Below are 57671 nucleotides of genomic sequence, written 5' to 3' on the forward strand. Positions count from 1 at the left end.
CGGACAGCACAAGCCGTGCGGATGAAGCTGCTGCGCCAACCACAACGTGCAGGCTTCGGCATCTAGGAGATCGTTAAGGGGAAAGTCAATCATTCCCTAAGCTTACCCCTGGCGATGCAAACTGACTACACATGAGCCAAGATTCTTTAGGCAGACAAATGCGAATCAATCAAACAAAAGCCAAACTCAAAGCTGGCGCGACAGTCCACGGCTGTTTCGTGCGTTACCCCGAACCCGCGTTGATCGAGATGCTCGGCTATTACGGCTGGGATTTCATTATGTTCGACGGCGAACACAGCACCATCACGCCGCGCGATTGCGAACAGTTGACGCGGGCGGCGGAATTGCAAAATGTCACGCCGCTGGTGCGTGTGACGACGAACCAGCAGCCGGTGATCCTGCGGTTTATGGATACGGGCGTGATGGGCGCGATGGTGCCGATGATCAATACCGTCGCCGATGCCGAAGCCGCCGTGCGTTCGCTCAAATATGCCCCGCGCGGTCAACGCGGTCTGGCGGGCGGGCGCGCGGCTGCTTACGGGCAAGTGCCCGGCTTCAATTTCAAACGCTACGTCGAAGAGGCGAACAATGAAACGCTGCTGATCGCGCAGATCGAAACCGCTGCCGCCGTCGCGGCGTTGCCTGACATCGTCCAAATCCCGGACATTGACGTGATCTTCATCGGGCCGACCGACCTGTCGCAATCCCTCGGCGTGCCGGGCGAATTGCAGCATCCGGTGGTGCAGGAAATGTTCGACCGCATCGTTTCGATTGTGACCGCGTCAGACAAAGCCTTGGGCATCTTGGTGCCGAATGCGGAAGCCGCGCGGCAGTGGCAAGCGCGCGGCGCACGCTTTGTGTTGGTGGTGATGGATGCGCTGTTAGGGCCGGCGTGTCGCGGCTTTTTGCAAATGGTGCGCGAGTAAAATCTGGGTACGCATCGCTTCCAGCGTGCAGTCTCGGCGTGAGACCTTTTCCTTCCGGCAGGAAGCTGTCTGCCGCCGAGACTGCACGCTGGAGGCGATGCGTACCCAGGTTTGCTCAGATGCGATTGAATTTCTCGATGGCTTTGGTCAGCGATTTGAACTGGCGGATGAAGGGGAACATGCCGCTTTCGCGTTGATCAATTTCCTGCGCTTTCTTCAGCACCTCTGCGGCGCGTTCCTGCGGCACGACGACGACGCCGTCTTCATCGGCGACGATGATGTCGCCGGGGCGCACGGTCACACCGCCGCATTCAACGGGCACGTTGCGCGCGACCGTCGCGTAATGCCCAACCGCCGTGCGCGGCGAAAGCGAACGCGCATACACCGTCAAGCCCATCCGCCGGATGTCCCACACGTCACGGATCGCGCCGTCCAGTACCATCCCGGCCATCCCACGCACTTTGGCCGCCGTCGCCATCAGATTGCCCATCGCCGCGATGTCAAGTGTGCCTTCCATCACGATGACGCCGACTTCGCCGGGCTTGGCGTTGTCAATCATCTCAACCGAATGCTTGGTCGAAAGCGCGGGAGTCGCCTGTTCGGGCGGCGCGGGCTTGACCAGCGAAGTCACCGCGCGTCCGACAATCGGCACGCCGTTGACCAGTTTCATGTCGTGCCACATCGTGCCGTTCTTGCCGGTGACGAGTTCGACCGCATCGGAGACGGATGCAGGATAGGATTTCTTGAACGCGGCGATCAGCGGCTCATCCGGCGGGCCAACAGTTTTCCTTTTCTGTACGGCGGCCAGCACGAAACAGGCCAGCAGCGCAACAATCAGTAAAGCCAGTAAGGAGGTGCGGCGCGTCAGTAATGTTTTCATATTCCCTCACTCTTCTTCCCACGAAGGCACACGAAGCAGCACGAAGAAAACCAGTGGCTCCTTCGTGCTGCTTCGTGTGCCTTCGTGGGAAGAACATTCAACTGCGTCTGAGTTGTTCGTGCAGATGATCGGCGCAGCGCGAGGCCAGCGCCATCACGGTCAAGGTCGGATTCTTTTCCGAAAAATCAATAAAGCCGCTGCCATCGGCGACGTAAAGATTCTGCACGTCGTGCGACTGCAAATACGGCGTCAGCACCGAAGTCTTCGGGTCATTGCCCATCTTGCAGGTGCCGACCCAGTGCACGCTGTCTACGCCCGGATTGGGACTGGTACCCGTCACCACGCCACCCGAGGCCTCGATGATCGAACTGATTTTCTCAATGGCGTCCTTATGAATCGCGCGGTCTTCGCTGGTCAGGCTGAAATGGATTTTGGGCACGGCCAGCCCGTAGATGTCTTTCACTTCAGGGTCGAGTTCCATGTATTTTTCGGGCGACGCGATCATGCCGTTTTGCGAATACATGCTCAGCAAGCCCGGATAGCGGTGGCGCGCCTCGCGTTTCAAATCCACGCCAAAGCCGCCGATGTTTTGCACAAAGCCCGGATTGCCAATCCCCGCGCGCGAGCCGGAATCCACAATGATGTGATAACCTTTCGGGAAATCGGGATGCGGCTTGTCATAATAAAACGACGCGATGTAAGCGTGGCTGCTCTCCGTCCCGTCGTCGTTGCCCAGGCGCGCGATGTCGCTGCCATACATGGTTTTCAAATACCCTTGCACGCTGGAGGACGTGTGCGAGATCAGATTCCTGCCGACCAAGCCGCTCGAATTCGCCAAGCCATTGGGCACGTGCTGCGATTTCGACAGCAGCAACAGCCGCGCCGATTCAATCGGCCCGCAGGCCAGCACGACGTAACGCGCGCGGACTTCCTGACTCTGGCGCGTGCGCGCATCGAAGTAACGCACGCCCTCCGCTCGGCTGCCGTCCTTACTCATCATGACCTCGGCGGCGTTGGCATAGAGAATCAACTTGCACTTGCCGGTCTTGAGCGCGGCGGGCAGCGCGGTGTTGGCCGACGTGTATTTCGCGTCTACGTCGCAGCCGCGCATGCAATGGCCGCAATAATGACAGGCGGGCCGGTTCGAACCGGTCTTCTCAGTCAGAATCGCCTTGCGCGCCGTGATCATCTTGAAACGCTTGGCGTCGAGCTTGTTGCAGCCCTTTTGAATTTCATACGCCGCGCAACTCCACTTCAGCGGTTTGAGAAAGATGCCATCGGGCACGTTGGGATGATGATCGTAATTGCCGGTCACGCCCATCAGCCGTTCCATGCGGTCGTAATGCGGCGCGAGCTCTTCGTACTTCACAGGCCACGCAGCAAAGTCATAGGTGCTGTTGCGCCAGCTCAGCCCCGCCCACAGCAGCGTCTTGCCGCCTACGACTTTGGACAGGAAATGATCGAAGCGTTGGTAATCGCCCGCTTTGGTGAACGGCTCTTTCGTGCGGTCAACAGTAAGATGTGCGCGCGGGTCCCAGCCTCTACCGTTCTTGGGCAATTCGTAAGGCATCGTGTGGCTGAAAAAGTCTTTCGCCGGATCAACCCACTTGCCCGCTTCGAGCACGACAACCGAAGCGCCTTTTTGGGCCAATTGCATCGCCACGACCCCACCGGCAGCGCCGGAGCCGACGACGCAGACGTCATAAGTTGCAGTATTTTGATTTTGTGGAGTCATTTGTTTAGTGCTTATACGCTCGACGAACATGCGACTCTACCAGCCGATCTTGCTCATCGAAGAAGAACAAGGCGTGGAGGAGAACGCTATACATGATGGACCAGTCGCTATCCACCACGCCAAAATCAGCCAACACATACCCTTTGATCTTGGGTAGATTCTTTTCCGGCTTGTACGGCATCTCGGGGCCTGTGCCCAGTTGGGAAAGATCGTGCTGATACGGATTGCGCGTGGGCTTCTTGCCATCAATGACAAGCCGGTCAATAAAGGCTTCGACCTCAGCTCCGCTTTCGCCGATAACAACTTCGCGGCTGACGATCGTTTCCAGTTCGGCTTCCATCTTACGAGCACGCTCACCTTTGGAACAGGCCGAAGCCATCACACTAAAGACCAGCAAACTGATTTGGAGTAGTCTTAACCGCATATTCATTGACGTAATTCGCGCACCAGCGCCACCGCCTCGCCCGCCAATACCCGCACGCGGTCAAACTCGCCCGCGTTCAGCAACCCCGGCTTCACCATCCAACTACCACCACAGGCCACGATCTGTTTGAGCGCCAGATACTGGCCGATGTTTTTCGGATCAATGCCACCGGTCGGAATGAATTTGACTTGGGCGTAAGGCGCGCAGACGGCTTGCAAAAACTTGATGCCGCCCGCCGCTTCCGCCGGAAAGAATTTCAGCACCTCGCAGCCTTTGCTCAGCGCCAATTCGATTTCGGTCGGCGTACACACACCAGGAAAGATCGGCGCGGGTTTGGTCAGGCAATGCTCGACCACCAGCGGATTGGTGCCGGGCGAGACAATGAATTCGGCCCCTTCGCCCAAGGCCATGTCTACTTGCTCGGCGGTGAGCACGGTGCCCGCGCCGAGCAGCAATTCGGGAAAGCGTTTTTTGATTTGGCCAATGGCGGCGGCGGCGGCGGCGGTGCGAAACGTGATCTCGGCGCAGGGCAAGCCACCCGCGAGCAGGGCTTCGGCCAACGGCAGCGCCTGTTCCAGTTTGGGAATGGCGACGACCGGGATGATGCCAAGCTGCTGAATGCGTTCGACAATGTTCATGATTTGCGTTCTCGACGGATAAAACTATTGAACTATCAGGTTGCTTGAAATTGCTCAGCAGAGACGAGCGGATGTATGCAGGCGCTCTTCACTGCTGGGTCAGCATTGTATGCAAAGAACTTTCATTTGACAGCAGACACGGCAAAGGAAGGTAGAGTTCGTGAAAATATCTGGCCGGGGCAATGGGCGCGGCGCGCAAATGACAAGGTATTCCCGTCCCAGGCAAGCAAACCCAGCTTTGCACCAGCGGCGCTTGAGGCTAAACTGCGCACGAACAAATTTCTGGCACATCCCAAGAGGTTATCCATGAAAAGATTGATTCTGAGCGCGAGCATCTTTGGCGTAGTGTTGGCGATCGGCTGGCCCGTTTTGCACAGCCGGGCACAACAGAAACCCGTCCCCAAAGTGCAAGAGGTAATGAACACCACGGCGGTGCTGGTTGACATCGTCGTGAAAGACCGCCGGGGCCGCGTCGTCAAAGACCTCAGCGCCGATGACTTTGAAGTTCTCGAAGATGGCGTCAAGCAAACCGTGGACGGCTTTGAACGCATTTCGCGCGAATCCGGCCTAGTCGCCGAAGCCAAAGAAAAAGCCGCCCCCAAACCGGCCAACACTACGCCGGTCACGGTGCGTGATCCGAATGACAAGCAAATGGGGGCGACGGCCATGGCGCTGGTCTTTGACCGCCTCTCGCCAGATGCGCGCAATCGCGCCCGGCAAGCCGCGTTGTCTTACGTCGGCAGTGTCAAAGAGCTTTCCGCTTATACCGGCGTTTACTCGGTCAACCTTTCGCTGTCGGCGATTCAGAGCTTCACGCGCGATCCGCAATTGGTGAAACTGGGTATCGAAAAGGCCGGTGTGCGCGCCTCAGCGTCATTCACGGGCGGTTCGGCGGGCAACGCGCAAGCGTCGCTCAATAAGGAAGCGCAAGCGCTCAACGCCGCAACCAGTGCGGCAAACGCAGCCAGTGCCGCGGGCGCAGCCGGTGGCGCGGGCGCGGGCGCAGCCGGCAGTGCGGCGGGGGCCGCTGGTGTAGACGCGCAGTTCATCGAAATGAATCGCCGCATGACGGAAACTTACGAAGCGCTCGAACGCAATCAACAAGGGTTCGCCACGGTCAACAGCTTGATGGCCTTGGTGAATTCGATGGCGACGATGCCCGGACGCAAAGCTGTCGTCTATTTTTCGGAAGGCATCGCCATTCCGCCTGACGTAGCGCAACAGTTTCGCTCGGTCGTCAACGCCGCCAATCGGGCGAACGTGGCGATTTATGCCGTAGACGCCGCCGGCTTGCGCACCGAAAGCACGCTGTCACAAACGCGCGACACGGTGAACGCCATTTCCGCGCGCCGCCAGGGCCAACTTGCCAGCAGCGGCCCCATCGTCGGCGACGCCCTGACCAAACAGCTCGAACGCAACGAAGACCAATTGCGCGGCGATCCGCAAAGCGGCCTGATGGCGCTGTCGCAGGAAACCGGTGGAACCTTCATCGGCAACGGCAACGACATCGGCGAAAAACTCAAAGAGGTAGACGAGGACATGAACACCTATTACTTGGTGAGTTACACGCCGAGCAATGGCAATTTCGACGGCAAGTTCCGCAAGATCGAAGTCAAACTCAAACGCGGCGGCCTGACGGTGCAGGCGCGCAACGGTTATTACGCGGTGAATACGCCGGGCTATGTGCCGGTGCTTTACTACGAAACACCCGCGCTGGCAATTTTGGCGAAGCCCAATCCGCCCATCACGTTTCCCGTCCTAACGCTGGGCACGAATTTCCCCGAAGCGACGCGCCCCTTGCGCTCGGTCGTCGAAGTGCAAGCGCCCGCGAGTGCTTTCACGTTCGTGCAGGATCATGACAAGAAAACCTTTCAGACTGATTTTTCCATTGTCGTGCTGATTCGTGACCGCGAGCGGCAAGTCGTCGGCAAGCTCAGCCGCCAATACGTCCTGCGCGGGCCGCTCGACAAACTGGAGAGCGTCAAGGGCAGCGCGATTCGCTTTTATAAAGAAACCGAATTGCCGCCGGGCCGCTACGAACTCGAAGCCATCGCTTACGATGCGCCGTCTGAAAAAGCCTCAGTGCGCATCGGCAGTCTGGATGTCGCCGACCCCACCGAAACCAAACTGCGCATGAGTTCGGTGGCGATCATTCAACGCATCGCCACCACGCAGGAAAAAACCGAGAATCCCTTTCAGGTCGGCGAATCCCTGCTCATCCCCAGTCTGACGGGCATCACCCACAAAGCCCTGAAGCAAATGCTGTTTTATTTCGTCGTTTACCCGGCCAGGGGCGCCAAAGCGCCGGCAGAGTTCAGGCTGCAAATCACGCAAAACGGCAAGTCCTTCGCCGACCTGCCGCTCAAACTCGCCGCGCCCGACGACAAAGGCCGCAGCGCTTTTGCCAGCGGCATTCCGATTGAGAGCCTGAGTCCGGGCGGTTACGCCTTGCGCATCACGGTCAAGGACGAACAAACCACTCTCACACGCTCGACGCCTTTCATGATCGAACCTTGAGCAAGCACCAGAGACCCGCCCACGAAGACACACGAAGAAGACACGAAGAAAGAAACTTCTCTTCGTGTCTTCTTCGTGTGTCTTCGTGGGCGATCTTTTCCGTTTGCTGTTTCAACCTCACCGCCTTGGCCCAAACTGCGCCACGCGAAGCCGCCGATGCAAGCTGGAACCGGCGCGTCGCGGGCGCGGGTGATTATCAAATTGTGTTGGAAGTCTCAGGCCGCATCGAAATCTCGCGCGCCTTTCAGCCGCCCAATCCGCTCGACCTCACAGACATTTGCCGCGCCAAACAAACTGCCGAACAGCGCGCGTTTCTATCCGCCGACGGCTATTTGTCGGCGCTTGAAAAATCCGCCGATGCCAATCGCCGTCAAATCGAAATCGCGCGTCTGCACATCGAACTCGGCCAAATCTGGTCGTATCGCGGCGACATGACCCAAGCCATCGCGCACTTCGAAGCCGCGCGCGCAGCCCTGCAAAAAGGCCTGCTCGATCAACCCGCTTACGCCGAAGACCTGGTGCATCTCGATGAAATTCTCGGCATCACGTATTTGCGCAAAGGCGAGCTCGACAATTGCGTGCATCAGCATCGCGCCGAAAATTGCATCTTCCCCTTGAGCCGCGCTGCTGAACACAAACTCACCGCAGGCTCATCAGCCGCCATCAATTGTTTCAAACGCCATCTCGCGCGCAATCCCGACAACCTCGAAGTCCGCTGGTTGTTGAATCTGGCCTATATGACGCTGGGGCAACATCGAATCAGCGCAAAGGGCGGCCTCGCGCCTGAATGGTTGATTCCCGTCACGCCGTCAAAAGACCCGTTGCCGCGCTTCCCCGACGTAGCCGCGCAACTTGGCATTGACCGCGTGAGTGGCGCGGGCGGAGCGATTCTTGACGATTTCGATAACGACGGATTCCTCGACGTTATCATCTCAAGCGTAGACGCCTGCGAATCCATGCGCTTCTTTCATAACAACGGCGACGGCACGTTCAGCGACCAAACCGAGAAGGCCGGACTCAGCGGACAACTCGGCGGCATCAATTGCGTGCAGACCGATTACAACAACGACGGCTGGCTGGATGTCTTCGTCATGCGCGGCGGGTGGGAGTTCCCGATGCGCAATTCGCTGCTGCGCAATAACGGCGACGGCACTTTCAGCGATGTGACCGGGACGAGCGGCCTGTTAAGCGGCGCACATCGCACCCACTCGGCGACTTGGGCTGATTACGACAACGACGGCTGGCTCGACGTTTTCATCGGCCACGAAGAAACGCCCAGCCAACTCTTCCGCAATCGCGGCGACGGCACGTTTGAAGATGTTTCGGCGCGCGCAGGCGTGAACCGCACTGCGTTCACCAAAGGCGCGGCGTGGGGCGATTACGACAACGACGGCTGGCCTGATTTGTACGTCTCGAATTACGGCGGCGCGAACTTTCTCTATCACAACGATGGCAAGGGTACATTCACCGAAGTGGCAAACAAGCTGAACGTCACGCAACCGCTGATGAGTTTTCCGGTGTGGTGGTTCGATTATGACAACGACGGCTGGCAGGATTTATTCGTCGCCAGTTTCGTGCCCTCTGTGACCGAAGTCGCGCGCGGCTTTCTGGGCTTGCCCGCGCAAGCTGAAACGATGCGGCTTTATCGCAACGATACCAAAGGCGGCTTTCAGGATGTGACAACCGCCGTCGGACTCAATCGCGTCGTGCCGACGATGGGCGCGAACTTCGGCGATTTCGACAACGACGGCTGGCTCGATGTTTACCTCGGCACCGGAGCGCCTTCTTACACGGCGCTGATGCCCAACTTCGCCTTTCGCAACCACGCGGGCAAAAGCTTCGTTGACGTGACCGCTGCGACCGGAACCGGCCACCTGCAAAAAGGTCACGGCGTAGCTTTCGGCGACATTGATAACGACGGCGATCAGGATTTTTTTGTGAATGTGGGCGGTTTCATTCCGGGCGATAAATACAACAAGGCGTTGTTTGCGAACCCGACGGCAAAGAGCCATTGGCTTTCGCTCAAGCTGACGGGCGTGAAAAGCAATCGCGCCGCCCTTGGCGCGCGCATCAAGCTGACAGCGGCTGACGCGACAGGCAAGATTTTCACGGTTTATCGCACGGTCTCGAGCGGTGGCTCGTTCGGCGCGTCTTCGCTCACGCAGAACATCGGCTTTGGAGCCTTCAACAAAATTGAGAGTTTGGAAATCGAATGGCCTACGAGCAAGACGCGGCAGGTCTTTCGCAACGTCGCGGCGAATCAGTTTCTGGCAGTGAAAGAGTTGGCCGATAAATTCGAGCCGCGCGCCGCGCGCATTTTCCCTCTAACCCAGCCAGGCAAACCAAAGAAGAAACGGCGCTGAATCACGGTTTCAGTTTTTCAGGCTCGCGTTCGTCAATCGCCGAATCACTTTGCTCCGCCGCCTTGTTCAAGCGTGCAAAGGTTTCGCGCGCGCGGTCGGCGTCGGCGCGGCGATTGACTTTGGTGTAAGCGCGCGCCAGCGAGTAATAGACGCGGGCTTCGTTCGGGGCCAGGCGTTGCGCCATTTCGAGTTCCTGAACGGCGCGCGGCGCGTCACCGGTTTCGAGCGCCAAGCGGCCTAACAAGTAATGTCCCAGCGGCAAGCGCGCATTCAGCTTGATGGCTTCTTCGGCCAGCGGAATACCGGCTGCCGGATTTTTGTCCTGCAATTTGAGATAGGCGATTTGCAGCCGCGCCAGTGCATGCGTGGGCGAGTTGGCGATTTCGCGCTCGAAGGCCGCAAGCGCCCCGTCGTTGTCGCGCACGTCAATCAGAAAGCGGCCATAAGCGTATTGCACATTCGCGGCTTTGGGATAATCGGCGACGAGCCGGTCGTATTCGATGCGGGCGTCGGCGGCGTTGAGTTGCGCGAACAATGATTGCGCCAGGCCCGCGCGGCGAATCATTTCGCGGTCGCGCGCGCTCACTTCGATTTGCTTGGGCAAAGCAGCCATCCGCAACACCGCCAAGCCCATTCCCAAAAGCAAATCCTGGCTGTTGAGTCCTTCGCGGTTGAGCACGGTGAAGAGGCGTTGCGCCGTCTCGAAATCGCCGCGCAAAAGTTGCAGCGTCGCTTCGTGATAGCGCGCCACGCGCAACAGATCGGGATTGCTGTCGAGGCCGAGTTGCTTGCTTTGTTGCAGGTGGATGAACGCTTCGTCGTATTGCGCCAGGCGATATTCACACAAGCCGAGCAAGGCCAGCGGCGCGCCCGCTTTGGGACGCAGCGCGGCGACTCGTTTGAAGGCGGGGGCGGCTTCGGCGTAACGGTCGCGCTCATACAGCAACGTCGCCAGATACCACCAGCCCTCGTCCCAGCGCGGGCGCTGTGCGACACCCTGCTGATAAAGCGTGATGGCTTCGTCGAGATTGCCCGCTTCGCGCGCGGCGTCGGCTTGCGCGGCTACTTGTGGGGCAGCGGACGAAGCGGCTTCAGTTTTTGGGGCAGCAGGTTTAGGCGTGGTTTTGCGTTGCGCGACAGCGGCGACGTTGAGCGCCAGCAACAAGCAGGCGGCGAATTTGAGATAGCTCTTCATACGATTCTATTTGGCGATTCGGTAATGATGAAAATGCAAGGCTATAGTTTTGCAGCCGCGTAGCGGCGACCTGAGTTTAGCCCGGCGTTTCAATGCCGGGAAGCGCCGCGCAAAGTATCGCGCGTCGCGTAGCGACGGTTGAAATTGCAGCCCTTTTCGCAACGTTTCAAGCGTCGCTACGCGACGCGGAACTGTTCCGTCCAGCCACCGTGGTTTGAAAACCACGGCTAAATTCAACTGTCGCTACGCGACAAAAACAGATTCGCCTTATTTTTTATCACTACCGGCGATTCTATTCGGCGATTCTATTTTGGATAAGGCTCGCCCGCGCGCGCGATGCGAATGCGATGATCGGTAAATTTGAAATGCGCGCCGGTCAATTCGACTTTGGGCATATGGCAACTCACGCAATCGCGCTGGCCGGTTTTGCAGACGCGCACAGATTCGACAGGCAAAGCTGCGTCAGCCGTTTTCGCCCTTGTTGATTGATGGCAAGCGAGACATTTCGCGTCATAGAACGCCGGTTCAGGCGTCAGGTTGCCATGCGGGTCGTGACACGCCGTGCAGCCAATGCGTTTGTCAGCCGAATAACAGCGGCTGTTAAAAATGCGGTAGGGCTGAAAGCGCACGTTGTTTTTGCCCGCATGGTTCGGCATTTCGATGACATCGTCCACGCTGCGATGACATGAGCCGCAAACCGTTTGCGAAAGGTCGTCGCCATCGAGCGCGTTCAACTGTTTGAGCCAGCGTTTCGCCGGTTGGCCTGACTGGGCGGCGGCGACGTGCTGTTCACCAGCGCCGTGGCACGATTCGCAACTGACGCCGAGCTGGTGATTGAGTTGAATGACGGGCGGCTGGTTGGGTGCCGCGCCCGGCTCGATTTTCGCATTCGTCGTATGGCAGCCGAAACAACTGCGCGCCTCATCGAGGCTCATCGCGCGCCCGCCGGCTTCGCTGAGCGAGGCGGGCGGATCGGGCGTGTGGCCGAGCGTGATGTCGAGTGCGTTGGTGTCCAGATAAAAACTCACGCGGCTTTCATACAGCACGCCGCCGTATTCATAAACGTAAGTCTGACCGGAAAAACCCTGTCCAAAAGCGTACAGCAACGGCGCGGTGATGGTTTGCAGGCCGTTGGTAACTTCGTAAACGCTGCGGTTGCCGTCACGCGTCAGGCGATAAGCAAACTTGCCCTGTTGAAATTTCAGCAGCGGATGCGCGCGCAAAACCTGGCAATCAGCCGCGCTCACCAGCGCCCGCGACATGACGGTTTGTTGTTGTTTGGCCGCGATGCTGCGGTGGCATTCGGCGCAAGCCTGCGGGCCGACGAAGCGCGGCTTGGTTTGCGTCACAGCTTGGGCGGAAGGGCGCGCGGAAAAAAAGGCCAGGGCCAGCGCCAAAGCCAGCACCAAGCCCAACAAGCCGAGTTGTGGCCATTTTTTCAGGGGCGTGTTCATCGTTGCGGCTTTTCCTTGACGGGCGCGTTGGTCAGCTTGTCGGCGCTGGGCTGGCGTTGTTGTTCTTCGTCAGTGAGCTTGTCAATGATGGCGCGCAGGCGGTTGGCGTCGGCGGTGCGTTTCTGTTTGAGATAAAGCCGCGCGAGCAAAACGTAGGCTTGCCGAAAATCGGACTTGAGCGCCACGGCGCGTTCGAGCAGGGAGACGGCTTCGGCGGTGCGTCCGCGCGCCTGTTGCAATTGGGCCAGTTGAAACAGCGCGGCGATGTCGTCCGGGTGTAATTCAAGCGCGCGTTTGAGCAACGGCTCGGCTTCATCAAGGTTGCCGTCTTCGCGCAGCAGCCAGCCCAGACGAATGTTCGCGGTGAAATCACGCGCGTTGTTGGCGAGTTCGCTGCGAAATTCCTGCATCGCCAAATCGCGGTTGCCGGTGACCAGATAAGACACGCCGAGTTGCGTGTGTAGCGTCGGCAGCTTGGGGTTGTGCTTGACCGCCTGCTTGAACTCTTCGAGGGCGGCGGCGTGGTTGCGCGTCGCGGCGTTGAAAGCGCCGAGAATCAAGTGGCCTTCGGCGGCGGGCAAGTACTGAAAGACCTTGTCAATCAGGGCGCGGCCTTCGGCGAGGCGTTCGCTTTGCAAATAAGCCGTCCCCAACACATAAGCGACGGCGATGTTGTCGGGTTGGGCTTGATAGACGGCGGCGAGTTCCCGGCTGGCTTCGGCGAGTTTGTCACGTTGGAAATAGCAGAGGCCGAGCAATTGGCGCGCCTGCCAGTTCTCAGGTTGCGCGGCGGCGACTTGTGCGAACTCTTTTTGCGCGGCGTCAATTTCCTGCGTCTCGAAATAGGCGATGCCCAGATTGTAACGCACGGCTTGTTCGGACGGTTCGAGCAGCAGCGCGGCTTGATAGTGTTTGATGGCTTCGTCATAACGCCCCAGTTTGGCATAGACGACCCCTAGGTTAGAAAGCGCATCCATGCGGCGCGGGATCAGTTTGAGCGCGGCTTCGTAGGCCTGGCGCGCCGTTTCCAGTTCGCCTTGCTGTTGCGCCGCGACGCCCCGGTCAAAGTACGCTTCAGACTGGCGCACCGTCTCGCGGTCTTGCGCGGGCGCGAAGCCCAACAGCATGGATAAAGCTAGTGTGACGAACATAAGCAGTGAATTGAAAACCATGAAGGTACCGCCAGTATAACATCTACGCCAGCCACCGTCTCACCTCACCCAGACAAAGACGCGGCCCAATGAAAAAGGTGCGAGGAAACGCATTTGTTTCCTCGCACCTGATAAGTGCCGGATTGCTCCGAGCCAGATCTAGAAGGTGAACTTCAACGCCAATTCGACGACGCGTTGGCCGCGCTTGGTCAGAATCTTGCCGAAGTTATTCTTGGTGGCATCCGTGAAAGTAAACGGTTTGGTCGGATCGCAAATACCGCTGACCGTGCCGCCGACGCCGTTCGGAATCGTGTCTTTGTAATCATTCACCACCGTGCCATTCGGCAACACCAACACAGGGACGGTCGGCGTGCGCGTACACTTGGTTTCCAACGTCAGGTAAATATCACTGTCGTTGTTATTGCTCGTGCTAATGCGCTTCGGATAAGCCTGATTGAAGATGTTGAAGAAGCCCGTGCGGAATTGCAGATTTTTCTTCTCAGAAATCTTGAAGTTCTTGAAGAAGCTGACATCCCAATTCGCCGTGGCCGGCGTGCGATGATAGAAAGGCGGCACCAATGATCCCGATTGTCCGAAACCCGGAATCGTAATGCTCGCCAGGTCGAAGACCTTATCGCCCACCTTGTCACCGCTGCGCGCGGGGTTGGCCGTGTAAATCGGGGCAATCGAACCTGCGCCATTGCCGTCATTCGGAAAAGCATTCGTACCGAAAGAAGCAATCGCCAGGCCGTCGCCTGTGATGTCGCCGGTAAAGCGCAACCGCAACGGCGTGCCACTCGCAAAGGTCGTGATGCCCGACAATTGCCAGCCATTCAAGACGCCTTTGGCAAAGGCGTTGTTGACCGGCGACAAGTTGGGGATGTTGTAGTTGTAGGACAGATTGAACACGTGCGTGCGGTCGAAATTCAAAACACCATACGAACGCCCGCGCGCATCAATCGGGTCCAAATCGGCAAATTCGCCTGTCGTCAGACCCAACACTTTCGAGAAAGTGTAAGTGCCAAAGAATTGCAGATTCTTGCCAGTCTGACGGCTCAACGTCACTTGCAACGAGTGATAGTTCGACGTGGCGTTATATTCGTTGTAACGCACGTTGCCCAGATCAGAGAATGGGCGGAACTTGTTGATCGCGGCTGCATCCAACGCGGCTCGATTCAACGGATTCGCCAAGTTGGACGAAACCGTGGAAGTTACGATTTCGCAATTGCCGCGCCGTGTCACCACGCCGTTCGCGTCAACCGCACCCGGATCGCAACCGGGATTGCGCAAGGTCGTAATTTCGACGGGTTTGTCACCCGGCACCGTGCCTTTTAATAACGCTCCAACCGGAACGAAATTGATTTGGCGGCGGCTGGGCAAGTGACGCCCAAAGGTGCCAACATAAGACGTTTCCAGCACTGCCGAAAGCGGCAACCGCGTCGCAATGCTCAAGCTGGTCGTGTAAGTTTGCGGGATACGATTGGACTCAAGGTTGGGCGAAATGATTTGTCCGCCGCCCTTCGCCAGTTTCAACGGATCAACCGGGATTAGTTTGCCATCAACGTTGACGATGCCCATATTGCTGATGGTCAAGCCACCCAAATCATTGAAGTTCTTGGTCGTGCCCGGAATGGTGTCAAACAGGCCAATCGAAGCGCCGACGTTGCCGTTCGGCGCTGAACGCAAGGACGGATCGTATTGGAAGTTGCCTTGTACGCGATTGTAGAAAACGCCTGCGCCACCGCGTACCACCAGGCGCTGGTTTTTCTTCACGTCCCACGCAAAGTTCAAACGCGGGCCCCACAGAACCGGCTGGGCATCAATCGCGCCTTTTGGAATTTGTCCGCGGGCTGCCGACAGCAAACCATTCGGACTAAAGGGATCGCCGTTGACGTAATAACCCGCGCCGGGTTTGTAAGCCTGCGGGCTGAACAATACGTCAAAGCCTTTGCGCTCTTTGTTGACGGTCATATGCGCCGCACGCAAGCCGAATTCGAGCGTGAAGTTGGGCCGCAGCTTCCACGAATCCTGCGCAAAGAATTCGTAGTTGTAGAAGCGATAGTTACCAATCGGCGGCTGCGTGCCGTGCGAAACGCCCGTCAATTGACCGACCAGCAAATCGCCCCAGTCATTGCCCGTGCCGTTCGGGTTCCAGTTGTTGAATTCGAGCTGGCCCTGCGAATCGGGGTCGCCCTGGAAGTTCTGGCGCTTGTTGCCCTGCTCAATCAACGCGCCGAATTTCATCGTGTGCGTGCCTTTCACTTTCGACAGGTTGTCGTTCAGCGAAAAGCTGTCATTGTAAGCAAAGATCGGGTTGGTGCCCGGCGACCACAGTTGACCTTGCGCCCAGCTAATCAAAGACAACGGCGCATACTGGCTTTGGCGGCCAAAGCGCGTGTTGTCGAAAGGCAAGCGGATGTTTTCGATACCCAGCGTTTTCAGCGAAACCTTCTCAGGGTCAACGTAGTTGTTGTCGAGTTTCAGTTTGCTGCCGCTGAACACGATTTCATTGGTCATCGTCGGGTTGATGATTCTGGTCATGCCGACTGCCGCCGAACGCCCTAAATTCGTGGACAAGTTGTGAGTCGGCAATTCAAAGGTCGAAGGCCCCCACCAAATGCCGTAAGGCCCATCGGCAAACTCGCGCTCGCGCGTGATGCGCACGTAAAGATTCGTTTTGTCTGAAACCCGGTAATCGAATTTCATCTTCAAATCTTTGCGGTTTTGGAAAGAAATCGGAACTGCTACGTAGTTGTTGCTCGCACTGTTCAGATTGGGCAGTGGATAAAGGTTTAAGAGCACCTTTCCGATCGGATTGATGTAGGGAGCCAAGTTGCCGCCGGGTGCCACCTGGCCGGCATTGGCGTAACCGCCAGGAATTTTAACCCCGGAGTTCGCCCCGAAATTCCCGGTGCGTTGCGCGGCGGTCGGCACGTTGGAAAGCTTGGGTTGCGCCGAAAAATCCTGCTTCTGGTATTCAAACCCAACGAAGAAAAAGAGTTTGTTACGATCTTTGTTGATCTTGGGAATAAGCAGCGGGCCGCTAATCGTGCCGCCTGGATAATAGAAACGCCCCAGTGGTTTTTGCGCTGCTAATGAAGTCGGGTCAGTAGCTTTGAGGTAGTTCCTAAACCGGTCATTCGCTGACAAGGCATCGTGGCGGTTATAGGTGTAAACCGAGCCGTGATATTCGCTGCCGCCCGATTTGGTCGTCGCGATAATGCCAACGCCGCTCGCGCCTGAATCGGCGGAATAGTTGCTGGTCTTGATCGAAACTTCCTGGACGAAGTCGTTGTTCAGGCTGACGATCGAACCGCAGTTGCAACCGATGTCAATCACGCGCGAACCGTCAACACTGACGTTGTTATTCGTGCCGCGCTGTCCATTGACGTTATAAGCCGAAGCATCGCCGAAGCTGACGACAGCGTAACTGGACGAGTCCGGCGCGACGACGCCGGGCAGGATGCGCAACAGTTCGAGACTGCTGCGGCTAAGAATCGAAAGGTTTTCGATTTGCTTGGCGGTGATGGTGTTCGACTTTTCACCCGTGTCGGTTTTGATTTCTTCGGTCGTACCCGAAACGGTTACGGTTTCAGTCGTCTGACCGACTTCGAGCGCGATGTCGAGCGCACGAATGTCGCTAGGGCTTAACGATACGCCGGTTTGCGTCAACGCCTTGAATCCGCCCGCTTCCACCTTGACGGTGTAAAGGCCGGGTTCAACTGCGCTGAAAGTGTAAGCACCATCGCTGCTGCTGCTGGTTTCGCGTTCGGCCTGGGTGCGCTCGCTGATGAGCGTGACCTTGGCTTTCGACACCACTGCGCCGCGCGGGTCTTTCACTGTACCGCGTAAAGTCGCGCTGGTCGTTTGCGCTGTTGCCGACGCAGCCATTGCGGCCACCGCTAACAACAACGCAAGCCAAGCCTTGATATTCCACTGGGGTCTTTTCTGCATGTTAGTAGGTTATCCTCCAAAAGTTAATGTAAGCAGATGGGCATAAATTGTGCGGTAACCAAAAAAACTTACTGCCTAGTGGCTTTTGCCAAAATAGCCGTCAATAGGCGTGCTACAAGCCACGCCGAACGCCCCTCCTTGTAAGGAGGTCTTAACGCAGCCTTCAGTGATGAACTGATATCGTTCTGGTATCGTTCGCGATCAAATCCCAGCAAAGCTTTTGGAATGTATGTCGGTTGCTTATAATGTGTAAGGTGAAATCAACCAAAAATACGTAGGTGGAGTCAACCAAAAGTATTATATGGTTCCACCCAATAGCGTCAATTGACTTACTGCTAGCTAACGGTTAAGCGTCTCGCCTAACCGTGCCTAACATGCAGGACTTAGGCAAAGATTTGCCACAGAGGCACGGAGACACAGAGGAGGACCGCGATCTCCGGCAGAGCTGTAGCAAAGCTCTGTGTCTCTGTGGCTATCGCACGCGCGTTTTGCGTAAGTCCTGACATGATTACAGACTGGTTAGCTGGCGCATTAAGGGGTGCGAGCGTCAGTTCGCATGGTCTGACCCGTTTTTTAGTCTTCATCGAGGTAGTTTTATGGTTGCCAAATCAAGTACGGTATCGTCCTCCATCCCTACTGTGTCCGAGACAGAAGTCCGAGAAGTGTTGGCGCGCATTCTGCAGAGCAAGCATTTTTCCCATGCACCGAAGAAGCAGAAGTTTCTGCTGCTGATCTGCGACTATTACGTGTTGGGGCGAGCGGGTGAGTTGAATGAGTACCTCATCGGCCGGGAAGTCTTTGATCGAACAGAGAGCTACAATCCTGCCGCCGACCCGATTGTGCGTGTTGGTGCGCATGACATACGGAAAAAACTCGACCTTTATTACCAAGAAGACGGGATCAGCGATGCCGTGCGGTTGATCGTCCCCATCGGCAGTTATGAACCCGCATTCGTGCGAAATTTTCCCCAGCCCGTCGCGCAAACAGTTGTGGTGGAGTCGTTAGACAGTTCGCCAACTGACTCAGCCTCCAAAATAACGCAGCTAGCAGAAGCCGCAGAGTCGCCGAAGACGGAGCCTGCCTTATCGAATGTCACACCGGAGGGCAGTTCACCACGCCGGTGGAGCCTGTCACTTGCTGTGCTGAGTACTCTCTCAGTTGTGGTGATTGCTGGACTGTTGTGGGTGAATTGGAAGTTGCAACAACAACTCGAAAAAGCGGCCCATTTTCAGCAAGCGCAAAGCAATGGCGGTCTGGTCTGGGTGCCGTTTCTAAAAAATGGCACCACTCCGACGTTGCTCATCCTGAGCAACCCTTCGGTTTACCGCTCCGCGCACGCAGCCGACCCGTCCGTCATCGCCGACAAGGGAGTGACCCTGACCCCGGCGCAGGCCCGCGAATTGACAGATGTCACCGGCAGCCGGTTGCCATTGCTGGCAGATCAGGTGGTGCGGCTGATTCCGGCCCCTAACATGTATACCGGCATTGGCGAAGCTATTGGTGCCTATCGGCTGACCGGCTTCTTGCAGGGGATGAATGAGAAGACCTTGCTCAAACAGAGCCGCAACATCGGTCCCGAAGATTTGAAGCAATACGATACGATCCTGCTGGGTAGCGTCTATGCCAATCAATGGTCTAAGCCGCTTTCCATCAAAGAGAATTTTGTTTTCACCGCCCGCGCCACGATCCAGAATTTGGCGCCGCGTCCTGGGGAAGAGCGCGAATATAGGGCCGCCTTTGACCAGCGCAATGGCATCCTGTTGGAAGATTATGCCCTGATTTCGGTGACGCCAGGCGTCTCGGATGAGCGCACGATTATGGTGCTGGCCGGAATGTATAGCGAAGGCACCCAAGCCGCCTGCGAATTCGTGACCACCGCCGGGACGCTCGCCGAGCTCAATCGGCAGTTGCAGCAAGCCAGAGAAAAAGACGGAGAGCCGCCGCACTATTATCAAGCTTTGCTCAAAGTCAGCGTTGAAAACGCGTTTCCCACCAAAGCCACGTTGGTCGCCATTCGTGAATTGCAAGTCATCAACCAATAACCTGCGTTACCGCCGCGCAGGCAATTATTCAGCGAAACAGCCGCAGTCTGTCATTAGACAGCTTTCAAACCACGCCTGTTCGCATACAATGGCGGAGCGGTTCCCGCACTCCTCGAATTCAAAAAGGCAGACGAATTATGATCATGGTTGGCTTGCCAGCGGGCCAAGGGCGCCGCACCGGTATGAAATTCCAGGCTCGCATTTCAAATTCACCGATCACTTTTATGCGCATCGTCGAACCCGGCGCGGCTTATCCGAATTGATATGGAGTCATCGCAATGAAGTACGCGGCTTTTCTTGGTTTCGCCCTCATCGGCATTAGCCTGGGCAGTTCTTGGTGCCCCCGCCCAGCCACCGCCCAGGCGGAGAAACCCAGCTTTGAGGCAGTGCCTGCCAGCAAAAGCGGCCTAACTTGGGCGCACGACAACGCGCGTTCGGCGAATCGGTACCTGCCCGAAACCTGCAATGGCGGCGGCCTCTTTTTCGATTTTGACAACGATGGTTGGCAGGACATTTTCTTCGTCAACAGCGGCCCGTCGGATTTCTTTACGCCGGCGCAACCGCTCAAACACGCGCTCTATCGCAACAACCACGACGGCACATTCACTGATGTAGCCGAAAAAGCGGGCGTCGCTTCGACTGCGCATGGTTTCGGCATGGGTGCGGCGGCGGGGGATTACGACGGTGATGGCTGGCAGGATTTGTACATCACCAGCTATGGCAAAAATATTTTGTACCGCAACAACGGCAACGGCACCTTCAGCGACGTGAGCGACAAGGCCGGTGTGAGTGCGCCGGGCTGGTCTACGCATGCGACGTGGTGGGATTACGACAACGACGGCAAGCTCGATCTGTTTGTGTCGAGCTTCGTCTATTACAAAAAAGATTTGAACGTGGTGTGCGGCGACAACCGGCTGGGGCGCAAATACTACTGCATCCCGCGCGTCTTCAAACCGCAAGCGAGCCGCCTCTTTCACAACAACGGCAATGGCACGTTCAGCGATGTCAGCAAGGAATCGGGCATCGCGAACGCGCTGGGCAAGGGCTTCGCGTCGGTGGCGACTGACATCAACAACGATGGCCTGCAGGATTTGTTTGTCGCTAACGACACCGTCGCCAACTTTCTGTTTCTGAACAAAGGCGGCGGCAAGTTTGAAGAGATCGGCTTGGCGTCAGGCGTCGGTTACAGCGATGCGGGCAGCCCGCGTTCGGGCATGGGCGTGGACGCGGCGGATGTTGACGGCGACGGCTGGCAGGATTTGTTCGTGGCCAACATTGATCAGGAGTTGTTCAGCCTCTATCACAACGAAAAGGATTTGAGCTTCACCGATCAGGCGGGCGAGATTGGACAGGCCACGCGCTTGCTGTCGGGCTGGGGCTTGAAGTTTTTCGATTACGACAACGATGGCGACCCCGACCTGTTTTTAGCGAACGGCCACCCCGACGACATGGTCGAAATGCAGGCGTCGAAGGTGAAATACAAAGAGCCGCTGATGCTGTTCGAGAACGTCAACGGCAAATTCAGAAACGTCAGCGCGCTTTCCGGCGAAGTTTTTAAGCAAGATTTTCCCGCGCGTGGGTTGGCGGTTGGCGATTATGACAATGACGGCGACCTGGATTTGCTGATCATCAATAACGGCGCAGCGCCGGTACTGTTGCGCAATGAGGGCGGCAATCAAAACAACTGGCTCGGCCTGCAATTGGTCGCCAAGCAGAGCAATCCGCTCGGTGTCGGCGCGGTCATCACTTGGACGGCGGGCGGCGTCAAGCGTTCGCGCTACAAAACCAGCGGCGGCAGCTATCTCGCTTCGCACGACCCGCGCGAGATTCTGGGCCTGGGCAAAGCGGCCAAGGTGGACAGCGTGGAAATTAAATGGCCCAGCGGCAAAGTTGATAAGCTGTCCGGCCTGGCGATCAATGGCTACGTCAAAGTTGTCGAAGGCGAAGGCGCAATGAAGGCCGCGCCAACCGCTGGTTCGCCAAAGAACTAACGGCGCAGCGCCCTCAGGTTTCATGCTATGCCCGAAACTCCCGCACTCATTAAACCGCCCGCGCTGCGGCCCGGCGATACCGTCGCCATCGTCGCGCCCGCCAGCAATCTCAAACCCGACTATCTGCAACGCGGCGTGGCCGAACTCGAACGGCTCGGCTTCCGCATCAAATACGCACCGGACATTTTGGATAAGGCGCGGTACACCGCAGGCAGCGACGAACGCCGCGCGCGCGAATTGCATGCGGCCTTTGCCGATCCTGACGTCAAAGCTGTTTGGGCGGCGCGCGGCGGTTATGGCGCAATGCGTTTATTCAAACTGCTGGACGATGCATCGCTGGTTCAGCAGCCGAAAATCTTTATCGGCTACAGCGACATGACAGCGTTGCATCTGCGGTTTTATCGGCGCTTCGGCTGGGTGACCTTTCACGGGCCGATGGCGGCGAAGGATTTGGCGGGCGGCGTTGAACATTATGACCAGCGCACGCTGCTCGACGCGCTGACTCGCACCGAACCGTTGGGGCTGATCCAAAGCGCTCAAACAGAATGGCTGCATCACGGCGCGCCAGTCAGCGGACGCTTGCTGGGTGGCTGCCTCTCGCTCATCGCCGCCTTGCAGGGCACGCCGGACGAATTGGACACGCGCGGCTCAATCCTGTTTTTGGAAGACACGAGTGTGAAGCCTTACGCGCTGGATCGCATGTTTCAGCAACTCAAGCTGGCGGGAAAATTCGACGAGGTGCGCGGCCTCGTGTTTGGCGAGATGCTGGATTGCGTGCAGCACGCCGCGCAGGGCTACACGATTCAAGCAGTGCTGGCAGAATTGACGGCAGAGTTGAAAATTCCAGTGCTCTTCGGTCTGCCCAGCGGCCACAGCCCGCGTGGCAATCTGACCTTGCCATTGGGCGTGCAAGCAACTTTAACCGCTGAGGGGACTGCTGATGGATTGCGAATTGAGGAAGCGGCAGTGGTCAGTGGCTAGTGGTCGGCTTCAAATTCGCTGGCCACTAACCACTGACCACTATTCTTCAATAACGCACACGCACGGTGAACGACCCGCTATTGTCGCGCAGATAATCGTCATTGATGCCGAGCAGCAAGCGTCCGTATTCGCCTTGATCAACGGTGCCGCCGCCCTGGCGACCGACGACAATGATGTTGGAATCGCCGCCATTGCGATAACGAATCTTCGTGAGCAACGCACCCACACCGGCGTCTTGCACCGGGTAACGCGACGTGCTGACTTGGGCGCGGCGTTCGCCCTCCGGCCCCACGCTGCGATAGCCGCCGCCGATGTCAATCGTGCCTTCCGCCGTAATCTCGAATTGCATGCCGGGCGTGACTTCGATACCCGTATCCAGCCAATCCTGGTTGGCGCGCACGGTAAAGGTGCGCTCCTGGCCCTGTTGCCCTGTGTTACCGCCCGTGTTGCCGCCGGTGTTCCCTGTGGATGAACTGTAGCTTTGATCCACCTGCACGGTCACGCGGAACGTGCCCGTCGCATTGCGTGTCTCGCCGTGATTGACGGTGAAATACAGCATACCATCGCGGTCGGCCACGAATTCGCGCGATTTGCCAACGACGATGGAAGGCGAATTGGCATCCTGGCCGATGCCCGCCAACAACACGCCATCGGCTTCGTTCGGTTCCGGCGCGTATTGATCGGCGCGCGTGCGCAAGCCTTCCGGCCCAGTCGGCGTGCGGCCATCCAGCCGGATGCTGCCGGTGGCATCCACACGAATGCGCTGCCCGTTGCGCACCTCGATGCCGGAGCGAATCCACTGCTCATCCAGCCGCACGTCCACCGCCGGATAAGAACGCCAGCCACCGGTCGAAGTGCTGCCACCCGTGTTCGGATTGCGTGTCGGGTAGCCATCATTACGCGGATCGCGGTTGGTCGTGGTGGTATCAAGGCCGTCATTGTCGAGCGTCAGTTTGACCACGTCGCGTGCCGCGATACGGATGGTGCGGCCCTGGTTGCGATTGTCGCCCGTCGTGATCTTGAAGATGAATTCGCCGTTCTCAAAGCCGACGAAGGTGCCTTTCAGAATGCTGCCATTGCGATGCACGAGCGTGTCAGCCCAGGCCGCGCTTGTCAGCAAGATTGCTGCAAGGATTGCCAAAAAAATTTGTGTAGTGCTTTTCAGGCGCATAGTTCTTTGCCCTCGGTGTTGATGGGCGCAATGGATTTCGACTGGGGAACCGCACAAACCAGCGCGCCACGTTTGGTGATTTGCTTGCCAATGTGGGGGAACGGCGGGAAGTATAACTTGAACAGTAGTCAGTAGTCAGTAGTCAGTAGTCAGTAGTTTGATCCGACTATGGACTACCGGCTACTGACTGCCCGCTACTGTTTCTTACCGCTAAACGTGCCTTCGCCCAAACCGGCGAGGCTGACTTTGCCTTTCATCGTCTTGCCATCGGTGGTGCCGGTGTAAACGACGGTGCCTTCGACCTGGCCCGTGAGTTTGTACGAAAACTCAAGCTGGCCCCCTTTGACTGTGCCGGCTAAATCAGCTTCGCCGAGCTGACCTTTGTAATGACCCGTCAGCTTCTCGCCTTCCTGCTTGAACGTAAACGAAGGGCTGCCGCTGCCCGCCGACGTTTCGACTTCGACAGCCCAGGCGCCGGTCAGATTGATCGCGCCACTGGCCGCTGGGGTTGCTGCCGTGGAAGCCGCTGCGCCACCAGCCAGTTTCTTCCCCGTCCAGTCACCTTGCGCCAGGCCGCCGAAATCGGCGTCGCCTTTCATCGTATCCCCAGTCACTTTGCCGGTCAGCGTGATAGCCAGATCATTGTCTTGGAACTTAACCGTGTATTTGATGGTGATGTCGCTGCCCTTGAGCGTGCCTTGCGCTGGCAGACTGCCGAGTTGGCCCTTGAGGTTCTCGCCTTCCAACGTATAAACCAGCGTCGAGGTGCGCGGCCCTTGCGGCGAAGTGACCGTCAATTCCCATTTATTGCCATTGGCCGCCGACGCCTGTGCCGTTGGGGACGTCGCTGCTGCACCCATGCGCTTCGCCATCCAGGCGCCTTCAAAAGCGCCGCTGGCGATGCTGGCCGTGCCCTTGATCGTGTCGCCGTCGAGCAGACCCGCAATGGTAATCGGCACGGCATTGCCGTTGTAGTTAATCGAATAGCCGAACTTGACTTCTTTGCCTTTGAGCGTGCCCTGCACCTGGGCTTCGCCGCGCTGCCCCTTGAGCGTGCCCGCGAGTTTCTCGCCGTCTTGCGTCAGCGTCAGCTTGCTTACCGAAGGCTCGCCCGGCGTTTCCATCGTGGCCTGCCATTCACCGGCAACCGATTGCGCCGAGACCAGACTGGCAAACACGAAAAGACTGATGACAGCCGATAAACACAACTTTTTCATAGGTGGATGCTCCTTTTTTTGCAGGCCCGCCGACGTGCGCCAAACCCGCGTGAACAATGTCTTGAACGTAGTTTCGAACGATTAATGATTGCAGTGCGCGAAGCCTACTCTTGCGCCGCTAAGAGTGTCAAACGCCAGTTTGCCGCCTGCGGCATGGGTACGGTACCGCGCGCGTCAGCAAGCGGCGCGCGGCAACTTACACCCAATAATCGCAAGGTAACGACCCCGCTTGCTGACGCGCGCGGTACTGTACCAATCTAACGCCGTCTGATTTAGAATCGCGCACCGTTTTCCAATTCATCCACCTTGAAGGAGTCACAAATGCCCATTCGAGAATTTCAAAGCATTGACGAAGCCCGCGCGCTGCTAGGACAGGAAGTCTCGGTCAGCGACTGGCTCGACGTTTCGCAGGAACGCATCAACCAATTTGCCGAAGCCACCGGCGACCATCAATGGATTCATCTGGACGTCGAGCGCGCCAAAACCGAATCGCCTTACGGCACGACCATCGCGCACGGCTTTTTAACGCTGTCGCTGTTGAGCTGCCTGATGCAATCCGCCGTCAAATTCAACGTGGCGGCCAAGCTGGCGCTCAACTACGGTTTGAACCGCGTGCGTTTTGTTTCCGCCGTGCCCGCGGGCAGCCGCATACGCGCGCGCGTGGCGTTGCAAAACCTGGAAGATTTCGCGGGTGGCTATCAATTCACCTGGCAAATTACGGTCGAGATTGACGGCACGGCAAAACCGGCCTGCGTGGCCGAATGGCTGACGCGTATGTACACATAACCGCTTATGACAATTTCCACCGCCTTCCCTCTTCCGCCATCTGGATACCAGCGCACATTTGAAGCCGAGATCGACGTGCTGGCCGAAAACGAATTGCTCGTGCGCGGCACAATGCGCGATCACCGCTTTGCGTTTGCGCATGACTGGCGGTTGCACACGCCGGATTACGCAGTGCTGGAAGCCAGCGCGCGCCAATTGGCTGGCGACGCGGCGCAGTTTCAGCCAGAGCTTTGCACGCGCTACGCCAACATACGCGGCGTCAAAATCGGGCGCGGCTTTTCCAAACACCTCCTGATGGCCCTGGGCGATCTGCCCGGTCAGCAAGAACATTTGTTACTCGCCATTGAAATGGCGCGCGTCGGGCAACAGGTTTATCAGTACACACCCGAATTTGAAGCGCAGTTTCCGCAGCGGGATAACAGCGCGAATGAAACGGCGCGCGCGGCCTGGCTGAAAGACCGCGCGTATATGAACCTGGCGGACACCTGTTATACCTATCGCGGCGAATCGCTGGCGCTGTTTGATGAGCGCCCGGTGCGCTGCGGCTTCGGCGCGGAATTGACGCGGCCCAAACCGGGCGACCGGCGCGTATTCTGGCGCAACAAGCGGGTTGTGATTCAGCAAACTGCGATTGGCTTTGCGTGCGAGAGTATGATGGATGATCGCATCCACGACATCAGGATTGAGTTTGAATTGTCATCTGCGGGATTGATCAGCAACGCCCGGAGTCGCGGCTTACGTTTGCCTTACCACGGCATTTGCGAAGAACCACAGCAACGCACGGCAGGCTTGAACGGCTTGCGGGTGACGGCGGCGTTTGTGCAGCAATTTGCCGAACAGGTTGGGGGCGCGAGCGGTTGCACGCACTTGTTCGATCTTTCGATTGATGTGCTGCGGCTGTTCCAATTCAACCCATAACTTTCCCACGAAAACACACGAAGGGGCACGAAGAAAACTCAATTCTCTTCGTGCCCCTTCGTGTGTTTTCGTGGGAAAATCCTACTCGTAACGCAACGCTTCAATCGGATCGAGCTTCGCCGCCTTGATCGCCGGGTATAGCCCCGCCACCAAGCCGATGGCCACTGACGCCGAGAACCCGATTGCCACCCAAACTAGCGGCACTTGCGACGGCACATCGGGCAAGAGCACATGCAACAACAAGCTAATGACAATGCCGAAACCGATGCCGAGCAAGCCGCCGATGCCGGTGAGCGTGGCGGCTTCAAACAGGAATTGCGTGATGATGTCTTTGCGCGTCGCGCCGATGGCGCGGCGCACGCCGATCTCTTTGGTGCGTTCGGTGACGCTGACCAGCATGATGTTCATCACGCCGATGCCGCCGACCAGCAGGGCCACGCTGACAATCGGGATGACGATCATCGAAACCATCGCCAGCATTTGATTGAAGCTGTCCACGATGCTGCTGGGCGTGCGCACGTCAAAGCTGTCCGGTTTATCAAACGGCACGTGACGGCGGCGGCGCATTAGTTCGCGCGCTTCGTCCACCAGTTTATCGAGGTCGCCCGATTTGGCGCCGATGGCGATCCAATGGTCATCCTGCATCGGAAACATCGCGTGCATCACGCTGTAGGGCACAAAGACAAAGGCGTCGGCTTGCGGCCCGCCGCCGAAAAGCGATTTGGCTTTTTCGAGCACGCCGATGACTTTGAACTGCTTGTTGCCAACCATGATTTCTTTTTCCAACGGCTCAAAACCGCTGAAGAGCTTTTCGGCGATGTCATAACCGATGATGCAGACTTCGCTACGATTCTCGTCTTCGCTGTCGTTGAAAAAGCGCCCACGCGCAATCGCCACTTCGCGCGTGTTGGCATAATCGGAAGAAACGCCGCGCACCTGGGGCGTGCGCACTTCGTTGTTGCGGAACTTGACCACGGGCGGCAAACCGGGCGGACGCAGGATCGGCGAGGCGGCGATAGCGTGCGGCAATTGTTTCAAGGCGAGCGCGTCTTCATAGGTGATCGGCTTGCGCTGGCGTTCCTCTTCGGTCAAATCGCCGTGGCGCATGGCCGGCCAGCGGCTGACGAAAACGACGTTGGTGCCGAACTGTTCGATCTGTTCTTTGAAGCCCGACTCCATCCCCTTCGCCAGCGAGGCGACGCCGATGACGGTGGCCGTGCCAATGACGACGCCGAGCACGGTCAGGAACGAGCGGAATTTGTGCGACCACAAGGTGGTCATCGCCTGGGTGAATAATTCTTTGAGTGCATTTGTAAACATAACTCTTACCTGCCAACGGGTTCCTTCACGGTTGCCAATGTTCGCGTGGTTTCTTCGATTATGCTGCCGCCGGATTCCAATGCTTTGGGTTCATGCGGCTGTTTCAGCTTGTTGGTGTCATTCGGATCAAGCGCTGCCACAGGCGTAAATACGGTCCCGCCGACCACGCCGCGCAAGCGCAGAATCTCCCACAAGTGCAAGCCGAACTGAATCAGAAAGACCGCTGTGCTCAGCAGCAAATAACCGATGACGACGCCACGCCCCAGTTTCAACAATGCGCCCAGCAACACCGCGCCACCGACAATCGCGCCCAACCCCATCAGCGACACCCAAAAGATGTCGGTCAGGTAATCATCAAACCGTTTGTCCGCCGCGGCGTCATTCATCACCAGCGGCGCACCGCATTGGCGGCAGAACTTGGTTTGTTGGGAGATTGCAGTTCCGCAGCTTGAGCAAAACATACGAATTGCCTTTCGTCCTCATTCGGCGCGCAACGCCACAATCGGATCAAGCTTCGCCGCCTTCCACGCGGGATAGCTGCCAAAGATCAAGCCCACGCCGCTCGATACGCCAATCGCCAGAAAGGCCGCCCAAACCGGCAATTCTGCCGGCACAGGGGTAAAGCGCCGCAGGATTTGCGAGATGCCATAAGCGATCAGCAAGCCAATCAACCCGCCCACCATTGAAAGCACGGTGGATTCGACCAGAAATTGCGTCAGGATGTCTTTGCGGCGCGCGCCCAGGCTTTTGCGAATGCCGATCTCGCGCGTGCGTTCGGTCACGGTCACCAGCATGATGTTCATAATAACGATACCGCCCACCACCAGCGAAATCGAAGTCACGCCCAACGCCACCGCCGCCACCAAGCCGAAAATCGCCTGGATGAAGACGTTGATGGCCTCCGCCGTCACCAATCCGAACGTGTCTTTGTCGCTGTAATTCAACCGGTGCCGCGCGCGCATCAACAGGCGCACTTGGTCTTCGACCTCTTTCAGATTCGCCCCGTCGGGCGCTTTGACCGAAATGCTGACGCTGCCGCGCGCGCCCCACATCTTTTGATAGGTCGAGAGCGGAATGATGACGAAATCGTCGCGCGACTGACCGAAAAACGAGCCTTGTTCTTTGGCGACACCGATGATCTCAAAGGGCAAGCCATCAATCTTGATTTCGCGCCCGACTACATCGCGTTTGTTGAAGAGTTTGTCGGCCACTTCGACGCCGACGAAGGCGGCATAGCGGCGGTTGCTGTCGTCGGTATCGCCGATGTAACGGCCATATTCCGGCTGGATGGTGTCAATGTTGATCATGCTGGCCGAATTGCCGCGCACGGTGATGTTGGTCAGCTTTTCGGTTTCGGAACGGATTTCGGCGTTGGCGTTGTCTTGCGCGCCGATGGCTTCGGCCTGCGACTTCGGCATGCGCTCGCGCAGGTATTCGACATCTTCGACGGTCAGATTCTTGTTACGTTTGTTGGCGCTGATGAATTCCTCGAAACTGGTAATCATCCCGTATTTGTCCACGATGATCGTGTTGCTGCCTAAATCCGCTGTCACCGTGCGGTCAACGTAGCGGAAAAAGCCCTCAATCACCGCCGCCACCGCGACCACCGTCATCACGCCGAAGATGACCCCCAGCAGCGTCAGAAACGAGCGCAGTTTGTGCGCCCGTAACGAACTAAGCGCGAGTAAAAATGATTCCCAGAAACGCATTGTTATTTTCCTGTCTCAAGTTCTGATCAGGACTTACGCAAAGATTTGCCACACAGGCACGGAGACACAGAGGAAGACCGCGATCTCCGGCAGAACTGTAACAAAGCTCTGTGTCTCTGTGCCTCTGTGGCTATCGCACGCGCGTTTTGCGTAAGTCCTGCTGATGTCGTCAGGTTGTTGGCAGTCCCGGCAGATTGCCTGCGAACCAAAACAACGAAACGCCAGTTTCAACCTATTGGTTGCAACAATTCGTCTAAGTGTAGACGTTCATCCGTCAGTTTCCTTAACAAACCACCCAGCTTTTCTTCAAGAATGGGAAAAGCCACGCAGAGGAACGGTACCGCGCGCGTGAGCAAGCGGAGCCTGGGCGGTTCGGCCAACGGCATAAGCTTGACGCGCCGCTTGCTCATGCGCGCGGTACCGTTCCGACACAACGCGCGTCCGTAACCGCAATTGCAAACCAGTCTAAAAGCTCAAATTGATCGCGGCGCGCTGTGAATGCAGCTTGATCTGGCTGAGCACTTCTTCAGCCAACACCAACGCGCGCCGCCCCTCGGCCCCACTCACCACCGGCGCACTGCCGTTACGCACTGCTTCCACAAAAGCTTCGATTTCACCCAGCAAGGGTTCTTTTTTGGCGACGGCCAGCGGATGCGCGACGATTTCGGGCAAGGTGCCGGGCGCGCGCGGCGGCACCAGTTTGCACATCGCCACCTGCTGTTCTGCGTAATCCAGCGAGTAATACTCGTGCGGTTGAAAGACGCGCAGCTTGCGCAGGCGTTCGCCCGCCACGCGGCTGGCCGTGATGTTGGCGATGCAGCCGCCCTCGAATTCCAGCCGCGCGTTGGCCAGATCAATCTTCGGCGTCAGAATCGGGATGCCGACGGCTTCCAGTTTGACGACTGCGCGGTTGACCAGCGTGGCGATGATGTCCAGTTCGTGCACCATCAAATCCATCACGACATCAATGTCCAGCGAGCGCGGCGTGAAGATGCCCATGCGGTGCGCTTCAAAAAACAGCGGGCGCGTGAGTTCCTGTTGCAACGCGACAAAGGCCGGATTGAAGCGTTCGATGTGGCCGATCTGCAAGACCACGCCTTTGGCCGCCGCCAGCGCGATCATCTCGTCGGCTTCGGCCACCGTGCGCGCGATGGGCTTTTCGACCAGCACGCCGACGCCTGCCGCGAGAAACGCGCAGGTCACTTCGTGATGATTGACGGTGGGTGTCGCGACATTGACGGCTTCAACTTCATCAAGCAGTTCACGGTAATCGGCGACAAAACGGGTGTCGTATTGTTCGGCAATGGCGCGGCCCTGGGCTTCGTGGGTATCGCACACGGCCACGAGTTCCGCCGTTTCCAAGCCGGCCAGCACGCGCGCGTGGGCACGTCCGAGATGGCCCACGCCAATGACGGCAGTCTTCAGTTTGGTATTCATAAAGTCCGTTGCAGTAAGCAGAGTCGGTTTCAAGTTTCCGCAAGTGAATGTTACTCTAGCGCGTCATTCAAGCAAAATTGGCACGCAAAATTCGACACAAGATCAAATAAACATAGTGCAAATCGCAGAGCGCACCAGCATTGCGCTAACCAATTCACCCACCCGTTTTTATTTGCCCGCCTTGGCTGTGCTGTGCGCGCTGGCGTACTTTTACGGCCTCGGCAGCCTGCCTTTCTTAGGCCCGGATGAACCCCGCTACGCCCAGGTCGCCCGCGAGATGTACGCCTCTGGCGATTGGATCACGCCGCGCCTGGCGGGCATTCACTGGTTTGAAAAACCGGCGCTGACTTATTGGCTGGCGGCCTTGGGGTACACGCTGTTCGGCGTGTCGGAATTTGCCGCCCGCGCGGGCGTGGCCTTATTGGCCAGTGCGGGCGCGTTCCTGTTGTACTGGTTTGGGCGGCGCGTGCATTCGGCGCAGTTCGGGTATCTGAGCGCGGCGGCGTTGGCGACCTGCGGTTTGTGGATTGGATTTGCGCGCGGCGCGACGTTTGATTTGCCGCTCTCAGTCTGTTTGGAGGCGGCGTTGCTCTGCTTCTTTTTGTGGGAACGGCAAGCCGATCAAGCGGCGCGCACGGATAGACTGTGGTGGCTCTTCTGCTTGGCGCTGGGCGGCGCGGTGCTGGCTAAAGGCTTGGTGGGGATCGTGCTGCCCGCCGCCATTATCGGGGTGTATCTGCTGTTGACGCGCCGTTTGCTGATCGTGTTGCAGCCGCGTTTGCTCTTTTTCGGGGCGCTGCTTTTTCTGGCGACAGCGGCGCTCTGGTATGGGCCGATGTTTTGGCGGCACGGGCAGGAATTCATCAACGAATTTTTCATCGCGCACCACTTCCAACGTTACACCAGCAACAAATTCAAACATCCGCAACCGTTCTATTTTTTCTTTGCGGTCGTGCTGGCGGGCAGTTTTCCGTGGACGCCGTTTTGGCTGCTGAATCTGGGACAGACCTGGCGCGCGCGCGCTGGCTTGTTGAATGATGAAACGCAGCGGCTGCGGTTGTTCTTATGGCTGTGGGTGCTGGCGCCGCTGGCCTTCTTCTCGTTTTCAGGCTCGAAGCTGCCGGGCTACATTCTGCCGGTCTTCCCCGCCCTCGCCTTGCTGGTAGGCCAGCAATTGTTGCCGCTGTTTATGCCCCAGGCGCGGTCAAAAACGCTGGCGCTGTTACCCGTACTCTTCGCGTTGATCGCCGTGGCCGCGTATGTGACCGGGTGGCGCGAATTAGGTCTCAGCCTATTCTCCATTCGGCTCATCGCCGGGCTGGCTGTCTTGCTGGCCCTGGTGCTCTCGGTGTTGTTGTGGCGCGGACGGACGGCGGCTGCCGTTTTATGCGTGCCTGTGGCGCTTGTCAGTTTGAGCGCGGTGATTACGCACGAAATCGCGCCGGCCCTGGGCCGCGTCGAATCGCTGGCGGCGCTGGCGCAACAAGCCAATCAATCCGCCCAACCTGGCGAGCGCTTGCTCTTTTATATCAACTCTCATCACAGCGTAGATTTTTATGCGCCGCAGTTGCCCTTGCGGGATGAGCATGCCGAGTTGACGGCGGCGCTGAGCCTGCGCGAAATTGAAGAGCAAGTGCGCCAACACGGCAGCTTGTTGGTGCTGACGCCGCAACGCTGGTCGGCGGATGTGCTGGAAGCCGCCGCGCTGACGGTCGAACGGCTCGGGCAAAGCGCTGGCGAACCGCGTTGCACGCCAGGTTGCGATTGGCTGTTGTTGCGCGCGCGGCCAAAACATTGATCTCTCTCCCACGAAGGCACACGAAGCAGCACGAAGAAAACATCGGTTCACCTTCGTGCTGCTTCGTGCGCCTTCGTGGGAGCGTTCCCCAGGAGTGATGAAGTTTTGCAATTCTCTGACGACCATCTGATTCAGGCGACGGCGGCAGACGCGACGATACGCCTGCTGGCCGCCGTCACCACCAACCTGGTCAGCGAAGCCTGCCATAAACACCGCACCTCGCCGACAGCTTCGGCAGCCTTGGGCCGCACGTTGACGGGCGCATTGTTGCTGGGCCGTACACTCAAAGACCTCGAACGGCTGACACTGCGTTTCGATTGCTACGGCCCCATCGGCAGCATCACTGCCGAAGCCAGCGCCCACGGCACTGTGCGCGGTTATGTGCGCAATCCGCTGGCCGAGGCCGAAGCGGTCGTGCCGGGCAAGCTCAACGTCAAAGGCATCGTCGGCGCGGGCACGCTGCACGTCATCCGCGAGGCCGGGATCGAGATCGGCTTGTCAAAAGAACCTTACTACGGCTCGGTGCCCATCATCTCCGGCGAGATTGCCGAAGACCTGACGCATTATCTGGCCGTCTCTGAACAAATCAGTTCGGCGCTCTCGCTGGGCGTCTTTGTCGAACCCGAACAGGAGCGCGTCACGGCGGCGGGCGGTTATTTGTTGCAGGTGATGCCCGGCGCGGACGAAGAGACCATTGCCACCTTTGAACAAGCCATCCTGGCCGCGCCCCATCCCACCGAAATGATCCGCAATGGCGCCGACGCGCGCGCCTTGCTGGAAACCGTCTTCGGCAACCTGCCCATTGACGTGCTCGAACGCAGTCCGCTGGAATTCCGCTGCAACTGTTCTTATGAACGCGCCGTGCGCATCATCTCCAGCCTGGAACGCGCCGAGATCGAAGACATGCTGGAGCAAGACAACGGCGCCGAACTGACCTGCCATTTTTGCAGCTCGGTCTATTACCTGGACGAAGCGGCCCTGCGCCTGATCCTGCATCCACCTGAGCCGTTGGTGATGTGAGTTGGCTGGCAGATTGTTCTCAAACACCCCAAGCGGCCCGTCTATCTTTTAGACGGGCCGCTTGTTTATGAGGCTAATGCGCGGTCTGGGCACGGCTCACAAAGGCTTCGACCTTAGCCAGCGTATCGAAATTTTCCGGGCGCAATTCGGCGTCAGCGACCCGGATGCCGCACTCGGTTTCGAGCAGCGCGACAAAATCCACCAGCGCGAATGAGTCGAGCACGCCCGCCGAAAAGAGCGAGGCGTTGTAAGCAGGCAATTCGGTGCGCGCTTGCTGCGCCGATTGATGCAGATAGTTCATGACGTTGGTTGGTAACATGGTTGGTTCTCCTTCAGATGATTTTCGAGTGGTTTTCGCAAAGGCATTCGCGGGTTCAGTAATCGGGCGGTGTGTGCAGGCGTTTGAGCAACCGAAACCGGTTGTTTTTCCAAACAAAGTAAAAGGTATCCGGCACGTTTCTGTTCAGCCGCAAGATAAAGTTCAGACCGCAGCGCACGATCATCAGACGGCTATTCGCGCGCTGCTCGACCTCACTTGGGTAATAGGCGCTCTGGCAAATGCTGAAGCTTCCGGCCATTTTGTGCGCATCCGCCGTCGGCGGCTTGAAGACTTGCCCGGTGCGCAGGTCTACCAACGCGCCCACCATGCATTCAGCGCCGCAGCCCCAGCGAACCAGTCGGTAATGCCCGGCGAAGTTGGGCGGCAGCTTGGCCCCCTCGCGCAATCTGGTCCGAAACATAAACTCCTCGGGTCGCCGTAACTTCACCGATGCGGCCTTGCCACGCCAAACTTCGGCCACCGGATAATCGCTGAAGCGCGGCAGCATCTGTCTGCGCTGCGTTTTTGACGGATTGGCCTGCGTCAACAGCGCGCTGAGCAGGACAAAGGTGATGACTGGCGAACTCATCTGCGTCTCCCTCCACTACGGTGAATCAGCGCGTGACGGTTGCCAAGGGCGCGCTGGTGGAAGCGTTTTTGTGCGTTTCGTAAGCCTTCAGCAGCGCGTCAGACAGCAGCGCTCCGACGATCTCAGCGCCCTCTGCCGTTGGATGCAGATAATCACCGCCCATCAAACGTGGACGCGCCTCGCGCCAGCGCGCCACCGTGCCGTCGCCGCCCATCGCCGTGAAGGTATCGAAAAACGCGCAGCCGGTTTCTGCCGCCAACCGGCGTTGCGCGGCGACCAGTTTGGGAATCATCGGGCGCGTGATGATCGTGCCGCCTGGCCCGCGCTGGCCGCGATCCATCGGCGCAACGAACAGGAGCGAAGCCTTGGGCAGGGCCGCGCGAATGCGGCGCACGACTTCGCGCGTGTCCTTTTCGTACTGCTCCATCGGCCAGTTTTCGTACTCGCTCTCATTCGCGCCGTAAGCCAGGATGACTAGGTCGGGACGGCGCTGGCGCAGTTGTTCCGCCCAATGCGCTTCGTCCTGGTAATGCGCGAGCAAGCCGACGAACGCGCCGTTGACGCCCAGCGAGTCGTATTGCACGCCGCGCATGCCAGAATCGAGCGCGACACCGAACACGCGCACCGTGCCATTGCCTGCCGGACGCAGCGTCAACTTGTGTTCGCCGGGTTTGACGCTGATGTTCTGAAAGCCGGAATGCGTGGTCGCGTCCGCCGTCACAATGCGGCCAGCAGATGCGCCATCCACTTCGACTTCCAGCGCGCCGCCGCCGGGTTGCGCCAGGTAATACACATCGAACCCGGCGACGCTGTGCCCAAGTTCGACGGTGCTGAAACTGGCGTAAGCATTGGGCGCGCTGGCCGTGAAGCTCGCGCCGCCAAACCCGAACAGATGATCGCCGCGCGAAATCCACATCGGGTTGCTCTGCCAGCCGCGCGCGTCCTGCACTACGCCATCGTGCTGATACCAGCCCCACGGTTTGGCCGCCAAGACAAAGCCGTGCCCGGCGTCGCCAAACCGCTGTTGCAGCTTGCGCCGCGCCGTCGCCGTGATGCCGTCGTTGGTGATCGGCGAATCGCCGTAATGGCTGATGCGCGCCTGGCCGCCATCCGTCTCGACGTTTTGCAACGCGGTGAATAGGTGTGCGAGGGCTTGGCCGGAAGGGTCTTCGATCTCGCCGGGTTTGGCGGTGGATGGCGGTTGCGTTGAGGCTGCCACCCGCGTCGGTTGCGGCGTAGATGCGGGCGCAGCGTTGACCGTCGCAGGCGTGGTTGTGGATTGATGAAAGAGGCTGAGGACACCCGTGGGTAGAGGCAAGCGATAGCTGCTGAGCGTGGGGATGCAATACGGCAGCACGGCAAACGCGATGAAACAGATGAGCGTTTGCGCGGTTTTGCCGAACAATGTGTGCGGCATGTTTTGTGCGCTTGCCGCGCGCAGTCTGAAAGTGAGTGCTTGTGTAAAAATCATAAACAGCCTTTTCAATCAAATTTCTAACGGCAGTTACCGCGCGTGTTGAAGATGTACCTTGGTAGGTTGTCCTCATCATTCTCGATAGCTTTAAGCTTGGTACAGGCCCGATAGCTACCTCGTTTGAAACAGTAATCCTGAAAATCAAAGTAGCTTGCGCTTGCGTGAACCAGACTGTGAATCCTTGTGTAACCGTTTCTAGGCTTCTTTAAGTACAAGGTATCCCCCGAAAGAATTCCGATTAGGCGCACCGGTTTACTCGTGAAGATGCCCCAGTCGTAAATCGTAAAAGCGCTCCCATAGCCAAGCACAACGAGGTATTCGGGACTGCCATCTCCATTCAAATCGAACTTGTAGGCTCTATCAGCGAGTGTGCCCGGCTTGTGTCTAACTGGCTGAATGGTCTTCGCAACCATTCGCCTAAGCTGCTTGTTTCGCGGGAGCGGCAGCAGATCGCATTCCGCACTGATCGCTAAATCAAAGCGTCTCTGTTTAGGTTTCCAGCGTGGCTTAGCTTGCCCCGCAGCGAAACAATAGCCACCGAACGATAAAACAAGCGTTATGCACAGGAACACTTTGCCAATCATTGCGCCCTCTCAAAACCTCGTGTAAATGAACGGCACCACATCGCTGCTCGCCACGAAATACAACCCCGCGCTCAGCCCGAACAGCAACAACGCCTGCGCAGGCGCGGGCAGCCGCGTGAAGCCCGCGCGCGTCATTTCCCACACACGCTCCGGCAGCCAGTGCGCAGCAAATCCGAGCGCGATCAACAGCACGACCGGCCAGTTCAAGTTGGTCGCGTCCGCGCTCAACCGGCCCAACTGCCGCAACACGCCACCCGCCTGCGCCAGCGTTTCGGCGCGAAAGAAAATCCAGGTCAGGCAGACGAAGTGAAACGTGACGAAGACGCTCAAACCCCGCGCCCACGCGGTGTGCCGCCCGCTCAGCCAATAAGCCGTCTTGAACTGGCTGTGCGTGCTCTGCCACCAGCGCACGACGATCAGCCCCAGGCCGTGCAGCAAGCCCCAGATGACGAACGTCCATTGCGCGCCGTGCCACAAGCCGCCCAGCAACATCGTCACCAGCGTTGCGGCATAGAGCACTGCTACGCGCCGCGCCCGCGTACCGGCAATCGCAAAGAAAACGTAATCGCGCAGCCAAGTCGAAAGCGAGATGTGCCAGCGCCGCCAGAAATCGGGCAAATCCATTGCGCGATAGGGCGCGTTGAAATTCTGCGGCAGCGTGAAGCCGAGCAGCAGCGCCGAACCAAGCGCCACATCGGTATAGCCCGAAAAGTCGCAATAGATTTGCAGCGTGTAGCCATATACCGCCGCCAACACTTCGAGCGACGAGAAACGTTCGGGAAAGTCGAAGACGCGCTCGACCAGATTGGCGCTCAGGTAATCGGCGATGGCGATCTTTTTGATCAGGCCCAACGCGATCAGAAAGAGCGCCTGCCCGCCCGTCTCGGCATCCAGCGTCAAGCGTCCGCGCAACTGCGGCAGCATCTGTTTCGCGCGCAAAATCGGCCCGGCAATCAGCGTGGGAAAGAAGGCGATGAACGTCAGATGCTCGACGTAACTTTCCGCCGCTTCGACATCGCGGCGGTAAACGTCAACGACGAAGGCCACCGATTGAAAGATGAAAAACGAGAGGCCCAGCGGCACGAGCAAATTCAGATGCGGCGCGTTGACGTGCCAGCCCAACAGCGTCGCGCCTTGCGCCGCTGAAGCCAGAAAGAAGTTGGCGTACTTAAACACGCACAACACGCCGAGGTCGGCGCTGAGCGAAAGCGCCAGCAATAGCTTGCGGCGGCGTGGCGCGGCACTGCGTTGCAGCCAGCGCGTGGTGGTGTAATCCAGCGTCGAGACAGCCAGCAGCAGGGCCATCGCCTGCCAGCCCGCCTGCGCGTAGAAAAAATAGCTGGCCGCCAGCAGGAACAGCTTGCGCCATTCGACGCGCGCGGCGACCAGCCAATACGCGAAGAAGACCAGCAGCAGAAAAACGAAGTAATTGCCTTGGGTGAACAGCATAGTGGTTCGTGGTTCGTGGTTAATTGCCGGGCGTCCGGCGGTTTTGTTGCTTGACATATTCGGCGTAACCGTCACGCAGTTCTTCATACAAAGCGTCCGCTACCAACCGGTAACCAGTCGCGGTCAGATGCACGCGATCCGCTTGGGCCAGCAACGGACGTTGCGTCGCCCAACGATTGATCGAACCCGCGCCGCCCATTGCGCGATCCAGATTCCAAAACGCTGCGCCGTTGTCCCGCGCGGCTTGGCGTTGCGCTTCGATCACGCCGGCAAGTCGGGGCAAGCTTTGCCAGTGCCCGTTCATCCATTGCGCGCGGTCGGGTGGCGCAATGACCAGCAATGCAGCTTCCGGCGCGGCGTGCTCAAACCGTTGCAGCAATTCAGTAAAACTCTGGCGATAGGCGACGAGATTCAAATCAGCATCGCCCGCTTCGTTCGAGCCGTAAGCGATGACGATCAAAGCGGGCGCACGCCAAGTCAGTTGTTCGCCCAACAGTTGCCAGTCCCACAACAAGGGCCGCGTCGCCCGCGCGCCGTTGCTGCCGAGGGCGTCGTAAATCACGCCGGATTGCGCGCGTTCGGCGATCAGGCCGAAAACACGTACCGGGCCAGCCGCCACGGTGCGCAATTCCACGGTGTGCGTGTCTGCGCTTGCGGCTTCGACCGGCACGAAAAGCGTGGCAACTTCGGGCGCGGCCAACGAGAGGGTCGGGTGGTAAAGCTCTCCGTCCAACCAAATTTCGATGGCCCCGGCATCAGGTTGCTGCAACAGCGCGAATTCAAACCGCGCGCCCGGCGCGCTGATTTGCAGGCGCTCCCCGGCGCGCGTGGCCGTGCAGCTCAAGCCCGCCAGACCCAGTTGATTGTCAAATGGCAGCGCGGCCAGTTTCAGCCCATCCACCCGCCAACCCGCGCTGGCGGTTTGCGTAACGCCCGCGCGCACGTACCAATCCCAGGGGCGCGCGGCATACACAAACCCGGTGCCTGCATTGCCGAAATCGCGTTGGAAATGTTGGCGCAACGCGCCGGTCAACCCATCCGCCGCAACGTGCGAATCGCCGTAATGCACGATGCGCGTGAGCGCGACTTCGGCGTTGCTGGCGCGCTGCGTGCGGGCTAGTGCTTGATAAAAGCTATCCAGCGCGGCGGCGTTTTCCAGCGGCTGTTTTGCCAACAAACCTGTCGGCAACGGCCAAGCGCAAACCTGTATGTTGCCAAGCAAGGTCAGCAACACAAGGCTGGCCGCCATGCGCAAGCGCGGGTTCGTCTGTTCAGCGTTCAAACTCAGCAGCTTCATCATCGCGGGCAGTATCTTCAGAATGCGGCCCGGTAAGTACGCGCGCCGCACCAGCAACGTGGCAGGGGATCGCTGTCGGTTGGCGCGTCTGCCCGCGCCTGTTGCCTGTGGTAAGCCACAGCCGGTGAAGGCTACGGCTTACCACAGGCAACGGCTTCAAATTGGCTGAAGAGCAGGGCTTGCTTAAAATCAATCTCAAGTCAGCGCCCGTCATAGCCGATAAGCCTGAAAAGGAGAAAGCTCATGAATGTAAGCGCGATTGCGACAACAGCGATTTCCCAGGCGTTTGACCGGTTCAACACCGCAGCCGCCAAGGTTGCGGGAGCCGCCGATCCCGAAAATCCCGCTGACACGGTTGACCTCGCCGATGCGGTGATCGAACTCAGTTCGGCCAAGCTTGCTGCGGCAGCCGGGGTGCGTGTGTTTCGGGCTGAACAAGAGTTGGTAAAAAACACGCTGGACATTTTGGCGTAAAGAGCGCGCGCGCGTGGGGCGCGGATTTCGCCGATCAGCATGTTTGGTGCTGAAAAACAGAACCGGGGCCATGCAATGCATGGCCCCGGTTCTGTTTTCGTCATGAAAAGGCGGCGTTGTCTTGCGCGCCACGATGATCGCTTAGCGCGCCTCGCTCAACACTGCGCCGTTCACGCTGCGGGTTTGCGCGGTGTATTGCCGGGCGAGTTTCCGTTCGGTGCCGCTCTTGATTGCCAGATAGGTATAGTCGCCGAGCGAAATCTGGGTGAGGTAATGCTGTTCGCCATACTTGCTGAAGGTGAGCGGCGCGCTATCGCGGTCAGCACGCGTGATCGGAATGGTCGCCAGCAGCGCCTGCGCGTCAGTCTGTTTGCCGCGCACAAGCACAAACCGATGTTGGTTCTCGCCTTGAAACGCTTGAACGGTGTATTCGCCCGCAGGCATGAGTTGGTCACCGACCTTGAAGTCAAAGTCTAGCTTTAGCGTGCGTTTCTCAAAATCCTGCGCGTTGGCCGTCACCGCTAACGCCCAGGTGGCCAGCACCAACAGGAACGTCATTTTCACAAACTGTCTTTTCATTTTTCTCCACTCCTTCTAGATGAACTGGTTGTACACAAGGCGCACTCAACGCCGCATTGCGCGAGCACGCTCTCGTCACTTGCTTGCAGGCAAACAAACGTGACCGTGGTAACTGCGGTTCTGAAAACTTAGGGTTTTGTGGGAGCCGTGCGCGCAAAAACTGCGCGGGGTTTCTTGCGCCTACAAAGCACTGAGAGCGTTCCAAGAACTTGAATACCAGGCTCGCTCGGAATCCAAGGCAGCAGTCGGCGCGGTATTCAATGCTTGAAGACCCCGGAGAAAATATGGCGCGCGTGCCTCGCAACCTGATTCAACCGCGAAATTGAGATTGCTTAGCTGGCTTGCTGATGAATGAAGGGAATGGAAAAGCAAAACGGGCATCATAGAATGATGCCCGTTTTGCTTTTGTCTAAAGTCGGGGCGATAGGATTTGAACCTACGACCTCTCGGTCCCGAACCGAGCGCTCTACCAGGCTGAGCCACGCCCCGAATGTTTGTTTCTCAAAGACTGTTTGAAAACGAGCCGCATCTTAGCGGCTGGGTATAGGGATGTCAACCAAGGCTTTTTAGCGCGCGTGCGCCATTGGGCCTTCGTAGCTTTTCGGTCTGCCCGAGCCACCGCGCCGCACCAAAACAATCTCAGCCAGGATCGCCAGCGCGATCTCTTCGGGTGTCAGCGCGCCGATGTCCAGGCCGATGGGCGCGTGCACGCAGCGCAACAATTCGGGCGCGACACCGGCGCGTTTGAGCCGTTCGCGAATGGTCGTGGTGCGGCGGCGGCTGCCGATCATGCCGATGTAGCGGGCCGGTTTCTCAATGACTTCTTCCAAACAGATTTCGTCGTGGCGATGGCCGCGCGTGACGATCACGATATGCGTGGCGGGCGTGATGTGAATGGAACGCAGGGCTTCGACAAAATCCTGCGCGCGCAATTGCACGGCAGGGTCGGGGAATTTGTCGCGCGCGGCAAACTCAGCGCGGTCGTCAATCACCGTGACATTGAAATCAAGCAGCCGTCCCACCTTGGCAATCGCTTGGCCGACGTGGCCGCCGCCACAAATCAGCAACTCCAGCGGGGGCCGCGCCAGTTCGAACAGCAGGCGAACCTCACCGTTGCGCTGGCGGATGGCGTTGAGGTCGAGTTCGAGTGAAGGTAACTCTTCCAATTGTTTGACGATAATCTCAGCACGTTCATCAGCGAGCAAGGCGACGGCCTGGCGCGCGGCCAGTTCGTTGAGATCGGCATCGCCCAGCGTTCCGCCCAACAGTTTGCCTTGCTCATCAATGACCAGATGCGGCGTCTGGCGCGCGCCTGTTGCGCCCTGGACAAGCAATGACACCAACGCCAGTGAATGCCCGGCCTGGCGCGCTTCATTCAACAATTCGGCAATCTGTTCAGCGGTCAGGAATGGTTGAAACGGTTGCGGCCAGACTTCGATGAAGACTTCCATATCGCCGCCGCAAACCATGCCTTCTTCGTCGGGCGGCACGTCGGGGTTGTCGCGCAGCGTGAATTGGCAGAGCCGGGCGGCGTTTTCCTGCAAGGCCTCGCGCGCTTCGGCCCAGACATCGGCTTCGACACAACCGCCGCCGACGGTGCCGAGCATACGCCCGTCTTCATAGACCAGCAGCTTCGCGCCTGTGCGTTGCGGGGTCGAGCCAGAGGTGGTCACAATCGCGGCGACGGCCAGTTTCTTGGCCGTGGCATTTGCCTTGGCGACTTCGTTATAAACTTCATTGAGCGTGAGCAATCCCATAGTTCTCTTTCAAGCTTGCCGGAGCGTGTAAAGCACGACTTCGGGCGGACAGGCCAAGCGCACTGGCAAACCGACCATGCCGATGCCGCGTGTGGTGTAAATCTGAATCTGCCGGTTGCGATTCAAGCCGCGCGCGTAACGTTGACCATAGCGCGAATCAATGTGCGGCGCGCCCACGAGCGGCAAACGAATCTGGCCGCCGTGCGTGTGGCCGCACATCATCAGGTCTACGTGCAGGTTTTTTTCAATAAAACGCCCGATGAAATCGGGGTTGTGCGCCAACAGCAAACGCGGTTCATCGGGCGGCACCTCGCGCAACAGGCGCGCTTCGTTGGTGTCGCCATAATAAAGATCATCCACGCCAAAAAGCGAGAGCCGGTCGCCGCGCCATTCCAGCCGCTCGCGTGCATCCAGCAACAGATTGAGCCGCACGCGCCGGAACGCACGCGCCAGTTGCCCGGCCCCCTGGTAGTAATCGTGATTGCCCAGGACGGCGTATGTGCCGATGCGCGGACGCAATTCGCTGAGCACGTCAGCGACGGGTTCGATGTACTTGCGTTGCAGGTAAGTGTAATCGCCGGTCAGTGCGACCAGATCGGGCTGTTGCGCGTTGGCGAGTGCGACACAGCGGCGCAGGTAAGCGGCGCTGGTATAAAGCCCCAGATGCAAATCGCTGAGATGGGCGATGGTGAGGCCAGCAAAGGCGGCGGGCAGATGCGCGAGTTTAACCTCGACGCGCGACAATTCGACGTGCTCGTTCACGGCGAAGCCATAGCCTAAACAACCCGCGCCCAGCGTAGCTGCCGAAGCGGCGGAGAGTTTGAGAAAGCGGCGACGGGCGGGGTTGAGCAGTTGGGGCGACAAACCGTGGCTCCTTCTTTACGGCTGAAGCGCCGTGGCGTTGCGCAAGCGAGCGCTGACCTTGCTGAGCTTGAAGCTGAAGACGACCTCGGCACGCGCATCTAGACTGCGTTCGCCCATCCGCGCCGGTTCAAAGCTGGCCCGTTTGAGCGCTTCAACCGCGCGTTCATCCAGGCCGAAACCGAGGCTCTTTTCAACGACGGTATCCTTGATCTGTCCATCGCGGCGGAAGGTGGCGCTGACGATCACTTCACCTTCAAGGGCTTTTTCGCGCGCGCGCTCGGTGAATTCGGGCAAAAAGAAATGCAGCATGCGCGGGGCGACCAATTGTTGTGGCGATGCCAGCGCGGCGGCTGGCTCTGCCGTTTCATCGAGTGGCGGCGTGACATTGCGCGGACGTGAGGCCATCGGCTGGAAAGATGGCGGATCAGGCACCACGATGGTTTCGATCACCTCGCTGGGGTTGAATTGGCGCTGCACGTGCCGTTCCCGCATGGCCTCGGGCGCGGCAACAGGCGTGAGCGGGACTTTCTCGAAAATATAAAACGGCGGCTTGGTCGGCTCGATGCTCAGCAAGCGCCAACTGTCGTCAAAAACATTGCCCGGTTTCAGCCGCTCCGGTTCGGGCGGCTGGCTCAAGCCGACCATGCCGAATTCCTCGAGTTGCAAGACCTGCAATTCGGGCAGGACATCCGCCCGGCTTTGCTTGGCGCGTTCCTGCACCAGACGGCGCAAGATCAACAGGCGTTGGCGCGTGCGCTCATAATCGGCGCGGCTGATCTCTTGCTGCCGCAACTGGAAATCCAGTTCATTCAATTCCTCGCGCAATCCGGTCAAATAGGCACTGATGACCGGGCCATAGACCGGTTTTTGCGCTGACACGGAGCTTGCTAAAACAAAGAGAGTGGTCAGGAGCAGGACTGTGACGACTTGAGTTCTAAACATTGCCATTTACTACGGTGAAAGCGGCGGGGACATTCAACTCGCGGCGATTATGTCGTATGCTTTCGCAGCCGGTCAAGCAACTGTTTTCCCCGCATTGCACCATGCCAAACGCCGTACAAAATACAGCAAACCGTTTGCCAACCGTGCGGGCCGCGCGGCTCACCGATGCCGCCGCGCTCGCCCAGCTTGCGCAAGCATTGCTGGCGCACGAACGGCAACTCAATGCCCAAATGGGCGCGTTGACGCCCTGGGCGGCCAGCCCGGCGGAGTTGCATAAACAATTGCGGTTGCCAAACACGCAGTTCTTCGTGGCTGAAAGCGCGGGCGAGGTGGTGGGGTATCTTAAAGTCGTGGCGCTGGGTTTAACGCCCGACCGTCAGGTGTTGGGCTGGCGCGGCTGGTTGAAAGAAAACTGCATCAAACTGGCCCGCCGCGCGTTCGATCTGGTGTTGCGCCGTCCGCGCCCCAATCTCGAACAAACTGGCGGATATATCGCGGGGATTTTCGTCAATCCTGCCGCGCGGCGTGACCATGCTGGCCGCGCGCTGGTCGCTGCCGCCGAAGCCTGGTTGCGCGCTCAGGGCCTGGGCACCGGCGAATTGCAGGTGCTTTGCGCCAACACCATTGCCTTACAGTTTTGGGAAAGCTTGGGGTACGAACCCATTGCGCTCAGCATGCGCAAACCGCTGTTGTGAGACTGCCTGTTCACCTGTGTTAAGTTTGAAAAAATAAGGAGGCCGCATGACCCAATTCAACGCGACTTTGTTCCGCAGCCTGCTCACGGCTGGCTTGTTGCTCACCACTTTCAGCCACGCCGCCGCGCAAGAAACCCCGCCCGTCACCGAGCCACGCACCGCCGCGCCGCTCTCTTCCACCGAGACAGGCGCGTTGAATGCCTTGCTCAACGAAGTGCATCTGTTACGCCTCGCGCTGCAAACCACCAACACGGGCGCCAAACGGATTCAACTGGCTGCCGAGCGCATCCGGTTGCAACAGGAGCGTGTGGACAAGGTCAGCCGCGAACTGGAAGAGACGCGCAATCAAATCACCCTCATCAACGCCGATCAGAAACGCTTGGACGAAGCCAGCAAAGAACTGGAAAAACAGGCGCGGCAGGAGAGTTTTCCCGCGCGCCGCGCCGAAATCGAAAAGCAGATGCGGATTTTGCGCGTTGACCTGGAACCGCTTTCGATTCGCGAGACGCGGCTCAAAGACCGCGAGAGCCAGCTCATGGCCCAGCTTTCGTTTGAGCAAGCCAAGCTGAATGAGTTGAATGGGAAGTTGGATGAATTGGAACGGGAGTTTGATGCAGCGGCGGCGCTGGAACGGCCCGTGCCGGTGGAGCGGAAGAAACGTTAAACCAGCACTGTGCCGGTAGCCCGATCAACATCTGTTTGGCAATTTCAAAACGTTACGGCACAGCCCTGAAAGGGCGAAATTCAATAGCCGTGGGCAACGCCCACGGGAAGGGCGGATTAAAACATAAGCCCTGAAAGGGCGAAATTCATCATTCAATTTCGCCCTTTCAGGGCTTGCCTATCTTCGTGCTTGTTCCGTGGGCGTTGCCCACGGCTATTGAATTTCGCCCTTTCAGGGCTTTCAACTGACACGTCTCAAGCCGCCGCCTGCTGCACCACCGTCGCGCCGCGATACCACTCGACCGTGCGCCGCAACCCTTCGGCCAGGCCCACCAGCGGTTCATACCCCAACAAAGTCTGCGCCTGGGTAATGTCGGCCAGGCTGTGCCGGACATCGCCCGCGCGCATCGGCTCATAACGCGGCGTCAAATGCGTGCCGAGCACCTTCTGCAATTCGGCCAACAAGGCATTCAGCGTGATGCGCTCGCCAATGCCCAGATTCATCACCTTGCCAGCGGCGGCGGGCGCTTCGGCAGCGCGCAAGTTGGCATCCACAACGTTGTCAATGTAAGTGAAATCGCGTGACTGTTCGCCATCACCAAAAATCACTGGCGTTTGCCCCTGCAACAACGCGGTCACGAACTTGGAGATCACGCCCGAATAAGGCGACGAAGGATCCTGGCGCGGGCCGAACACGTTGAAGTAGCGCAGGCAGGCCGTTTCCAAACCGTAAACCTGCGTAAAGACCTGGCAATAGTATTCGCCAAAAAGCTTGGCGGCGGCGTAGGGCGAGAGCGGCGTCGGGGCCATCGCTTCCTGCTTCGGCAGGACTTCGGTTTCGCCATAAGCTGAACTGGAAGCGGCATAAACCACGCGTTTGACACCCGCATCGCGCGCGGCCAGCAGCACGTTGAACGTGCCGTTCACATTGCAATCGTGATTGAGCAGCGGGTCGGCCACGGAACGCGGCACCGACGGGATGGCGGCTTCATGAAAGACGACGTGAACGCCTGTGACGGCCTGGCGGGTCTGTTCGTAATTGCGGATGTCGCCTTCGATGAATTCGAGCTTGCCGCGCAGATGGGCGAGGTTTTCGCGGTTGCCGGTGATCAGATTGTCGAGCACGCGCACACGCTCGCCGCGTTTGACCAGGGCTTCCGCAATATGCGAGCCGATGAAACCCGCGCCCCCTGTCACTAAATACAACTTCTGCTCTGCCACAATGACACTCCTTTGTTATTCAACTTCCATTTCAACGGCTTCGATTGTGGAGGGCGTTTGGCCCCGCGTGCCGGCAGCCCGCGTTTCCAAACCGATACGCTCCGGCAGGCGCGCGCGGTGCGGTTCGACCAACTCTTCCAGCGCCTGGCGGTAACGTTGCGTGACCACTTCGCGCGCAAACTGCACCTCAACAAAAGCGCGTCCGTTCACTCCCATTAACTGGCGGCGTTTGCGGTCGGCTTTCAGTTCCAACACGGCCTGAGCCAGTGCCCGCGCGTTTTCTGGCGGGATGCACACACCACAACCGGCATGTTCGGTCAGTTTCCAAACATTGCTGCCCTCATCCACGCTGGCGATATAAGGACGCGCGCTGGACATAATGCTGTAGGTCTTGCAGGGCACCGAATTCTGGGCCAGCCCGCGCCGCAACGGAATCAACGCCACGTCACACGCAGCGTATAGTTCCGGCACATCAGTTTCGGCCTGCAACGGCAGAAACCGCACGTTGGGCAATTGCCGCCGTTCGGCCTCGGCCATCAATTCGGCTTTGCTGCTACCCGCGCCCACGATCTGAAAAAGAACTTCTGGTTGGCCGCGCAACAACTCCGCCGCTTCGAGCACGACTTCCAGCCCTTGCGACAATCCGACGTTGCCGGCGTATAGCACAACGAACCCGTCATTCAACCCATGCCGCGCCGCAAAGGCATTTTGGCGCGGCAACGGGCGAATGAAATCGGTATCAACGAAATTGGGAATGACCTCAATCTTGGCCGCCGCGATGCCTTTGCCTTGCAAGTTCTCGCTAAACTCTTCGGAAATGGCGAAGATGCGCCGCGCTTGACCATAGATGAATTTTTCGATCCGCTCCCAAAAGCGAATGGTGTATTCGCCGCGCAACATCCCCAAGCGCACCGCCGCTTCCGGCCAAATGTCCTGCACGTTGTAACAATACGGAATGCCCTTGAGTTTGCCCACCAGATAAGCCGTCAATCCAATGGTCAGTGGCGGCGACAGCACAAAGATTACATCCGGCTTGCTGACGGACAGCCCCGCCAGCGTCGAAGAGACGTTGAAAGAAAGATAATTCAGCAACCGCGCCAGGCCCGATTTGCGCGCGGAAACGTGGATGTAGGAACGCAGCACGTTCACCAATCCGACCCGGTCGCGTTGCCACAACTTGCCGCGAAACTCAGGCCAAACGGCGTCACAATTGTAGTGCGGAAACGAAGTCACCACCGACACCTCGTGCCCAGCGGCGGCCCAGTCATCGCATAAAGCACGGACAAGCGGGCCGTTCCCCTGGCATTGGTCGGGTTCGTAATAGAGGCTAATGACGAGAATTTTCATGCGCTTCGCTCGCGCGTTCCACTGACCGGTGTCTCAAAAGGGGCGGATTAAGTGCTGGGCGCGACGGGCGAACGATAGCGTATGCGATGGGCAGAGGCAAGAACCGCAAGCCCTGTTCTTGCGTTGAGTTGCGCCTTTTGAGTTCGTCCCTGGTACGCAGCGTTTCCAGCGTGCTCCCGGCCAAAGTGCCAACAAAAACCAATGCGCCACTTGCCAACAGCACACTGGAAGCGGTGCGTACCCAGATTCGCGGCTACTGCGCCAAGTCTTCAAAGTCTTCGATGCTCGGCAACTCGGTCAAATCTTTGAGCCCAAACTGCAAGAGGAAGTCCTTCGACGTGCCGTACATCATCGGACGACCCACGGTTTCTTTGCGGCCTTTGGTCACGATCAACCGTTTTTCCAGCAACGTCTTGATCGCCGAGGACGAACTGACGCCACGGATTTCGAGGATTTCGGGAATCGTGATCGGCTGTTTATACGAAATCACCGCCAGCGTTTCGAGCGCGGGCAGCGAGAGCTTCGCCGTCGGGCGCGACTTGAGATATTTGCGGATGAAGTCGTGGTGCTGCGGGCGCGTCGAGATGCGCCAGCCACCGGCGACTTCGCGGATTTCCAGCCCGCCTTGCCGGTCGTCGTAATCCTTGACCAGTTCTTCGAGTGCCGCCTGGACATCAGCTTCGGGCACTTCGCCCAGCACCTTGCCGAGTTGTTTGAGCGGCAACGGCTCTTCGCTGACAAAGAGCAGAGCCTCGATCACCGGCTTCAACTCTTCGTGCGTAGCCGTGATCTCTTCGGACGGCTCGCTGACTTCGATCAGCGAAGCCTCATCGGCTGCGAGTTCGTCGTGCACGCCGAGGATCAATTCAGCGGCTTCCGCGTGTTCAGCTTGTGCTTCGGTTTCGTCAATCATCAGCAATTCGTCTTCCAATGCGGCCAAATCTAATTCAGCCGCAGGCTCCTCGTAGTTTTCAATGGATCCGTTGATCTCTTCGTTCATAGTTCTTCGGGTTCGACCTCGCCTGCCGCAACAACAGATGCAACAGTCAAATCAGGCGTCTCTTCAATCACCAACTCCTCAAACGGCAACGCGGGCGCATCGTCCGTGCTTTCCAGCGGCAGTTCTGACGGAAATTCATTGGCCGCGTGCGCCAACTCCGCAGGCGACATCAGCGCGCCCTCATGCTGACGTTTGCGGGCGAAGATTTCGCCGAACAGTTCGCTTTGCACCAGGTGAACCTCGGCGTACTTGACCATTTCCAGCAACGCCAAAAAGGTCACGATCAATTCGCGCTTGGAACGGGACAGCATAAAGATGTCGCGTACATTGATCTCTTCCCCGCTTTCCAACGCGGCGCGAATCTGCGCGACCTTTTCGGCCATCGTGACCTCGTCGCGCTGAATCTCCATCTCAGCCTGCGATTCGGCGCGCTTGAGGATTTCGCGGAAGACGCGCAACAGGTCGAACATCGTCGCCACGACTTCGGGGTTGTGCTTGTCGGTCTCGAGCTGGCCGCGCGTGTAACAGGCCCCTTCGATCTCGCCGCGCGTGTAAAGCATGTTGGCCGCCGCTTTGAACTTCTGATATTCCAGCAAGCGCTCAACCAGTTCGGCGCGCGGGTCTTCATTCAGGTCTTCCTGCCCCGCCAGCGTGGGATCAGGCGGCAGCAGCGTCTTCGATTTGATGTAAATCAGCGTCGCAGCCAGCACCAGAAAATCGCCCGCCACCGCGATGTCGAGTTCCTTCATCAGCGCCAGATAAACCAGGTACTGTTCGGTGATGTGCGCGACCGGGATGTCGTAAATGTCTATCTCGTCTTTTTTGATAAGGTAGAGCAACAGGTCGAGCGGCCCCTCGAAGTTTTCCAGCTTGACGCGATAGTTGTCGCGGCGGGCATCTTCATTGTCGGGGGCCTCGGTGAGTGCGGTTGAGGCTTTTGCCTTTTTCTCTTTTGCCATTCGGTGAATCAGTACGGTTTGGTGAAGGAGAGAATTGTCACTGCGCAAACAAGGTTAGGTTTTGTTGACCTCGAAAATCAGTTTGAGCAATTGATCTTCCAACTCGCGCCAGGTTTTTTGCGCATCGGTGCGGTATTTCGGATTGCTCAGGTCAACGGCCAGGCCATGTCCTGTGACGCTTGCTTTGAACCCGTAGTAAGTATCCTGAAGACTGTTCCATTGGCGTAGGAGAGGCGGCTGATCGCCAAAATATTCAATTGCCTTCCTGGAAACTGCAAGCAGGTTGGATAACTCGCGCATCAGGCGGTTCAGTTTGCGGCGCTGCTCATCATCAAGCTTTCCGGTGTCGCAACAAACCGAAAACTCGCTGAAAATTTCCTTGCCTTTGCTTTGGAAGTCGCGCAATTGCTCAATGACAAACCCTTTCTCGGCCCGTTGTTCGTCGGCGCGCTGCCGCGCGTAATGCGTAATCAGCAACGCGACGATCAAAGTCACCCCAAGCTGAAGCAAGGGGAGCAGGTCAAGCTCTTCTTTGAATTTTACCGGGATCCGCTGGCGCACCAGCAGGGCGGCTAAGAATCCAGCCACAAACCAAGCCAGATAAAATGGCCGCTTACCGCCGAGCAACGTCCCGGATATATTTTTTAATTTCATCCACTAGCAAAGGTTCGTCAAAGCATTGTAATTCCAGTTGCGACAGCACGCGCGGCACGCCGTATTCCCGCGCCAAGCCACCAAAAGCTTCTTCCAGGAAGGAGGTAGCATAACCCTCCGCGCCATCCAAATTCACAAAGAGCTTTCGCCCTTGTTCCAGTGCTTCTTTGAATCGTGGCTTCAGGAGTTTTTCTCTAAATTCCTCGCCAGAGTGCGGGCCATCTTTTTTATAGCGCGCTCCCGGGAAACGCGAGAATTCCTCCGAAATGTTAATGATGATCAGAGGGGATGCCTCAACATGTGGCATTGAAACCGCTAATTGGTTGTCCGTATTCATGTTTATGTTCATGTGGCTACCTCAATCAATTTTCCTGCTGGTGAGGCTATTTCCCAGTACCACAAAGTGCCAACGAACTCAGTTTTTAATGACCTAAGATCGTTCGTACCAACCTTGGCAAATACATCGTTCGTAATCACAGTGAGGTTTTCGACTTTCTCTTTCATCGACAGTTCATAAATCATCGGAATGCCCTTCCCGCGATTTTCCAGACCGGTGCTCGATCTAAGCTGCCCCCTGAGAAGATTGCTAAGAAAATCAAGGTTGTCTTTAATGCCCAAGCGCTGGGCAAATTTCTTCAATCCGGTCATGGTCTCCCCAACACTACGGAATATTCCTACGCCGTTATCAACGAAGGTAAAGCACGTGCGGTTCCGGTTTGGACAATAGGCCGATGTCCACCACTGTTCGGCATGCTCCCTTTGCCCTTTGGCGTGATTGTGAGTATTAGCCATCAACTCAATCAGTATGCGATAGAGGTCTTGATGCTGTTGATCCTGCCCATAAAGCTTCTCCATTGCAAAACTCTTCAATGAAGCGGCAATTTTTGGCTCTACACGGTAGTTTTGTTTACGAAAGATATTGCCAGCGTCATTTGACCGATAGACTGGCACATTTAACTTCAAGTACTCGCAAATCCCCGAATCCAAAAACATTTGCCTTTGCTTCGGGTCCTTTGGGAGCCAGCCGGAACTTGCGGTCTTACGATAGCGCGGATCTGCCAATACGCTTATGAATAAAGTGAGCGCTTCAGGTGTTTGCGCAACAACACTTTCGTGATTTACCTCAATCTTCCCGTGCTCGTGCAATTCACGTCTGACTTCAGCAATAAACTTGCAGAAGCCTTCAGGGTTATCCAACAACGAAAAGTTTTCTGGGGCCTGTAAGTAGTGCGGCTTGAGACGCGCAAAACGCCTCAGTGTTTTAACTCGGCCTCCTTGCTTTGGTGAATGCCCTGGGACACGCGCACCCCATTCGCCTCGGCGTTTCAAATACCGCTTCTGCCTAATTCTCATTCCCTCTACCCACTGTGAGGAAGTGTAGAGCTTTTTCAATTATCTAAGTACCTCCTATCTGCTGATTCAAAGACGGTGCCGCGCATTATAGTCCTCAAGCTCAGTAAATACCCAATTACCACTTGATCTGCATTGCGTCGCGCACCTCGCCCATCACCTGTTGGGCTTCTTCCCGTGCCTTGCGCGAGCCAGTCAAAATGATGTCCCGCACCTCGTCCTGATGCGCGCGGTAATACGCCAGCCACTTCGTAATCGGCGCCAGGTGTTCGATCAACGCCTCGGCCAGCGCCCGCTTGCGATCCACACAGCCGATGCTGGCGGCGCGGCAATCCGTGTCGAACTTATCCGCCACTTCGGCGGGCACGAACATGCGGTGCATCTGGCACACGTCGCAGGCTTCGGGATGGCCGGGGTCAACGCGTTTGACGCGCGTGCGGTCGGTAATCATCTGGCGCGTCTTCGCGCGAATCGTATCGGGCGCGTCGCCCAGTTCGATTGTGTTGTTGTAGCTCTTCGACATCTTGCGCCCGTCGGTGCCGGTCAGCTTTGGCGTCGCGGTCAGCAAGGCTTCCGGTTCGGGGAAGACCGCGCCGTAAAAGTTGTTGAAGCGGCGCACGATCTCGCGCGTCAATTCGACGTGCGCGACTTGGTCAATGCCGACGGGCACGTAATGCGCTTTGTACATGCAAATGTCGGCGGCTTGCAGCACTGGGTAGCCCAAAAACGCGTAGTTGCCCAAATCCTTGTCGGTGATGTTTTCGCGCTGCTCTTTGTAGGTCGGCACGCGCTCCAGCCAACCCAGTGGCGTGACCGCCGAAAAGTAGAGGTGCAACTCGGCGTGCTCCGGCACCAGCGATTGAACGAAGATGGTTGAGGTGTTCGGATCAAGCCCCGCCGCCAGCCAATCGGTCACCATTGCCAGCGTATTGGCCTTGATCTGCGACGTGTCGGCGTAATCCGAGGTCAGCGCGTGCCAGTCCGCGACAAAATAAAAGCATTCGTATTGAGCTTGGAGTTTGACCCAATTCTTGAGCGCGCCCTCGTAGTTGCCCAGGTGAAGCTTGCCGGTCGGGCGCATACCGCTAACGATTCGTTTCATTGGCTCATTCTTGCCGAGATGCCTTTTGTGTGCAACCCGCAACCTGGGTACGCACCGCTTCCAGCGTGCGGTCTCGGCGGCGAACGAACTGATGCCGAAGGAAAACCCTCCGGTATCAAGCGGGCTGACGCCGAGTCCGCACGCTGGAAGCGGTGCGTACCCAGGTCGTGCAATCAGCCTGACGGGCACAACTCGCAAATCAACAACTCCATCTGCAACTGCGGCGTCGCCAGCGAAGATTTCAATGCCACGTCCGTCGCGGCAATCCGCGCGATGGCTTTCAATAATGTATTGATGTCGGCCTTGCGCGCCCGCTCGTTCAGATACCGCACCGCGTAAGGCGACATGCCGACGGCCTTGGCGATTTCCTCCTGCGCGGCGTTCTGGCGCATCAGTTCTTTGGCGAGCAGCAGATTGCGGTAGCCGCGCGCCAGTGCGCCCAGCATCATAATCGCCAGTGTTTGCGGCGCTTCCGGCGGATTGTCGAAGATGTGACCCAACAGCCGCAAGGCCCGCTCGCGCCGCCCATCCAGCAGCGCATCGGTCAATTCAAAGTTGCTGTGTTCGCGCGTGTGCACCACCAGCGCGTCAATTTCCGCCTTGCCGATCCGGCCTTTGCCACCCACAAAACAGATCAGCTTTTCCAACTCGTTCGTCAGCCGCTGCAACTCGACGCCGACCGTGCCGATCAAGTAGGACGCATCGCTCATCTCCATCGCACAGCCGTTGCGTTTGACGTAGTCGAGCACCCAGCGCGGCGCACTTTCCTTTTCATCCAGCGGATCGAAGTTGACGACTGTCGCCGTCTTGCGCAGCGCCGTCGCAATCGCGCGCCGGTTGTCCAGCCCCGCGCTGACAAAGGCCAGCACTGTCGTTTCGCCCGGCGCGCGCAAGTAATCTTTGAGCAGTTCCAACTGCCGGTCGTCGTTGACGGCTTCAAAGTCGGTCACCACCACCATGCGCCGCGCTGAGATCATCGGGTACTGGCGCGCCAACGCCAGCGCCTTGCCCAAATCGCCATCGCTGACCGAGATGCGCGCAAAATTGAAAGCGCGCATCCCTTCGTCCACTGCCGCTTCCAGCAAGCGATTCACCGCCTGTTCGCGCAAGTAAGCCTCTTTGCCTTCGAGCACGTAGACGGGGGACAGCTTGCCCGCGTTCAGATTGCGGTCGAATTCGGCTTGGGCTTTGAGCGGATCAACTCCGGCTTGTCTTTTCATAACCTCAAAACCCTTCCAAGATCGTCGTCAGCACACTCTTCGCAAAATCCCTTGCCACGCGATCCACCGCTGGGCCTTCTTCGCTGAAGAACTGTTTCGGGTCAATCGAGATGTCGTACTGATCGCGGAAGATGAAATTCTGATTGTCGTAAAGAATCTTGTTTTTGGTCTGATCGCGCACGGTCAGCGCCACCGTGATGATGACTTCAAACACGCGCGCGCGCCCCAGATCATCCAGCACCACCGGGCGAATGAAGAATTGCTTGATCGTCCCCTGCATCACCGCATCGGCGCCTTTTGGGTCTGAAACTATTTCCAGGGCACGCGCCCGCCGCAAGGCTTCATCCACCATCGCGGCGGTAAAACGCTGTTCGACCTTGAAGCGCAAGGCCTGATTCTGAAAGGCCGGAATCGCCAGCGTCTTGATGTGTTTCGGCAAAGCGTCACCGCGCCCGGCGGGTTTGTAACATTCGGTAAAACTGCTGGTCGTCAGCAGCAATAAACAAAGACAAAACAACTTTGAAAATCGTGTCATACAGCTTTCCAGGAAACTACCGTCAAGCATTGCGAAGAACGTCTTCCACCAAGCCACACGAAGAGCGCACGAAGACTTGCAGGTTCAACGTTCTTCGTGCGTCTTCGTGTGGCTTAGTGGAAGGGCCGCTCACTCTGCCAGCCCATTCTGCTTCAACAACTCCAGCGCCCTATCCGCCAGCTTGATCAAATGCGGATGCGCGCGATTGCCGTTGGTCAGGATCGCAAAGCCCAGCCGCCGCGTGCGGTTGCCCTGCAAAAATGCGGTGTAGCCGGGCACGCTGCCGCTATGCGCGAAAATCTTGTCGCCGCCGCGCTCCTCGACCCACCACGTCAAACCGAAACCCGCCTCTTTGCCGCCCCATAGATTTTCAACCGGGCCGGGGAATTGCGCGAATTGTTTGGTCAGCATCTGCGCGTGGGTCTGCTCGCCGATGACGCGGCGGCCTTTGAACACGCCGCCGTTCAGATTCGCAATCAGCCAATTGGCCTGATTGGCAATCGTGCCGTAAACGAGGCCCGCCGGCCAAACGCTCGCACGCAAGCGCGGCGTGGCTTTCAATTCGCTGGTTTTTTCATCAGGCACATACGGCACTGTCAGCCGCTCGTCCATATCCGGGCGCGGATTGAAGGCCGTGCTCTCCATTTCAAGCGGCTCAAAGACGTGCGTTTGCACGTAATCTTTGAACGGCGCGCCCGACAGCCGCTCGACCAGATAGCCGATCAGCGAAAAGGCCAGGTTCGAATACTCTTCTTTTTCGAGCGGCGGACGCTGCACGCGCAACGACGCGCGCAGGTATTCTTCCAACGCCGGCGGCGCTTTGTCGGCCCACAGCGGAAACGGCCCGAAATCGGCGGGCAGGCCCGAAACATGCGTCAACAAGTGACGAAAGGTGACGGGCTTGGCGGGGTCTTCGTTTTTGATTTTGAGGTCGCCGAGATATTGGTTGACCGGGTCGTCGAGTTTGAATTTGCCCTGCTCTTGCAATTGCAACAGCGCGACGGTTGACATGGCCTTAAACGTCGAACCGATCAGATAGACCGAATCGAGCCGCGCGGGCGTTTTCGCCCAGAGATTGCTGTAGCCGTATGCCTGTTGCCAGACGATTTTGTCGCCGACGACCAGCGCGACCGTGCACGACGGAATCTTGCCGGCCTCCATCGCGGCCTTGATTTCCGGTTCAAGCGCGGCGACGACCCGTTCAAGGCTCAGTTTGGGCGCGGGGGCCTGGGCAAAAACTGTAACTGTGACTGAAAGGGCGACAAGGGTAAGGCAGCTTAACACTCTGGCGCGTTGCAACATTGATCCTCCTGACGAATTGAAATTCAGGGTCAGGAGTCTAGCATTAGTCCCTGGCAGAAGCAGCAGGCAACAAACCAATCTTCCCACGCGGCGCGGTATGGTTTGTGGACAGCCGGGTTGGCAGGCGGCACGTGAGGAACTGACGCGTAAACTCTCTTCAAGCCTCGAACAGCGCGCTGAGTTCCTGATAACTCACGGCTTCTTTGGCAAACGTGAAGGTTCCGTGCTGCTGCATCTCGCGGGCCGCGCGCAAAAAAGCGCCGTAAGCCGCGCGGGTCAGCGCACTGCCGACGCTAATGCGCTTGACGCCAAGGGCGGACAATTCGGCCAAGCCCAGTTGCACGCCTTGCAAACCCATCACGACATTCACCGGACGATCTACTGAACTCACCACGGCCGCAATATCTTCTTTCTTCGTCAGGCCAGGTGCGAACAGCACATCCGCGCCGGCTGCTTGATACGCCTGCAAACGATTGATCGTGTCTTTTAGATCAGGCGGTAAATCAGGTTGTCCGAACAGGAAATTCTCTGCGCGCCCGGTCAGCGTGAACGGGAACGGCAACGCGCGGGCCGCCTCTGCTGCCGCGCGCAGGCGCTCCGCCGCATGTTCCAATTCGTAAAGCGTCTCGCCGGGACGATTGCTGGAGTCTTCGATAGAGCAGCCGACCAGCCCCGCCGCCGCTGCCAGCTTGACGGTTTCCGCCACCGTCGCGGGGTCATCGCCGTAACCGTTTTCGAGATCACCGCTGACAGGCAAATCGGTGGCCGCCGCAATGGCCGCCACGTGCGCCAACATCCGGTCGCGGCCCACCCGGTTGTCGCATTGCCCGACAGAAAAAGCGTACCCGGCGCTCGTCGTGGCCAGCGCTTCAAAGCCCAACTGCGCCAGCAACCGCGCGGTGCCAACGTCCCAGGGGTTGGGAATGATAAACGCGTGATCGCGTTGGTGGAGCGCCCGCAAGGCCGCTCCTTTTTCAGCTTGTGTCAACATCGTGCGCCTCTGCATCAGCAGAAATGGTTCAACGGGATTGACAGAATTCATCCAGCAAGACGAAATGATACCTCTCCGGCATTCCTGAAAACCCTGTCAATCCTATGCCCATCTTCGCTGCGCTGTTTTAAGCCGCCGCCGCCAGATAGCGCGTCTTCAAAATATCCACGTGATACAACTCGTGCCCGGCGATGATGTGCGCCAACGCGCGGGCCGTGATTTCGTGTTCGCTGGCTGTGCCGCGCCGCAGCCATTCGGCCTCGGTGAAAGGCTGGCAAAGCTGGAGCGTGGCTTGGCGCACGGCGGCGAATTCGTCAAGCAGGCTGGCCAGCGTGCGCGCATTGAAATCAGTGCTGGCGACGTAATCGTCCTGCTCAAAGCCGGCCAGCGGCGTTTGGTCATTGCGCCCGATGCGCAACAGGCGATAGGCGAAGATGCGCTCGGTGTCGTTCACGTGGCCGATTAATTCCTTGATCGTCCATTTGCCCGGCGCGTAAGCGTGCCCGCCTTGCGCCTCGCTCAACGTGTGCAACAGCGTCAGCGTTTGCTCGCCCTGTGCTTGCAAGGTCACGGCGATGTCGCCCGCCGGGACGAGTTCGACATATTTGCCGTAATAAGGTGCGTATTCGTTTGCTTCAGGTTTCACTGTGTTTCTCCTTCTTCGAGTTTCATGGTGA

The 57671-nt window shown here is 58.1% G+C and carries 50 protein-coding genes and 1 tRNA gene; 13 read left to right on the forward strand and 38 right to left on the reverse strand.

All coding sequences use genetic code 11. The features are described 5' to 3' along the window. The first annotated feature begins 158 nt into the window (after positions 1-158). Positions 159-926: a hypothetical protein gene (locus HY011_22400; GenBank protein MBI3425687.1), complete on the forward strand. Its 768-nt coding sequence runs from the start codon at positions 159-161 to the stop codon at positions 924-926. Positions 927-1041: 115 nt separating this feature from the next. On the opposite strand, the gene HY011_22405 is transcribed toward HY011_22400, so the two are convergent. From HY011_22405 to eda, 4 genes are all read right to left on the reverse strand, one after another. Then, the gene (locus HY011_22405; GenBank protein ID MBI3425688.1) at positions 1042-1806 is read right to left on the reverse strand and encodes an RraA family protein; all 765 of its coding nucleotides are present in this window, start codon (positions 1804-1806) and stop codon (positions 1042-1044) included. 97 nt (positions 1807-1903) lie between these two features. Beyond that, positions 1904-3541, reverse strand: coding sequence for a GMC family oxidoreductase (locus HY011_22410; protein MBI3425689.1), 1638 nt, complete (start codon positions 3539-3541; stop codon positions 1904-1906). 4 nt (positions 3542-3545) lie between these two features. Beyond that, positions 3546-3881: a hypothetical protein gene (locus HY011_22415; protein MBI3425690.1), complete on the reverse strand. Its 336-nt coding sequence runs from the start codon at positions 3879-3881 to the stop codon at positions 3546-3548. 86 nt (positions 3882-3967) lie between these two features. Then, positions 3968-4603: a bifunctional 4-hydroxy-2-oxoglutarate aldolase/2-dehydro-3-deoxy-phosphogluconate aldolase gene (gene eda / locus HY011_22420; protein ID MBI3425691.1), complete on the reverse strand. Its 636-nt coding sequence runs from the start codon at positions 4601-4603 to the stop codon at positions 3968-3970. A gap of 306 nt (positions 4604-4909) precedes the next feature. Here eda and HY011_22425 point away from each other — a divergent pair, with 306 nt between their 5' ends. Together HY011_22425 and HY011_22430 are read left to right on the forward strand one after the other, a co-directional pair. Then, the gene (locus HY011_22425) at positions 4910-7120 is read left to right on the forward strand and encodes a VWA domain-containing protein (protein MBI3425692.1); all 2211 of its coding nucleotides are present in this window, start codon (positions 4910-4912) and stop codon (positions 7118-7120) included. Between the two features lie 77 nt (positions 7121-7197). Next, a complete protein-coding gene (locus HY011_22430; GenBank protein MBI3425693.1) occupies positions 7198-9483 on the forward strand; it encodes a CRTAC1 family protein in 2286 nt (761 codons plus the stop codon). A 1-nt stretch (position 9484) separates the two neighbouring features. Here HY011_22430 and HY011_22435 read toward each other — a convergent pair whose 3' ends face one another. From HY011_22435 to HY011_22450, 4 genes are all read right to left on the reverse strand, one after another. Continuing rightward, positions 9485-10678 carry a tetratricopeptide repeat protein gene (locus tag HY011_22435; protein MBI3425694.1) on the reverse strand — a complete coding sequence of 398 codons (1194 nt, stop codon included), beginning with the start codon at positions 10676-10678 and terminating at the stop codon, positions 9485-9487. Between the two features lie 305 nt (positions 10679-10983). Next, a complete protein-coding gene (locus HY011_22440; GenBank protein MBI3425695.1) occupies positions 10984-12132 on the reverse strand; it encodes a hypothetical protein in 1149 nt (382 codons plus the stop codon). Next, positions 12129-13283: a tetratricopeptide repeat protein gene (locus HY011_22445; protein MBI3425696.1), complete on the reverse strand. Its 1155-nt coding sequence runs from the start codon at positions 13281-13283 to the stop codon at positions 12129-12131. Before HY011_22445 ends, HY011_22440 begins: the two co-directional genes overlap by 4 nt. A 159-nt stretch (positions 13284-13442) precedes the next feature. Continuing rightward, the gene (locus HY011_22450; protein MBI3425697.1) at positions 13443-17237 is read right to left on the reverse strand and encodes a TonB-dependent receptor; all 3795 of its coding nucleotides are present in this window, start codon (positions 17235-17237) and stop codon (positions 13443-13445) included. A 596-nt stretch (positions 17238-17833) separates the two neighbouring features. Between HY011_22450 and HY011_22455 the strand changes: the two genes are divergently transcribed. From HY011_22455 to HY011_22465, 3 genes are all read left to right on the forward strand, one after another. Beyond that, positions 17834-19279 carry a hypothetical protein gene (locus tag HY011_22455; GenBank protein ID MBI3425698.1) on the forward strand — a complete coding sequence of 482 codons (1446 nt, stop codon included), beginning with the start codon at positions 17834-17836 and terminating at the stop codon, positions 19277-19279. Positions 19280-19557: 278 nt separating this feature from the next. Then, entirely contained in the window at positions 19558-21270 is a 1713-nt protein-coding gene (locus HY011_22460) for a CRTAC1 family protein (GenBank protein MBI3425699.1), read from the forward strand. Between the two features lie 27 nt (positions 21271-21297). Next, the gene (locus HY011_22465) at positions 21298-22251 is read left to right on the forward strand and encodes an LD-carboxypeptidase (protein ID MBI3425700.1); all 954 of its coding nucleotides are present in this window, start codon (positions 21298-21300) and stop codon (positions 22249-22251) included. A gap of 46 nt (positions 22252-22297) precedes the next feature. On the opposite strand, the gene HY011_22470 is transcribed toward HY011_22465, so the two are convergent. Beyond that, positions 22298-23371, reverse strand: a complete 1074-nt coding sequence (locus HY011_22470; GenBank protein ID MBI3425701.1) for a hypothetical protein — start codon at positions 23369-23371, stop codon at positions 22298-22300. A 245-nt stretch (positions 23372-23616) separates the two neighbouring features. Then, positions 23617-24639, reverse strand: a complete 1023-nt coding sequence (locus tag HY011_22475) for a hypothetical protein (GenBank protein ID MBI3425702.1) — start codon at positions 24637-24639, stop codon at positions 23617-23619. Positions 24640-24966: 327 nt separating this feature from the next. Between HY011_22475 and HY011_22480 the strand changes: the two genes are divergently transcribed. Both HY011_22480 and HY011_22485 read left to right on the forward strand, forming a co-directional pair. Continuing rightward, positions 24967-25425 carry a MaoC family dehydratase gene (locus HY011_22480; GenBank protein MBI3425703.1) on the forward strand — a complete coding sequence of 153 codons (459 nt, stop codon included), beginning with the start codon at positions 24967-24969 and terminating at the stop codon, positions 25423-25425. A gap of 6 nt (positions 25426-25431) precedes the next feature. Next, positions 25432-26343: a DUF2889 domain-containing protein gene (locus HY011_22485; GenBank protein MBI3425704.1), complete on the forward strand. Its 912-nt coding sequence runs from the start codon at positions 25432-25434 to the stop codon at positions 26341-26343. 81 nt (positions 26344-26424) lie between these two features. On the opposite strand, the gene HY011_22490 is transcribed toward HY011_22485, so the two are convergent. The 4 genes from HY011_22490 to HY011_22505 form a co-directional block, all read right to left on the reverse strand. After that, positions 26425-27663, reverse strand: a complete 1239-nt coding sequence (locus HY011_22490; GenBank protein MBI3425705.1) for an ABC transporter permease — start codon at positions 27661-27663, stop codon at positions 26425-26427. A gap of 5 nt (positions 27664-27668) precedes the next feature. After that, positions 27669-28124: a zinc ribbon domain-containing protein gene (locus HY011_22495; protein ID MBI3425706.1), complete on the reverse strand. Its 456-nt coding sequence runs from the start codon at positions 28122-28124 to the stop codon at positions 27669-27671. Between the two features lie 18 nt (positions 28125-28142). Then, positions 28143-29372, reverse strand: coding sequence for an ABC transporter permease (locus HY011_22500; GenBank protein ID MBI3425707.1), 1230 nt, complete (start codon positions 29370-29372; stop codon positions 28143-28145). 465 nt (positions 29373-29837) lie between these two features. Next, entirely contained in the window at positions 29838-30809 is a 972-nt protein-coding gene (locus HY011_22505) for a Gfo/Idh/MocA family oxidoreductase (protein ID MBI3425708.1), read from the reverse strand. A 115-nt stretch (positions 30810-30924) separates the two neighbouring features. On the opposite strand from HY011_22505, the gene HY011_22510 reads away from it, so the two are divergent. Beyond that, complete coding sequence (locus tag HY011_22510; GenBank protein ID MBI3425709.1) at positions 30925-32607, forward strand: glycosyltransferase family 39 protein; 1683 nt, start codon at positions 30925-30927, stop codon at positions 32605-32607. A gap of 105 nt (positions 32608-32712) precedes the next feature. Further along, on the forward strand, positions 32713-33627 hold the full coding sequence (gene hslO / locus HY011_22515; GenBank protein ID MBI3425710.1) for an Hsp33 family molecular chaperone HslO: 915 nt from the start codon (positions 32713-32715) through the stop codon (positions 33625-33627). 73 nt (positions 33628-33700) lie between these two features. Here hslO and HY011_22520 read toward each other — a convergent pair whose 3' ends face one another. From HY011_22520 to HY011_22545, 6 genes are all read right to left on the reverse strand, one after another. Then, a complete protein-coding gene (locus HY011_22520) occupies positions 33701-33928 on the reverse strand; it encodes an acyl carrier protein (protein ID MBI3425711.1) in 228 nt (75 codons plus the stop codon). A 73-nt stretch (positions 33929-34001) separates the two neighbouring features. Then, positions 34002-34535 (reverse strand): hypothetical protein, encoded by a 534-nt coding sequence (locus HY011_22525; protein ID MBI3425712.1) that lies wholly within the window; start codon positions 34533-34535, stop codon positions 34002-34004. Positions 34536-34560: 25 nt separating this feature from the next. After that, on the reverse strand, positions 34561-35952 hold the full coding sequence (locus tag HY011_22530; GenBank protein ID MBI3425713.1) for a hypothetical protein: 1392 nt from the start codon (positions 35950-35952) through the stop codon (positions 34561-34563). A gap of 77 nt (positions 35953-36029) precedes the next feature. Then, a complete protein-coding gene (locus tag HY011_22535; protein MBI3425714.1) occupies positions 36030-36593 on the reverse strand; it encodes a hypothetical protein in 564 nt (187 codons plus the stop codon). Between the two features lie 9 nt (positions 36594-36602). After that, complete coding sequence (locus HY011_22540; protein ID MBI3425715.1) at positions 36603-38042, reverse strand: MBOAT family protein; 1440 nt, start codon at positions 38040-38042, stop codon at positions 36603-36605. 19 nt (positions 38043-38061) lie between these two features. Continuing rightward, complete coding sequence (locus tag HY011_22545; GenBank protein MBI3425716.1) at positions 38062-39342, reverse strand: hypothetical protein; 1281 nt, start codon at positions 39340-39342, stop codon at positions 38062-38064. Positions 39343-39582: 240 nt separating this feature from the next. Between HY011_22545 and HY011_22550 the strand changes: the two genes are divergently transcribed. After that, positions 39583-39813 carry a hypothetical protein gene (locus tag HY011_22550; GenBank protein ID MBI3425717.1) on the forward strand — a complete coding sequence of 77 codons (231 nt, stop codon included), beginning with the start codon at positions 39583-39585 and terminating at the stop codon, positions 39811-39813. A gap of 141 nt (positions 39814-39954) precedes the next feature. On the opposite strand, the gene HY011_22555 is transcribed toward HY011_22550, so the two are convergent. From HY011_22555 to HY011_22575, 5 genes are all read right to left on the reverse strand, one after another. Then, positions 39955-40392, reverse strand: coding sequence for a hypothetical protein (locus HY011_22555; GenBank protein ID MBI3425718.1), 438 nt, complete (start codon positions 40390-40392; stop codon positions 39955-39957). 415 nt (positions 40393-40807) lie between these two features. Further along, positions 40808-40881, reverse strand: a tRNA-Pro gene (locus HY011_22560). Between the two features lie 77 nt (positions 40882-40958). After that, positions 40959-42149 (reverse strand): XdhC family protein, encoded by a 1191-nt coding sequence (locus HY011_22565; protein MBI3425719.1) that lies wholly within the window; start codon positions 42147-42149, stop codon positions 40959-40961. A gap of 9 nt (positions 42150-42158) precedes the next feature. Further along, positions 42159-43013 (reverse strand): metallophosphoesterase, encoded by an 855-nt coding sequence (locus HY011_22570; protein ID MBI3425720.1) that lies wholly within the window; start codon positions 43011-43013, stop codon positions 42159-42161. A 15-nt stretch (positions 43014-43028) separates the two neighbouring features. Continuing rightward, positions 43029-43892, reverse strand: a complete 864-nt coding sequence (locus HY011_22575) for a TonB family protein (GenBank protein ID MBI3425721.1) — start codon at positions 43890-43892, stop codon at positions 43029-43031. Positions 43893-44089: 197 nt separating this feature from the next. Here HY011_22575 and HY011_22580 point away from each other — a divergent pair, with 197 nt between their 5' ends. Together HY011_22580 and HY011_22585 are read left to right on the forward strand one after the other, a co-directional pair. Next, positions 44090-44650 carry a GNAT family N-acetyltransferase gene (locus tag HY011_22580; GenBank protein ID MBI3425722.1) on the forward strand — a complete coding sequence of 187 codons (561 nt, stop codon included), beginning with the start codon at positions 44090-44092 and terminating at the stop codon, positions 44648-44650. Positions 44651-44696: 46 nt separating this feature from the next. Next, positions 44697-45314 (forward strand): hypothetical protein, encoded by a 618-nt coding sequence (locus HY011_22585; GenBank protein ID MBI3425723.1) that lies wholly within the window; start codon positions 44697-44699, stop codon positions 45312-45314. 254 nt (positions 45315-45568) lie between these two features. Here HY011_22585 and HY011_22590 read toward each other — a convergent pair whose 3' ends face one another. The 13 genes from HY011_22590 to HY011_22650 form a co-directional block, all read right to left on the reverse strand. After that, positions 45569-46519: an SDR family oxidoreductase gene (locus HY011_22590; GenBank protein ID MBI3425724.1), complete on the reverse strand. Its 951-nt coding sequence runs from the start codon at positions 46517-46519 to the stop codon at positions 45569-45571. Between the two features lie 30 nt (positions 46520-46549). Then, positions 46550-47881 (reverse strand): glycosyltransferase family 4 protein, encoded by a 1332-nt coding sequence (locus tag HY011_22595; GenBank protein MBI3425725.1) that lies wholly within the window; start codon positions 47879-47881, stop codon positions 46550-46552. A 253-nt stretch (positions 47882-48134) separates the two neighbouring features. Continuing rightward, a complete protein-coding gene (gene scpB, locus HY011_22600; protein ID MBI3425726.1) occupies positions 48135-48881 on the reverse strand; it encodes an SMC-Scp complex subunit ScpB in 747 nt (248 codons plus the stop codon). After that, entirely contained in the window at positions 48878-49840 is a 963-nt protein-coding gene (locus HY011_22605; protein MBI3425727.1) for a segregation/condensation protein A, read from the reverse strand. The genes scpB and HY011_22605 overlap by 4 nt, the downstream gene beginning before the upstream one ends. A gap of 54 nt (positions 49841-49894) precedes the next feature. Continuing rightward, positions 49895-50494, reverse strand: coding sequence for a hypothetical protein (locus tag HY011_22610; GenBank protein MBI3425728.1), 600 nt, complete (start codon positions 50492-50494; stop codon positions 49895-49897). Beyond that, positions 50454-50801, reverse strand: coding sequence for an STAS-like domain-containing protein (locus HY011_22615; GenBank protein MBI3425729.1), 348 nt, complete (start codon positions 50799-50801; stop codon positions 50454-50456). The genes HY011_22610 and HY011_22615 overlap by 41 nt, the downstream gene beginning before the upstream one ends. A gap of 38 nt (positions 50802-50839) precedes the next feature. Then, positions 50840-51886: a hypothetical protein gene (locus tag HY011_22620; GenBank protein MBI3425730.1), complete on the reverse strand. Its 1047-nt coding sequence runs from the start codon at positions 51884-51886 to the stop codon at positions 50840-50842. A gap of 76 nt (positions 51887-51962) precedes the next feature. Next, complete coding sequence (gene trpS / locus HY011_22625; GenBank protein MBI3425731.1) at positions 51963-52946, reverse strand: tryptophan--tRNA ligase; 984 nt, start codon at positions 52944-52946, stop codon at positions 51963-51965. Positions 52947-53119: 173 nt separating this feature from the next. After that, positions 53120-54166 carry a DNA polymerase III subunit delta gene (gene holA, locus HY011_22630; GenBank protein MBI3425732.1) on the reverse strand — a complete coding sequence of 349 codons (1047 nt, stop codon included), beginning with the start codon at positions 54164-54166 and terminating at the stop codon, positions 53120-53122. 4 nt (positions 54167-54170) lie between these two features. Further along, positions 54171-54701 (reverse strand): LptE family protein, encoded by a 531-nt coding sequence (locus tag HY011_22635; GenBank protein MBI3425733.1) that lies wholly within the window; start codon positions 54699-54701, stop codon positions 54171-54173. A 129-nt stretch (positions 54702-54830) separates the two neighbouring features. Beyond that, positions 54831-56003 (reverse strand): beta-lactamase family protein, encoded by a 1173-nt coding sequence (locus tag HY011_22640; GenBank protein MBI3425734.1) that lies wholly within the window; start codon positions 56001-56003, stop codon positions 54831-54833. 157 nt (positions 56004-56160) lie between these two features. After that, positions 56161-56994, reverse strand: coding sequence for an isocitrate lyase/phosphoenolpyruvate mutase family protein (locus HY011_22645; protein ID MBI3425735.1), 834 nt, complete (start codon positions 56992-56994; stop codon positions 56161-56163). Positions 56995-57121: 127 nt separating this feature from the next. Continuing rightward, positions 57122-57640 (reverse strand): DinB family protein, encoded by a 519-nt coding sequence (locus tag HY011_22650; GenBank protein ID MBI3425736.1) that lies wholly within the window; start codon positions 57638-57640, stop codon positions 57122-57124. Positions 57641-57671 lie beyond the last annotated feature (31 nt).

It is taken from the genome of Acidobacteriota bacterium (genome assembly GCA_016196035.1).
Taxonomy (GTDB): domain Bacteria; phylum Acidobacteriota; class Blastocatellia; order RBC074; family RBC074; genus JACPYM01.

What these genes read in the sequence shown, in the direction of transcription:
- HY011_22545 (MBI3425716.1), bottom strand. Translation starts at nt 39,342, where the DNA reads ATGATGAAGCTGCTGAGTTTGAACGCTGAACAGACGAACCCGCGCTTG.
- HY011_22635 (MBI3425733.1), bottom strand. Translation starts at nt 54,701, where the DNA reads ATGACACGATTTTCAAAGTTGTTTTGTCTTTGTTTATTGCTGCTGACG.
- HY011_22645 (MBI3425735.1), bottom strand. Translation starts at nt 56,994, where the DNA reads ATGTTGACACAAGCTGAAAAAGGAGCGGCCTTGCGGGCGCTCCACCAA.
- HY011_22530 (MBI3425713.1), bottom strand. Translation starts at nt 35,952, where the DNA reads ATGCCGCACACATTGTTCGGCAAAACCGCGCAAACGCTCATCTGTTTC.
- HY011_22450 (MBI3425697.1), bottom strand. Translation starts at nt 17,237, where the DNA reads ATGCAGAAAAGACCCCAGTGGAATATCAAGGCTTGGCTTGCGTTGTTG.
- HY011_22435 (MBI3425694.1), bottom strand. Translation starts at nt 10,678, where the DNA reads ATGAAGAGCTATCTCAAATTCGCCGCCTGCTTGTTGCTGGCGCTCAAC.
- HY011_22495 (MBI3425706.1), bottom strand. Translation starts at nt 28,124, where the DNA reads ATGTTTTGCTCAAGCTGCGGAACTGCAATCTCCCAACAAACCAAGTTC.
- HY011_22415 (MBI3425690.1), bottom strand. Translation starts at nt 3,881, where the DNA reads ATGGAAGCCGAACTGGAAACGATCGTCAGCCGCGAAGTTGTTATCGGC.
- HY011_22505 (MBI3425708.1), bottom strand. Translation starts at nt 30,809, where the DNA reads ATGAATACCAAACTGAAGACTGCCGTCATTGGCGTGGGCCATCTCGGA.
- HY011_22500 (MBI3425707.1), bottom strand. Translation starts at nt 29,372, where the DNA reads ATGCGTTTCTGGGAATCATTTTTACTCGCGCTTAGTTCGTTACGGGCG.
- HY011_22410 (MBI3425689.1), bottom strand. Translation starts at nt 3,541, where the DNA reads ATGACTCCACAAAATCAAAATACTGCAACTTATGACGTCTGCGTCGTC.
- HY011_22405 (MBI3425688.1), bottom strand. Translation starts at nt 1,806, where the DNA reads ATGAAAACATTACTGACGCGCCGCACCTCCTTACTGGCTTTACTGATT.
- HY011_22465 (MBI3425700.1), top strand. Translation starts at nt 21,298, where the DNA reads ATGCCCGAAACTCCCGCACTCATTAAACCGCCCGCGCTGCGGCCCGGC.
- HY011_22440 (MBI3425695.1), bottom strand. Translation starts at nt 12,132, where the DNA reads ATGAACACGCCCCTGAAAAAATGGCCACAACTCGGCTTGTTGGGCTTG.
- HY011_22475 (MBI3425702.1), bottom strand. Translation starts at nt 24,639, where the DNA reads ATGAAAAAGTTGTGTTTATCGGCTGTCATCAGTCTTTTCGTGTTTGCC.
- HY011_22610 (MBI3425728.1), bottom strand. Translation starts at nt 50,494, where the DNA reads ATGAAATTAAAAAATATATCCGGGACGTTGCTCGGCGGTAAGCGGCCA.
- HY011_22535 (MBI3425714.1), bottom strand. Translation starts at nt 36,593, where the DNA reads ATGATTGGCAAAGTGTTCCTGTGCATAACGCTTGTTTTATCGTTCGGT.
- HY011_22605 (MBI3425727.1), bottom strand. Translation starts at nt 49,840, where the DNA reads ATGGCAAAAGAGAAAAAGGCAAAAGCCTCAACCGCACTCACCGAGGCC.
- HY011_22615 (MBI3425729.1), bottom strand. Translation starts at nt 50,801, where the DNA reads ATGCCACATGTTGAGGCATCCCCTCTGATCATCATTAACATTTCGGAG.
- HY011_22595 (MBI3425725.1), bottom strand. Translation starts at nt 47,881, where the DNA reads ATGAAAATTCTCGTCATTAGCCTCTATTACGAACCCGACCAATGCCAG.
- HY011_22565 (MBI3425719.1), bottom strand. Translation starts at nt 42,149, where the DNA reads ATGGGATTGCTCACGCTCAATGAAGTTTATAACGAAGTCGCCAAGGCA.
- HY011_22485 (MBI3425704.1), top strand. Translation starts at nt 25,432, where the DNA reads ATGACAATTTCCACCGCCTTCCCTCTTCCGCCATCTGGATACCAGCGC.
- eda (MBI3425691.1), bottom strand. Translation starts at nt 4,603, where the DNA reads ATGAACATTGTCGAACGCATTCAGCAGCTTGGCATCATCCCGGTCGTC.
- HY011_22400 (MBI3425687.1), top strand. Translation starts at nt 159, where the DNA reads ATGCGAATCAATCAAACAAAAGCCAAACTCAAAGCTGGCGCGACAGTC.
- trpS (MBI3425731.1), bottom strand. Translation starts at nt 52,946, where the DNA reads ATGAAACGAATCGTTAGCGGTATGCGCCCGACCGGCAAGCTTCACCTG.
- HY011_22460 (MBI3425699.1), top strand. Translation starts at nt 19,558, where the DNA reads ATGAAGTACGCGGCTTTTCTTGGTTTCGCCCTCATCGGCATTAGCCTG.
- HY011_22445 (MBI3425696.1), bottom strand. Translation starts at nt 13,283, where the DNA reads ATGTTCGTCACACTAGCTTTATCCATGCTGTTGGGCTTCGCGCCCGCG.
- HY011_22555 (MBI3425718.1), bottom strand. Translation starts at nt 40,392, where the DNA reads ATGAAAAGACAGTTTGTGAAAATGACGTTCCTGTTGGTGCTGGCCACC.
- holA (MBI3425732.1), bottom strand. Translation starts at nt 54,166, where the DNA reads ATGAAAAGACAAGCCGGAGTTGATCCGCTCAAAGCCCAAGCCGAATTC.
- HY011_22640 (MBI3425734.1), bottom strand. Translation starts at nt 56,003, where the DNA reads ATGTTGCAACGCGCCAGAGTGTTAAGCTGCCTTACCCTTGTCGCCCTT.
- HY011_22550 (MBI3425717.1), top strand. Translation starts at nt 39,583, where the DNA reads ATGAATGTAAGCGCGATTGCGACAACAGCGATTTCCCAGGCGTTTGAC.
- HY011_22525 (MBI3425712.1), bottom strand. Translation starts at nt 34,535, where the DNA reads ATGAGTTCGCCAGTCATCACCTTTGTCCTGCTCAGCGCGCTGTTGACG.
- HY011_22490 (MBI3425705.1), bottom strand. Translation starts at nt 27,663, where the DNA reads ATGTTTACAAATGCACTCAAAGAATTATTCACCCAGGCGATGACCACC.
- scpB (MBI3425726.1), bottom strand. Translation starts at nt 48,881, where the DNA reads ATGAACGAAGAGATCAACGGATCCATTGAAAACTACGAGGAGCCTGCG.
- HY011_22520 (MBI3425711.1), bottom strand. Translation starts at nt 33,928, where the DNA reads ATGAACTATCTGCATCAATCGGCGCAGCAAGCGCGCACCGAATTGCCT.
- HY011_22425 (MBI3425692.1), top strand. Translation starts at nt 4,910, where the DNA reads ATGAAAAGATTGATTCTGAGCGCGAGCATCTTTGGCGTAGTGTTGGCG.
- HY011_22540 (MBI3425715.1), bottom strand. Translation starts at nt 38,042, where the DNA reads ATGCTGTTCACCCAAGGCAATTACTTCGTTTTTCTGCTGCTGGTCTTC.
- HY011_22585 (MBI3425723.1), top strand. Translation starts at nt 44,697, where the DNA reads ATGACCCAATTCAACGCGACTTTGTTCCGCAGCCTGCTCACGGCTGGC.
- HY011_22455 (MBI3425698.1), top strand. Translation starts at nt 17,834, where the DNA reads ATGGTTGCCAAATCAAGTACGGTATCGTCCTCCATCCCTACTGTGTCC.